The 57,671-nt window shown below is 57.2% G+C and carries 49 protein-coding genes and 7 pseudogenes (1 of these 56 running past the window's edge); 24 read left to right on the top strand and 32 right to left on the bottom strand.

The window, feature by feature from the left end; translation table 11 throughout:
* The 5 genes from BD293_RS21165 to BD293_RS21145 all read right to left on the bottom strand — a co-directional run.
* Positions 1-221 carry the beginning of a ParB/RepB/Spo0J family partition protein gene (locus BD293_RS21165; RefSeq protein WP_142085723.1) on the bottom strand. It extends 1,921 nt beyond the left edge of the window, so only the first 221 of its 2,142 coding nucleotides appear in the window; the start codon lies at positions 219-221; the stop codon falls past the left edge of the window.
* Positions 222-389: 168 nt separating this feature from the next.
* The gene (repC, locus tag BD293_RS21160) at positions 390-1,445 is read right to left on the bottom strand and encodes a plasmid replication protein RepC (protein ID WP_142085721.1); all 1,056 of its coding nucleotides are present in this window, start codon (positions 1,443-1,445) and stop codon (positions 390-392) included.
* A gap of 240 nt (positions 1,446-1,685) precedes the next feature.
* Positions 1,686-2,654, bottom strand: a complete 969-nt coding sequence (repB, locus tag BD293_RS21155; RefSeq protein ID WP_246086435.1) for a plasmid partitioning protein RepB — start codon at positions 2,652-2,654, stop codon at positions 1,686-1,688.
* The gene (repA, locus tag BD293_RS21150; RefSeq protein ID WP_142085717.1) at positions 2,654-3,853 is read right to left on the bottom strand and encodes a plasmid partitioning protein RepA; all 1,200 of its coding nucleotides are present in this window, start codon (positions 3,851-3,853) and stop codon (positions 2,654-2,656) included. The genes repB and repA overlap by 1 nt, the downstream gene beginning before the upstream one ends.
* A gap of 364 nt (positions 3,854-4,217) precedes the next feature.
* Positions 4,218-5,099: a recombinase family protein gene (locus tag BD293_RS21145; protein ID WP_142085715.1), complete on the bottom strand. Its 882-nt coding sequence runs from the start codon at positions 5,097-5,099 to the stop codon at positions 4,218-4,220.
* Between the two features lie 193 nt (positions 5,100-5,292).
* Here BD293_RS21145 and BD293_RS21140 point away from each other — a divergent pair, with 193 nt between their 5' ends.
* On the top strand, positions 5,293-5,568 hold the full coding sequence (locus BD293_RS21140) for a ribbon-helix-helix domain-containing protein (RefSeq protein WP_142085713.1): 276 nt from the start codon (positions 5,293-5,295) through the stop codon (positions 5,566-5,568).
* On the top strand, positions 5,555-5,908 hold the full coding sequence (locus BD293_RS21135; protein ID WP_142085711.1) for a type II toxin-antitoxin system RelE/ParE family toxin: 354 nt from the start codon (positions 5,555-5,557) through the stop codon (positions 5,906-5,908). The genes BD293_RS21140 and BD293_RS21135 overlap by 14 nt, the downstream gene beginning before the upstream one ends.
* A gap of 9 nt (positions 5,909-5,917) precedes the next feature.
* On the opposite strand, the pseudogene BD293_RS23260 reads toward BD293_RS21135, so the two are convergent.
* Positions 5,918-6,058, bottom strand: a pseudogene (locus BD293_RS23260) (integrase); the annotation flags it as partial.
* Positions 6,059-6,173: 115 nt separating this feature from the next.
* On the opposite strand from BD293_RS23260, the gene BD293_RS21125 reads away from it, so the two are divergent.
* A complete protein-coding gene (locus BD293_RS21125) occupies positions 6,174-7,247 on the top strand; it encodes a Fic family protein (protein WP_142085709.1) in 1,074 nt (357 codons plus the stop codon).
* An 82-nt stretch (positions 7,248-7,329) separates the two neighbouring features.
* Here the strand turns inward: BD293_RS21125 and BD293_RS21120 are convergent, their stop codons facing one another.
* Positions 7,330-8,439, bottom strand: coding sequence for a tyrosine-type recombinase/integrase (locus BD293_RS21120; RefSeq protein WP_142085707.1), 1,110 nt, complete (start codon positions 8,437-8,439; stop codon positions 7,330-7,332).
* Positions 8,440-8,692: 253 nt separating this feature from the next.
* Here BD293_RS21120 and BD293_RS21115 point away from each other — a divergent pair, with 253 nt between their 5' ends.
* Both BD293_RS21115 and BD293_RS21110 read left to right on the top strand, forming a co-directional pair.
* Entirely contained in the window at positions 8,693-9,682 is a 990-nt protein-coding gene (locus BD293_RS21115; RefSeq protein WP_142085705.1) for an IS5 family transposase, read from the top strand.
* A 135-nt stretch (positions 9,683-9,817) separates the two neighbouring features.
* Entirely contained in the window at positions 9,818-10,369 is a 552-nt protein-coding gene (locus BD293_RS21110; protein ID WP_142085703.1) for a L,D-transpeptidase family protein, read from the top strand.
* A 325-nt stretch (positions 10,370-10,694) separates the two neighbouring features.
* Here BD293_RS21110 and BD293_RS21105 read toward each other — a convergent pair whose 3' ends face one another.
* The 3 genes from BD293_RS21105 to BD293_RS21095 are packed head-to-tail and all read right to left on the bottom strand — an operon-like array spanning position 10,695 to position 13,798.
* Entirely contained in the window at positions 10,695-11,837 is a 1,143-nt protein-coding gene (locus BD293_RS21105) for an ABC transporter permease (protein WP_142085701.1), read from the bottom strand.
* The gene (locus tag BD293_RS21100; protein ID WP_170207282.1) at positions 11,834-12,976 is read right to left on the bottom strand and encodes an ABC transporter permease; all 1,143 of its coding nucleotides are present in this window, start codon (positions 12,974-12,976) and stop codon (positions 11,834-11,836) included. The genes BD293_RS21105 and BD293_RS21100 overlap by 4 nt, the downstream gene beginning before the upstream one ends.
* A 15-nt stretch (positions 12,977-12,991) precedes the next feature.
* On the bottom strand, positions 12,992-13,798 hold the full coding sequence (locus BD293_RS21095; RefSeq protein WP_211841108.1) for an RND family efflux transporter: 807 nt from the start codon (positions 13,796-13,798) through the stop codon (positions 12,992-12,994).
* Positions 13,799-13,904: 106 nt separating this feature from the next.
* Between BD293_RS21095 and BD293_RS22860 the strand changes: the two genes are divergently transcribed.
* Both BD293_RS22860 and BD293_RS21090 read left to right on the top strand, forming a co-directional pair.
* Positions 13,905-14,078, top strand: a complete 174-nt coding sequence (locus tag BD293_RS22860; RefSeq protein WP_170207277.1) for a hypothetical protein — start codon at positions 13,905-13,907, stop codon at positions 14,076-14,078.
* Positions 14,079-14,239: 161 nt separating this feature from the next.
* Positions 14,240-14,422, top strand: a complete 183-nt coding sequence (locus BD293_RS21090) for a hypothetical protein (protein ID WP_142085695.1) — start codon at positions 14,240-14,242, stop codon at positions 14,420-14,422.
* A 23-nt stretch (positions 14,423-14,445) separates the two neighbouring features.
* Here BD293_RS21090 and BD293_RS21085 read toward each other — a convergent pair.
* Positions 14,446-14,571, bottom strand: a pseudogene (locus BD293_RS21085) (hypothetical protein); the annotation flags it as partial.
* Positions 14,572-14,636: 65 nt separating this feature from the next.
* Between BD293_RS21085 and BD293_RS21080 the strand changes: the two are divergent.
* Both BD293_RS21080 and BD293_RS21075 read left to right on the top strand, forming a co-directional pair.
* Positions 14,637-14,834, top strand: a pseudogene (locus BD293_RS21080) (transposase domain-containing protein); the annotation flags it as partial.
* A 1,671-nt stretch (positions 14,835-16,505) separates the two neighbouring features.
* Complete coding sequence (locus tag BD293_RS21075; RefSeq protein WP_142085693.1) at positions 16,506-18,446, top strand: c-type cytochrome; 1,941 nt, start codon at positions 16,506-16,508, stop codon at positions 18,444-18,446.
* Positions 18,447-18,497: 51 nt separating this feature from the next.
* Here the strand turns inward: BD293_RS21075 and BD293_RS21070 are convergent, their stop codons facing one another.
* The 4 genes from BD293_RS21070 to BD293_RS21055 form a co-directional block, all read right to left on the bottom strand.
* Entirely contained in the window at positions 18,498-20,768 is a 2,271-nt protein-coding gene (locus BD293_RS21070; RefSeq protein ID WP_142085691.1) for a hypothetical protein, read from the bottom strand.
* 14 nt (positions 20,769-20,782) lie between these two features.
* Complete coding sequence (locus BD293_RS21065) at positions 20,783-21,151, bottom strand: hypothetical protein (RefSeq protein WP_142085689.1); 369 nt, start codon at positions 21,149-21,151, stop codon at positions 20,783-20,785.
* 3 nt (positions 21,152-21,154) lie between these two features.
* Positions 21,155-21,511, bottom strand: a complete 357-nt coding sequence (locus BD293_RS21060) for a hypothetical protein (protein ID WP_142085687.1) — start codon at positions 21,509-21,511, stop codon at positions 21,155-21,157.
* Positions 21,512-21,588: 77 nt separating this feature from the next.
* Complete coding sequence (locus tag BD293_RS21055; RefSeq protein ID WP_170207281.1) at positions 21,589-22,743, bottom strand: helix-turn-helix transcriptional regulator; 1,155 nt, start codon at positions 22,741-22,743, stop codon at positions 21,589-21,591.
* Between the two features lie 96 nt (positions 22,744-22,839).
* Between BD293_RS21055 and BD293_RS21050 the strand changes: the two genes are divergently transcribed.
* On the top strand, positions 22,840-24,210 hold the full coding sequence (locus tag BD293_RS21050; protein ID WP_142085683.1) for a S8 family serine peptidase: 1,371 nt from the start codon (positions 22,840-22,842) through the stop codon (positions 24,208-24,210).
* A gap of 532 nt (positions 24,211-24,742) precedes the next feature.
* Here the strand turns inward: BD293_RS21050 and tnpC are convergent.
* The 4 genes from tnpC to BD293_RS21030 all read right to left on the bottom strand — a co-directional run bounded on the left by tnpC (position 24,743) and on the right by BD293_RS21030 (position 28,520).
* Positions 24,743-26,425, bottom strand: a complete 1,683-nt coding sequence (gene tnpC, locus BD293_RS21045; RefSeq protein WP_142079750.1) for an IS66 family transposase — start codon at positions 26,423-26,425, stop codon at positions 24,743-24,745.
* A gap of 63 nt (positions 26,426-26,488) precedes the next feature.
* Positions 26,489-26,842 carry an IS66 family insertion sequence element accessory protein TnpB gene (gene tnpB, locus BD293_RS21040; RefSeq protein WP_142079749.1) on the bottom strand — a complete coding sequence of 118 codons (354 nt, stop codon included), beginning with the start codon at positions 26,840-26,842 and terminating at the stop codon, positions 26,489-26,491.
* A complete protein-coding gene (gene tnpA / locus BD293_RS21035) occupies positions 26,839-27,297 on the bottom strand; it encodes an IS66-like element accessory protein TnpA (protein WP_142079748.1) in 459 nt (152 codons plus the stop codon). The genes tnpB and tnpA overlap by 4 nt, the downstream gene beginning before the upstream one ends.
* Positions 27,298-27,389: 92 nt before the next feature.
* On the bottom strand, positions 27,390-28,520 hold the full coding sequence (locus tag BD293_RS21030) for an HNH endonuclease domain-containing protein (protein ID WP_142085681.1): 1,131 nt from the start codon (positions 28,518-28,520) through the stop codon (positions 27,390-27,392).
* 114 nt (positions 28,521-28,634) lie between these two features.
* On the opposite strand from BD293_RS21030, the gene BD293_RS21025 reads away from it, so the two are divergent.
* Positions 28,635-29,770 (top strand): IS3 family transposase gene (locus BD293_RS21025; RefSeq protein ID WP_246086208.1). Its coding sequence is split into 2 segments (ribosomal slippage): positions 28,635-28,902 and positions 28,902-29,770, totalling 1,137 coding nucleotides; the frame shifts between segments, so codons are not numbered across the junction.
* On the opposite strand, the gene BD293_RS21020 is transcribed toward BD293_RS21025, so the two are convergent.
* Entirely contained in the window at positions 29,699-30,361 is a 663-nt protein-coding gene (locus tag BD293_RS21020; RefSeq protein WP_142085679.1) for a class I SAM-dependent methyltransferase, read from the bottom strand. The genes BD293_RS21025 and BD293_RS21020 overlap by 72 nt on opposite strands.
* A gap of 11 nt (positions 30,362-30,372) precedes the next feature.
* Entirely contained in the window at positions 30,373-31,299 is a 927-nt protein-coding gene (locus tag BD293_RS21015) for an HNH endonuclease (RefSeq protein ID WP_142085677.1), read from the bottom strand.
* Between the two features lie 263 nt (positions 31,300-31,562).
* Here BD293_RS21015 and BD293_RS21010 point away from each other — a divergent pair, with 263 nt between their 5' ends.
* Both BD293_RS21010 and BD293_RS21005 read left to right on the top strand, forming a co-directional pair.
* Complete coding sequence (locus BD293_RS21010) at positions 31,563-32,654, top strand: IS630 family transposase (RefSeq protein WP_142085675.1); 1,092 nt, start codon at positions 31,563-31,565, stop codon at positions 32,652-32,654.
* Positions 32,655-32,806: 152 nt separating this feature from the next.
* Positions 32,807-33,688 (top strand): annotated as a pseudogene (locus BD293_RS21005) (IS256 family transposase); the annotation flags it as partial.
* Between the two features lie 39 nt (positions 33,689-33,727).
* Here the strand turns inward: BD293_RS21005 and BD293_RS21000 are convergent.
* The gene (locus BD293_RS21000; RefSeq protein WP_142079999.1) at positions 33,728-34,984 is read right to left on the bottom strand and encodes an ISL3 family transposase; all 1,257 of its coding nucleotides are present in this window, start codon (positions 34,982-34,984) and stop codon (positions 33,728-33,730) included.
* 170 nt (positions 34,985-35,154) lie between these two features.
* Here BD293_RS21000 and BD293_RS20995 point away from each other — a divergent pair.
* Positions 35,155-35,577: pseudogene (locus BD293_RS20995) on the top strand (transposase); the annotation flags it as partial.
* Between the two features lie 339 nt (positions 35,578-35,916).
* On the opposite strand, the gene BD293_RS20990 reads toward BD293_RS20995, so the two are convergent.
* Together BD293_RS20990 and BD293_RS20985 are read right to left on the bottom strand one after the other, a co-directional pair.
* Positions 35,917-36,570 carry a nucleoside/nucleotide kinase family protein gene (locus BD293_RS20990; RefSeq protein WP_246086434.1) on the bottom strand — a complete coding sequence of 218 codons (654 nt, stop codon included), beginning with the start codon at positions 36,568-36,570 and terminating at the stop codon, positions 35,917-35,919.
* 47 nt (positions 36,571-36,617) lie between these two features.
* Positions 36,618-37,820, bottom strand: coding sequence for an ROK family transcriptional regulator (locus tag BD293_RS20985; RefSeq protein WP_142085674.1), 1,203 nt, complete (start codon positions 37,818-37,820; stop codon positions 36,618-36,620).
* Positions 37,821-37,978: 158 nt separating this feature from the next.
* Here BD293_RS20985 and BD293_RS20980 point away from each other — a divergent pair, with 158 nt between their 5' ends.
* From BD293_RS20980 to BD293_RS20940, 9 genes and pseudogenes are all read left to right on the top strand, one after another.
* Entirely contained in the window at positions 37,979-39,631 is a 1,653-nt protein-coding gene (locus BD293_RS20980; RefSeq protein WP_142085672.1) for an ABC transporter substrate-binding protein, read from the top strand.
* Between the two features lie 208 nt (positions 39,632-39,839).
* Positions 39,840-40,760, top strand: coding sequence for an ABC transporter permease (locus BD293_RS20975; RefSeq protein WP_142085670.1), 921 nt, complete (start codon positions 39,840-39,842; stop codon positions 40,758-40,760).
* 16 nt (positions 40,761-40,776) lie between these two features.
* A complete protein-coding gene (locus tag BD293_RS20970; RefSeq protein WP_246086433.1) occupies positions 40,777-41,649 on the top strand; it encodes an ABC transporter permease in 873 nt (290 codons plus the stop codon).
* A gap of 44 nt (positions 41,650-41,693) precedes the next feature.
* Positions 41,694-42,722: an ABC transporter ATP-binding protein gene (locus BD293_RS20965; RefSeq protein ID WP_170207279.1), complete on the top strand. Its 1,029-nt coding sequence runs from the start codon at positions 41,694-41,696 to the stop codon at positions 42,720-42,722.
* Positions 42,719-43,765, top strand: a complete 1,047-nt coding sequence (locus tag BD293_RS20960; RefSeq protein ID WP_211841106.1) for an ABC transporter ATP-binding protein — start codon at positions 42,719-42,721, stop codon at positions 43,763-43,765. Before BD293_RS20965 ends, BD293_RS20960 begins: the two co-directional genes overlap by 4 nt.
* Positions 43,766-43,846: 81 nt before the next feature.
* The gene (locus BD293_RS20955) at positions 43,847-44,647 is read left to right on the top strand and encodes an SDR family NAD(P)-dependent oxidoreductase (RefSeq protein WP_142085664.1); all 801 of its coding nucleotides are present in this window, start codon (positions 43,847-43,849) and stop codon (positions 44,645-44,647) included.
* 54 nt (positions 44,648-44,701) lie between these two features.
* On the top strand, positions 44,702-46,180 hold the full coding sequence (locus tag BD293_RS20950; RefSeq protein WP_142085662.1) for a mannitol dehydrogenase family protein: 1,479 nt from the start codon (positions 44,702-44,704) through the stop codon (positions 46,178-46,180).
* Positions 46,181-46,243: 63 nt separating this feature from the next.
* A complete protein-coding gene (locus tag BD293_RS20945; protein WP_142085660.1) occupies positions 46,244-47,185 on the top strand; it encodes a carbohydrate kinase family protein in 942 nt (313 codons plus the stop codon).
* A gap of 99 nt (positions 47,186-47,284) precedes the next feature.
* Positions 47,285-47,980: pseudogene (locus tag BD293_RS20940) on the top strand (IS3 family transposase); the annotation flags it as partial.
* A gap of 124 nt (positions 47,981-48,104) precedes the next feature.
* Here BD293_RS20940 and BD293_RS20935 read toward each other — a convergent pair.
* From BD293_RS20935 to BD293_RS20905, 7 genes are all read right to left on the bottom strand, one after another.
* Positions 48,105-49,067, bottom strand: coding sequence for a sugar-binding transcriptional regulator (locus tag BD293_RS20935; RefSeq protein ID WP_142085658.1), 963 nt, complete (start codon positions 49,065-49,067; stop codon positions 48,105-48,107).
* Positions 49,068-49,082: 15 nt separating this feature from the next.
* Positions 49,083-49,739 (bottom strand): HAD family hydrolase, encoded by a 657-nt coding sequence (locus tag BD293_RS20930; RefSeq protein WP_142085656.1) that lies wholly within the window; start codon positions 49,737-49,739, stop codon positions 49,083-49,085.
* Positions 49,740-49,861: 122 nt separating this feature from the next.
* Positions 49,862-51,334 (bottom strand): mannitol dehydrogenase family protein, encoded by a 1,473-nt coding sequence (locus tag BD293_RS20925; protein ID WP_142085654.1) that lies wholly within the window; start codon positions 51,332-51,334, stop codon positions 49,862-49,864.
* A 138-nt stretch (positions 51,335-51,472) separates the two neighbouring features.
* Positions 51,473-52,585, bottom strand: coding sequence for a substrate-binding domain-containing protein (locus tag BD293_RS20920; protein ID WP_142085652.1), 1,113 nt, complete (start codon positions 52,583-52,585; stop codon positions 51,473-51,475).
* 114 nt (positions 52,586-52,699) lie between these two features.
* Positions 52,700-53,698, bottom strand: coding sequence for an ABC transporter permease (locus BD293_RS20915; protein WP_142085650.1), 999 nt, complete (start codon positions 53,696-53,698; stop codon positions 52,700-52,702).
* A 36-nt stretch (positions 53,699-53,734) separates the two neighbouring features.
* Positions 53,735-54,544: an ATP-binding cassette domain-containing protein gene (locus tag BD293_RS20910; RefSeq protein ID WP_211841105.1), complete on the bottom strand. Its 810-nt coding sequence runs from the start codon at positions 54,542-54,544 to the stop codon at positions 53,735-53,737.
* A 361-nt stretch (positions 54,545-54,905) separates the two neighbouring features.
* Positions 54,906-55,883, bottom strand: a complete 978-nt coding sequence (locus BD293_RS20905) for an IS5 family transposase (protein WP_142085648.1) — start codon at positions 55,881-55,883, stop codon at positions 54,906-54,908.
* Positions 55,884-56,190: 307 nt separating this feature from the next.
* Here BD293_RS20905 and BD293_RS20900 point away from each other — a divergent pair, with 307 nt between their 5' ends.
* Positions 56,191-57,447, top strand: a complete 1,257-nt coding sequence (locus BD293_RS20900) for a PKD domain-containing protein (RefSeq protein ID WP_142085646.1) — start codon at positions 56,191-56,193, stop codon at positions 57,445-57,447.
* Here the strand turns inward: BD293_RS20900 and BD293_RS20895 are convergent.
* Positions 57,390-57,671: pseudogene (locus tag BD293_RS20895) on the bottom strand (IS5 family transposase); the annotation flags it as partial. The gene BD293_RS20900 and the pseudogene BD293_RS20895 sit on opposite strands and share 58 nt — an antisense overlap.

Raw genomic sequence — 57,671 nt, 5'->3', positions numbered from 1 at the left:
GGCGCTGTCCTGGCCAGGCGCTTCTGCTTCACCAGCAAAGCCAGCGCCTGAAACCGCCGACCGCCTGCGGGGATTTCATACATGCCGGTCTCAGTGCCATCGTCATTCAGCACCGCCCGCACGCTCAAGCCCTGCAGCAATCCGCGCCGCGCGATATCCTCGGCCAGTTCCTCGACAGACACACCGGCCTTGATGCGCCGCACATTGGACTGGCTCAGCATGAGCTTGTCGAAGGGGATGTCCTTGGATGCGGACAGGGTAATTTCTGAGCGGATTTCGCCATCAGTTCATCTCCACAACGGGCGCCGGAAGCCACTCTCCCGATCTCACTTCCCGTCAAACCCTCCACAGCCCTTCTCTTCCTCTCAGCATGTCCACCGCGGTGGACGTCATGCACATGCAGTCTCCACACGAGAAAGCCTTTCCAGCAGAAGGGTTGGATTAAAGCTACTTTCCCTGCGACCTAGCGTAATACTGTGGAAGTACGCTCCAAAGTCTTTGATACGGTTGCCGAGCTGAAGGATTATGAAGATTGCGCAAGAAGCTTTCTCTGGGCCTATCGTCCTAGCGGCTCTTTCGAATGTGGTTGTGTGGATACCCATCATCGGAGCCAGTGTTCGGGCGTGGTTCTCGACGTCGGACCAGGTTCTAAGTGAGGTGGTGGTAAACGACAGGGCTTGGTCACAAATTGTCGTCAAGATTTGCAGTGTTGTTGCTGCGCGGTCGTTTGTAAGTTCTAAATCTTTTTGTTCTTTTTCAGACTTAGAATGGTGCCGGACATTTTGCCCGTCATTGGCGGGCAATTGCAGTGTATCTGGTGCGTCCACCGCGGTGGACATGTCTTCACAATGGCCAGCGATCCCATCCAGCAGCGCGTGATACTCGGCGATCGAGATTTTCCGCCGCAGCACGCGACGCACTTCACGCGCGAATGCGTTCTCTGGGTCAACTTCTTCGAGCTGATCGAGTTTGGTCAGGATTTGCTTTCGCAAGAATATCCGGTCACGGCGGGCGTTCTCCATCTCCTGCGCTGCGGCAAGCAACTCCTTCGCGCGCTCTAGCAGCGGACTGAGTGATATTCCGTAGCTGATCGTAAGCCCATCTGATGACTTAACCCGGTACCGTTTGCGATTCGGGCTGTCGTGGCGTTTCATGAAGCCGAGTTCTACAAAGCGATCAATATGTCTACGCAGTGTCCGCTCATCCACCCCGCCAATGCGGCGGCAGATCTCGGTGTTGGACGCGAATACCGTATCACCATGCCCCGGCCTGAGAAAGCTGAGCATCGCCTGAAGTGTCTGGACATGCCCGGGCCGGAGCCCGAAAAGGCTGCGCGTGTCCCTGAGTGCGCGGAAGATTACCCAGATGTCGGTTTCAGGGGTGGAAGCAGCAGCAGTGCCTATGCCTGCCTCTGCGGATTGGATGGAAAGTTTTGTGAATGCCATGTTTGCTGCACAAAGACCGTTACGGCCCACAACTTCCCCGGCTCTTCCCGCGACTTTATGCAAGAAAAGGCAATAAAAAGTCATCCACCGAATCGGTGACTCTTGACCGGTATGACGGAGGTTGCTACATCATAGGTGCTAATCAGATGATGAGGGCTCTCCGGGGGAAACCTTGGGGGGCTCTTTTCTTTCTGGTCTTCGCCTTTCTCCTCTGCTCGTGGTTATGGTTGTGTCCGGGGATCAGGACCCCGAACCTCTCTCATCCTGCCACTGTTCAAAAAGCTGCCGCAGCGTGGATTCTGCGCGCTCTTCGAGCCAGTTGCCGAATTCCGGGTTGTCCTTGCGAATGATCTTGATGGCGATTGACTTGCCGTCGACCGAAAGGTGGCCGACAGGGCGACCGCTCTCGTCCTTGACTGCTGTCGTTTTTCGGCCGCCGCTCATATTCGATGCGCGGCGCGTCTTGCTGGAACACGCTGCGTAGACAGCCTGAAACTTGTCAGCGCTCGATGTGGCTTCGGGAAGGCCGTTCAGTGTCTCGCGCGCAATGTCGAAAACGGGCACCTTCGATGAAAGTGTAGCCAGATTACTCCATTGCCGCCGACCGACGCCATGAGCTGGACCGATAAGTCGCACAAGTTCTTCGGGAAGCTGCTCGATGACAACGCGATGGTTCGATACACCCTGCCGCGTTAGTCCCAAGGCGTCCTGTATCACGCCGGGCTTGTATCCCGCTTCCTGCATCTCTTTGATGAACAGAGATTTCTCGATGAATGAAGGGTCTAGGCGCAGGTTGTTTTCCTGGCCTTGGGCAATGAGCGAAGCATCGTCATCGAGCGTTCGAACGATTGCCTTGACTGTGCCACCAGTTTTGCGAATTGCCGCAAGCCTGCGACGACCGTAGACAATACGGTATCGATCAGGTTGATCCGACGGGCGGACCATGATCGGCACCTGCTGACCATGCTTGAGAATGCTCTCGGCAAGTTCATCGATGCTTTCATCTTCCAGGATCAGGCGGTCGCGAAGACCATCCATGTCGATCCGGTCGGGCTCTATGTCTCGGATGGAGTTGGCCGTGATCTCCCGCAGAGAATCCCGCAACCCGCCAACTGAGCCGGGCAGCTTCGTGGACTTAACCGGGGCAGGCGAGGGGGCGGCTGGCTGGTCGGCATTTTTCGGCGGCTGGTTGAAGATATTTCTGCCCATCAGCGACGCCCCCATGCCATTTGGATTGTTTGTTCAAGCTCATCAGCAACGCTGTTCACGCTGGTCAAAGCCCGATCAATCGTCTTCCGAATAAGCTGGCCTGGATCTACCTCGTAGATAGTTTGCTGCGTCATGCCCGCGTCAGATATGGCTGTCGATTTCAGCATCGGCTCAGTCATGACTTGGCCTGCGAGGATCGAACGTAGGTACGCAGCCATTTGCGTCTGTGGACCGTCCGATGGCTCGTAGCGTGTGATCAGGAACTTCACGAAGTCCCAAGTAACTTGCCGTCCGATCGCCTCTTCGACGGCTTTGACCGTTTCCGAAGCAAGTTTGAGAAATTGGCTCATTGACGCGATGTCAAGCATGCCGGGAACGACCGTTACCAGCAGGCCAGTCGACGCTGCCAATGCCGTCAATGTCAGGAAGCCCAACTGGGGAGGGCAATCGATTAACACGATGTCGTAGTCGGAATCGACCTCTTCCAAGGCCAAAGCGAGACGTTCCGCGAAAATCGGCTGAACACGACGCGCGAGAGCGTTCGCTGTCTCGGTCTCGTATTCGGATAACATCAAGCCGGCCGGGGCCATGTCGAGCTTATGGAAGTATGTCTTCTGGATTACCTCCGAGAGTGGCACCTGACCCTCGTATCTTAAGGCGTCATAGATCGTGCCGCCGTCGGCAAATTCAAGCTCAGGCCGGAAACCGAAAAAGGTTGTCAAACTGGCCTGAGGGTCGAGATCCAGCACGAGCACACGGTAACCGCGGAGGGCATAGCGGTGTGCCAGGTGAATCGTCGCAGTTGTCTTCGAGCTGCCGCCCTTGAAATTTACGACCGATATGACCTGAAGGCGGTCGCCTTGTCGGCGACCGGGTCGATATGCGTCAGCGTTTTTGCCTGTCCGCGCCAAAATGTTGCGAAGTTCTTCGACTTCCTCGGCCGTGTAGAACCTGTGACCGCGACCGTCAGTATGAACTTCAGGGAAGCTGCCGTCCTTGTGGCGATTCCGCAGGTTGGACGTGCTAACACGCAGGAGCTCGGCAACTTCAGTGGAGCTGAATCGGCGCAACGTTTTGCGTTCTTCAGGCTCGTAGGCAACCTTCATCTGCCGATCAAGCGACTCGGCCAGGCTGTCCGCGAACGCTCCTATGTCTGATGAGCCTATTCCTTGCGTGTAGCCTGTGTTTCTATCATCCATACACTGCCGCCTCTTCTGGCCTTTGCTAAGGCTCTCTATCGTTCTGACGGTCGAAGCTGCGTCTGACGCGTTTTGCCGTCAGTACGGAAATGCCACGAACGTCCGGCTCCGGCAAGAAGAATCTAAATGTAGTGTAAAAGTTATCCACACCACCAATGGTCGAACATGTAGTAACCTCTTGATAAAATATTGATTATAAATAATATTTTATGCGCCAAGCCCGGCTTGTTGGCCTCACTAGATTTTGCTCATTTGAACAAACCCTGGTCCTTGATTGGCCATTTCACTGAAAAAAAGCCGTGTGTGGCGGTGATTCTGAGAGTTGATGGTTGGACGGGACAGATCGGTTTCGGGCCATAGGCACCTACAAGAGTCCCAGCCGCGCGGCCCGCTCCAGCAACATTTTCACTGATGATGGTTGCCAGCTTGTCCGCCCACGTGGTGTGCGCTCGCGCATCGCTTCCAGCCGGGTGCAGATGGCCTGAAGCGTAATGTCGGGATCGGCGCCCTTGATTCCCGCGACGATGGCGGGCAGGCGGTCATCTCGCGCACGCGGGCCCGCGCGATCAAGCACGGTCGCAGGGAGGAACCCATCGCGGATATAGGCGTTCACGGCGCGCAGCAGACGGCTTTGCGTCCAGCGCCGGGTCTCGGGCAAGGGGCCATTGATGATGCGCACCACGTCTTCCCAAGCCAGATCGGGGCGCAGCCGACGCACATGGGGCACCCAGTCCTGCGCGGTTTCGTTCAGGCGTTCCATGTAGCCGTCCTGTCGTGCAAGCCGCACCTTGCGCATCGCTGCCGGATCCCGCGCGCGCAGGCCAGGGTTCCCACCTACACGCCCGTTTGTTCGCGCGCTGGCGAGGCCGGCCTTGGTGCGTTCCCGGATCAGCGCGCGTTCAAATTCCGCCGCTGCGCCCAGCACCTGAAGCGTGAACTTTCCCTGCGGCGATGCGGTGTCGATCGGGTCCTGAATGGACCGGAAGAACGCGCCCTTGGCTTCCAGCCGTTCAATCACCTCCAGCAAATGCGATAGCGACCGCGCCAGCCGGTCGATGCGCACCACCACCAGCGTGTCGTCCTTGCCAACGCGTTCCAGTACCCGCGCCAGTACCGGCCGTGCACGATCACCGCCAGAAGCCTGTTCTTCATGGATCTCGGCGCAGCCGGCGGATTTCAGGGCCTGCGATTGGGGCAGGGGGGTCTGATCCTCAGTAGATACACGCGCGTAGCCTATCAGGGGCATCAAAACCTGCCTTTTGCAGTTACGGATACGACTAATAAACGACCCATTGCGCCCGTGTGGAAGGCTCCCCTATTCCTCCGAACGCCTTATCATGCAGACGTCAATGAAATGGGACTGTTCAAACGCCATCGGGCGATCCTGAACTTGAATTTGGTGCTACTAGGTGCTACCCTTTGAGGAAAGGAGCCTTGGCATGACCGTAAAACCTTCGATTTCCCTGACAGACCCGCAAGCGCGCTTTGCCCGAACCCTCGTAGAGTCGGGGCAGTATTCCAGCGTCAGTTCCGTGCTACAGCAGGGTCTGGAACTGCTTCGGCAAAAGAATGAGGCTGAAGAGTTAGAACTGGCTGCGTTGCGGCAACTCGTGGACCGACGCATGTCCGGGTCGATAATCTCTGCCGGTGAAATGGATGCCCAGATCGAGCAAATGATTGCCCGTAAACAAAAGTCGGGCAATGTGGGAGCTTGAATTTTCGGCGGAAGCGGAATGGGACTTCGAGCTGATTTTCGATCATCTCGCGCGGTCATATGTCGACTTGGGCGAAGGTCCGGATGTGGCGCTCAACCGGGCAGCTGCGCGGGTCCGAGGTATCCGGTCTTCAATAGATACGCTGGCGAAGTCGCCCTTCATCGGAACGCTACGTCCTGACATCAGGGCAAATCTTCGTTTCGTTCGACTTGAGAAGACGGCGATCTGGTTTCTGCCAGACCAAGATCGGGCCTGTGTTGTCGTGATCGCGGTTTTCTTCGGGGCGCAGGATCATATTCGCCACATGCTGGCGCGCTTGCTTTCGGGTCCGACAGAGTAGGGCAGGGGGCTACAGTCCCGCCGCCTTTGTCAAATTCACGCGGAACCTGTCGCGCCTGCGCTGATAGCGGCGGGTCATCTCGGCGCTGGCATGGCCCAGTTGTTTCTGGACATAGCGTTCATCGATCTCGGCGCTGCCGGCCAGACCTGCGCCCGATCTCGCGCCAGGCGGTCTTGCGCAGAACTGGATCAGATGATGAGAATAGCGTCGTTAATCCTATCATAAAGCGCTAGATTATGAGGGGAATAGTTGGCATATTCCCCTCATGGATATTTGGCAAACACCCTCCTGGCCCAACTTTCGACATGATGCAGCGGCGACCGAAGGCCCGCTGGCAGATTTCTCAGCACGTCTCGGGTCCATCAAAGGGTTGCAGATGGCTTTGAGCGCGGAAGAGCGGCGCGAAACCTTTATGCGGGCCGTAACCAACGAAGCTGTAGCCAGTTTCGCAATCGAGGGGGCGATCCTTCGCACAGAGGATATCGAAGCATCCGTCGTAGCGTCACTGGCCCATCGGGGCGGCGAGCCCCAACGACGTACAGACGCCATTGCAACTTTGATGCTGGAAGCCAGAGAAGGGCAGGGGGCTTTATCCGAGGATCGCTTGTTCCACTGGCACCAACTTTTGTTTCACGGTGTCGATCTGGAAGATAAAGGACGGTGGCGGAGCTTCCCGATCGTGATCGTGCGTGGTGCGAATGTCGGCAAGGAAGAGGTTCTTTACTCAGCACCACCGCATGACCGCGTGCCAGCTATGATGCAAGAATTTTTGACCAACCTGCAAACTGACCGTCGTCCGGTGCCTGTCCGTGCGGCCCTCGCTCACCTTTGGTTTGAGTCGATTCACCCTTTCAGCGACGGGAATGGGCGGATTGGCCGGGCCCTTATTGAATATATCTTTGCGCAAGACGCTGCCTTGCCGTTTTCTCTGTCGCGCCAGATTGAGTCTGATAAACGAGGTTACTACCGGGCACTTCAGGCTGGGCGAATGGTGTCTGGGGATCATATTGACGCAACTCCATTCGTCTTGTGGTTCCTCGAGCGCCTGACGGCCGGGATCGTTGAGGCAGAGGCAGAGGCCAGGTTCTTGGTTATGCGCAACGCATATTTCATGCGCTTTTCCAACCTTTCACAGCGGGGTGAGAAGGTGTTGCGCCGCCTCTTTGCTGAAGGACCTCGGCGTGTATCCGAGGGTATCAGCGCGGGTCCATATTCGAAGATAGCAGGCGTCTCTCTTGCCACTGCAACACGCGACCTGGCTGAACTGGAAGCAGTCGGAGCAGTTTTCAAAGGGGCCGAAGGCGGCAGATCAACGCGGTATCTTCTGAGTGTTTCTTGAAACCCGGCTCCTGATCAAGAAATGTCTCGACCTGTTTCCATGTGGCAGATAGCGTCCGCATGTCGGACCCGAAGGCAAATAGTCACAACCCCGCCGCTTTGGTGAGATTGACGCGGAACCTGTCACGCCTGCGCTGATAGCGGCGGGTCATCTCTGCACTGGCATGTCCAAGCTGCTTCTGGACATAGCGCTCATCGACTTCGGCGCTACTGGCCAGACCCGCGCGCAAGGAATGGCCGGAATAGAGCTTCACGCGCTCCGCATCGGGCAGGTCGGGCCGCAGGCCCGCCTTGATCACGCAAGCCTTGATTAGCCGCGCGATGTGCTTGTCGTTCAGACGAGTCTCGCGCGCGCGTTTGCCATCGCGGGTGACGCCGGTGAATATGGGCCCAAAGCTGATGCGTCCGTAATGCAGCCATTGTTCCAGCGCATGAACAGGGCAGGTCTGGTCGGATGACCCGCGCCCGATTTCAACCTCGCGCCAGCCGGTCTTGCCGCGCAGGGTGATCAGCGCGCCGCCGTCAAGGATGTCGATCCAGCCGCCAGAGTCCATCGTGTCATCCTTGTGCCGGTCCAGGCTGACGATTTCTGATCGCCGCAACCCACCGGTAAAGCCGATCAGCAGGATGGCGCGGTCGCGAAGCCCGCGCAGGTCATGGGGCAGGGTGGCCACCATGGCGCGAATATCGTCTGCGAGGATCGCTTCTTTCTGCACGGGTGGGCGCGCATGTTTGCGCCGAATACCGGCCAGCACAGTGGCGATATGGCGATCCTTGCGATCAAGCTGCAGCCCGCGCTGCGCATAGCCCCAACCCAAGCCAGACAAGCGGCGCTCGATGGAGGCAACCGATAGGGCAGGGGGCTTGGTTGGACCGTGGCCCTGTGGTGCGGCCAGATCAGCGATATAAAGGCCCACAAGTTCCGGCGACGGGGGCAGGGGGTCCGCCCCGCGCATCCGGCACCAGCGCGCAAAATGCGCCCAGTCCTTGGCATAGGCGGATCGTGTATTGTCGGACGCCGCAGCGCTTGCATAGTCCCGCGCGGTCTCCACAAGGCGATCGAGCGGGCCAGAGCCCGCAACATGCGCGGGCAGGGCAATGCCATCACTTTTTTCTTGCGCGCTCTCGTCGACCTGAGTACTTTCAACCGTGTCCATGGACGCTGAGATCGATTTCTCGTGTTCTTCCGACATACTTTCCCCGAAAAACCGCTGATTTTGAGACTGTGCTGCAGCATGCCCTATAGTGTCCGATAATGCAATCTTACTGGACATAGAGGAGCGCTGCAAGATACGGCGCTTATTGCTCTTATAGCTGGCATTATCCGCCGCGAGGTGCTATCCTAAATCATGACACGCGCCTTGCAATCCGACCCCGACGGCGTTGTTGCATGGACCCTATGGTTTCTGTTAGGAGGCCGTTTCCCTGATCGATTGGATAGCGTTGATGCCGCATAAATTCAATGATGGCCGCCGGCACAAGTTCGAGAAGAAGCGGTACCGCATTACGAACTGGGCTGGCTATAACGAAAGCCTGCGCCGGCGGGGCGATGTAACAATTTGGCTAAGCCCCGAGGTTGAAGCTGCATGGCGTGCAGAGCGCCGCAAGACACGGGGTGGCCAGCCAGTTTATTCTGACCTGTCTATTGTGACCTGCCTGACACTTGGCATCGTTTACAACCAGCCGCTGCGCCAGACCGAAGGGTTTGTAGGCAGCCTGGTGAAGCTGATGGGGCTGGATTTGCTGGTGCCCGACTACTCGACCCTGTCACGTCGCGGGGCCGGTTTGATCTTGCCAATGAAAGCGCGCGCGTCGACGGATGGCCCTATCCACTTGGTGGTAGATAGCACGGGCCTGAAGATCTTTGGCGAAGGCGAGTGGCTGGAAAACAAGCACAAAACAAAGGCCAAACGCAAATCCTGGCGCAAGCTGCATCTTGGGCTGGACCTTGTCACCGGCGAGATTGCCTGCACGGATTTGACCACCGACAGTGTGGGTGATCCCACCGCCTTGCCAGAGCTTCTGGATCAGATTGACGGGGACGTGACCCGCTTCATCGCCGACGGCGCCTATGACGGCGCCTATGACGGCGACCCGACCAGCGACTTGCTCGTGAAGCTGTTTGGGGTTGATGTCGAGATCACTATTCCGCCTCCCAAGACTGCGGTTCTCAGCGCCGAGGCTGTGGGCAATCCAACGCTGCGCGACCAGCGCATTGCCGCAATACGCACAGGCGGGCGTATGGCCTGGCAGGTGAGCAGCGGATACAATCAGCGCAGCCGCGGTGAAACACAAATGGGGCGCTGGAAGATGGTCATCGGCCCCAAACTGAAAGCGCGCAGCTTTCCCAACCAGAAAACTGAAGCCAAGATCGGCACCCACATTCTGAACAAGATGACCGAACTTGGCCGTGCCAAGTTCGAGGTCGTCGCTTGACCAAATGAGCGGGTAAGGGCAAACTCAAACCATCGTAGGTCCGTGCAACAAGGCCCCAACGGTAGGCCACTTGGCCGATATCGGTTACGATGCGGCCATGTCCCAGACTAGCCGGCTACACAGGAAAGGATTCGGATGACACGGCACCCATGGGCCTTGATGGCCCTGCTCTTGCTGCTATTGCCGTTTGTTACTGTCGCCTACACGCAGGTGATGATGCGCGTTGGCTCTGGCGTGCCCCCGAAAATGGCAGATGCTTCGCAGCAGGCCGATCTGGTTCGTGTCTACAAGGAAGAACGACGGCTGGAACTGTGGCGTGACGATCAGTTGCTTCGCAGCTATGCTATTTCTCTGGGCCGCGCACCCGAAGGGCATAAGCATTTCGAAGGCGATCAGCGCACACCCGAAGGCTGGTACACGCTTGACTGGCGCAATGCCCGTTCAATTGCCCATCTAAGCCTGCATATATCATACCCCAACGACGCCGACCGCGCCCATGCTAAGGCTCACGGGCGCGACCCAGGCGGGCTTATCATGATTCACGGGATCATTAACGGCTGGGGGTTTCTTGGCGGCCTGCACCGCTTATACGATTGGACAGATGGCTGCATTGCAGTGACCAATGCCGAGATGCGCGAGATTTGGTCACTTGTTCCCAATGGGACGCCCATTCATATTCAAGGCTGACGACCCGTGCAGGCGACGAGACGTGTTAGGCAACTGCGCTCATGGCACCTGTCGCATCGCGAAGACCGCACGACCAATCCAGGATATGCTCAGAGGCGGGTGACATGTGTCGCGCCATGTTGATGACCGTGTCTCCACCGTCTGTCATGAAGGTAATTGGCTGGTTTTCCTGCCAACCCTGATCCTTCAGAACTGCATGCAGTCGCCGCTCAGAGCATGTCGCGCAAAAGTGGGTCCCTGGTTGACAGCCAGAGCCGACAGTATTTCCTCAAAGTCACACTATAGAAAAAATGCGCGGCATGTATCGCTGACACTTGCACAACCCTCACGCACTGTGATGATCCGCATTTCCGGCTGGGCGCGCTTTCACCTCAAGCCATAGTGCAACAACTGCAAAAGCGACGACCAGTCCCCAAAGATGCCACAGGCGGTGTCCAATTTCGGGTAAAGTCGCGCCCATCTGGCTGACGCGCACAAGACCATCAATCGCAGCGGTCGACGGAATGATCTGCGCAATCCAGTTCAGGTGCGCGGGAATGGCCTCGACTGGCCAGGCAAAGCCCGACAGGAAGAAGAAAGGCAGCCCAACGGCCAGTAGAACGACCTGCACCACCTCACCGCGCCGGAACAAGGCTGCGACGCATTGCGCCAGCAATCCGGTCGCAAGTACAAAGGGTAGGCCCAGCATTAGCACTGCACCGGGACTGCCCAGATTTGGCAAGCCATAAAGCGCAGGCAGGATAATCAGATATAGCGGCAAAAGTGCAGCATAGAGCATCACCCACGCCCCCATACGCCCCAAAACCCGCCAGACCGGGTGGCCCGACCCCGACCCGCGCCGTGACGCGACAAGGGCCAGCCCCATCAGCATGGTCTGCTGCAAGATTAACACGAAAGCTGCCGGCAGCACATAGGTCGCATAGCCCGCCGCCGGATTGAACAGCGGCACTTCGATCTGTGCTACGGGGCTGACCTGCGCAAGTGACACATCGGGGGCAGTGCCCTGCACGATCAGGCGGCCCATCTCGACCTCGGCCCCCATCTGGCGCAGTGGAATGGCCGCGCCTTGCATGACACGCTGATACATCAGGAAATAGCTGGCATCGGCATACAGCGCGACAGGGCTTTGAGCACCGCGCAACAGCGCGCGCTCAAAACCTTCGGGAATGACAAGCACGCCATAAGCGCGGCGCTCTTGCACAAGGCGTGTGGCGGTGATCATGTCAGGCGCATCATGGCGTAGCGTAACCGCCTCGGACGCAGTGACGCGCCGCGCGAGTTCCGCAGAGCTGGTCGAGCGATCCAGATCGACCAGCACGACCGGGACATCGCGCAACAGTTCCGCGCGGTAGGGAAAAGGGTAGATCAGCGCATAGATCACCAATGCGGCCAATATGATCAGCCGAACCTGACGATCCGCAAAGATGCCGCGCAACTCGGTGCGCAGGGCAGTCAGGATATCGCTCATGTTTTGGCCTCGATCTCGCGGCGTAGTCTGACCAGGCGCAGCAGGACCAAGGCCCCCAGCGCAAGGACAATACAGCCCAGCCAAACCACCGACCAGACCGAAATATCAAGCGGTGTGTCGCGCAGCGACTGGTCGATACGCAATTGCACATACCATGTGCCAGGGATCACTGCGCCCCAGGCCTGGGCGAGTTGCGACATGGCCTCGCGCGGGAACCCTAGCCCCATGAAACCGAAAGCAGGGGCTGTGATCACGGCGATTATGCTGGCGGCGCGGCCCATATCGCGGGTCAGCACGAAGGCCGCCGCGCCGATCAGTTGCGTGCTCAGTACAAACAAGACTGCACCTGTTGCCATCAGCAGCAGTGACCCACGCAAGGGCACGCCCAGCCAGCCATAAAGCGCTATATCCGACAGCCCGAGGATCAACAGAACGATGACAGTATAGGGCAAAATCTTGCCCAGCATCGCAGGCAAAACCCCGTCAGCCATGCGTGCCAGTACCTGCGGATGCCGCCCAGGTCCGAAGTCCAGCGAAATGGCGTAGGCCGTCGCTGCCGCTGCGATGATCTGCAACACTGTAGGCACCAGCGCCGCGAGCAAGAAATGAACATAGTCAAAGGCCGGGTTGAAAAGTGCATGAGCCTGCAACGGAATAGGCTGGATGCTGACCATCGCCTGCACTGACGCTTCACCCTGACCCTGCCGGATAGACAGGCGCAGACCGGCGACGGCCGTATCGATCGCACCGCGCGCGCCCCGTGCGACCATGGACCCGGCGCTCATATGCTGGTTGTCGTAGAAGATGACGATTTCCGGGCGCGCGCCCCGGAGGATATCACGCTCAAGCCCTTGCGGCAGATAGACAGCGCCGCGGACATGACCCGTCACGATCTGCGCGCGGGCATCACTCAAGCTCAGGGCCTGTTCGCGCACGGTGATTTCCGGCGCTGCATCCAGCATCCGCGTGATGCTGCGCGACAGATCCGACCGATCCAGGTCGACTACTGTTACAGCCATGCCTGTCGGGATCCCGGCACGGAAAATACCTGCCAGCGTCAGAAGCATCACCACAGGCAGCACGACAACCAGCCCCAGCAGGGCCGGGCGGCGCAGGATCATCCGGAATTCGCGCAACATGACCGCCAGCATAAGCTACCCACCCAGCGAAATCAGCGCCGACATGCCGGGCCGCACCCCCTCAACTGGCGCAAGTGGGCGGGCGCGCAGCTCAAAACTCCGCAGATCGAAATCACCCGTGGCCCGCGTTGCGCGCCAGCTCGCAAATTGCCCTTGGACATTGATCAGCGATATCTCAGTCTCGATATCAAGCTGCAATGCAGGCACATGGACCGAGAGCACATCGCCCACCTGCAACCCGGTCAGCAGATCCTCGCGAAGGTTGAACGTGAACCAGGCCTGTTCGAGATCCACAATCGTAAAGAGCGGCGCACCGGGGCCAACATTTTCACCCATCTCGATCAAACGGGCGGAAATCTCGCCACCAAGCGGCGCATAGATCGTCAACTCGTCCAGATCGGCCTGACGCTGGGCAAGCGCGGCCTCGGCCTGCGCGACTTGCGCGGCGGCCAAGGCGCGTTCTTCAGGCGAGGCACCGGCGCGGGCCAGATCAAGCTGCGCCTGGGCTGCTTCGACACGGCGCGCTGCCGTTTCGACATTACGTATGGTCTGGTCAATCGCAGCTTGCGGGCGCAAGCCTTGCTGGGCGAGCTCTGTGTCACGTGTAACCTGTTCCTCGGCTAGTCGCAGGTCAGCCTGTGCTGCAGCCAATTCCGCCTCGCGCGCGCGGATCACCTCGGGCCGTGTCGCCCCCGCTGCCGCTTGCGATGCGCGTGCGACATCCAACCCAGAGTCTGCCGCCGCATGAGAGGTGACGAGCTGCGGGTTGGACAGCTCCACCAGAACCTGCCCGGCTTCGACCGGCCCACCCAAGTCAGCCATAATCTCAACCACGCGGCCAGACGTTCGCGCGGATACATCGACCCGCGGAGCTGCGACCTCTCCTTGAACCAACAAAGCGGTAGGACGTGTGATCCACCAGACGGATATGGCAACCGATATTGCAAAAAGGGCGATAACCACAAAAGGAAGTGCAGCCGTGCGTGATGAAGCCTGTTGGGAAGACATGAAATCAGCTTTCTGTGGCGAGAATCCAGCATTTTACTTTAAAGAAAGCCTGTGTGAATCACAATTCGTGCAATGCACTGTCGCCGCAACGTAAGGCGTGCTGCACACACATAGGAAGCTGTTGCGATAGCACTGTCGCCTTCACTGAAGCTACAACAGAAAAGAGGCGGTCCATGTTAAACTGCCTTGTCGGCCTAGCCAAGGACGTGGCGGGTTTGGAGGACAGGAGAGCAGATCGCGCCGGGATTACCGGATATGCAGCGCGATCTTCAGGTCATTCACCGTAGCGACCTGGCGTTCGCTCAGATCATTGCCGGCTGCGCTCTCAAGAATCTGGCCGATCTGGTCCCAAGCCTGACCGCCGTCGATCTTGTAGAGACGCCGGCCAAGGGGTTCTGCCTCAATCTGTGTGGCGGAGGGGCGGCATTCAGGCTCTGAGGCGTACTTGGTCCGGCGCGGCCTTACAATGCGCGTTTCAGGTTCTTCAGGCGATTGATTTGGCCCTCCGCTTGACCGTTGCTCAACGGAAGTTCGATAGCATTGCGTACGGCGTCAATATCTCGATTCAGCGTTCGGGCAAACCGCATGAACGACGGACTTCCCTCCTGAATTTTCCAGTTTTCGGATAGCTGCGCCACACAGATTGCCGCTGCGCTACCTGCGCGGTGTGGCTCTCGGCCGGAAGTCCTGGCTCTCTTCGCGCGGTCCGAGCGCGGAGGTCAGCGCGCCGCCGCCATCTACACGTTGAACGGCCAAGCTCAACGATATCGACCCCCAAGCGTGGCTCGCCGATGTGATCGGCCGCATCTCCGACATACCCATCTCACGCCTGCATGAATTGTTGCCGTGGTGCGGAAACCAGAAAGCCGCACCAAAAGCACGGTCAAGGCCGCATAGCCGCGGTACTCACCGTAGGCTTACAGCTTTCCGCCCCTTGCGAAGGCGACGGCAGCGTCGACGTACCCGGCCCTTTGCCGCCGGTCGGCCTTTAAAATGAGGTTGGTCAAAGCGGTCGCTCAGGAGTGGCGCAGCATGCGGCCGCAGCGCATCATAGGCGCCGGAAGCATCGGCGGCATAGGATGAGCCGCAACAGACCAATTAAGCCGTTCGGCTGATTGTGCGCTCACTCCCGGCCGAATCTTGGACCCACCTCGATTCGGACATCGATGCAGCCGACGTGCGGCAGACGTGGCAAGCCATTTGGACACAGTATCGGCTCGACCTGGGGCGTGATGCAACCTTGACCCGCAGAAAAAGTGGTCCCCTGCGGACAGACGCAAGACGTCGCATTGTGCCGCACCATTCCAGGAAAGCGGCAGACACACGCGTCGCCCTGATTTATGGTTGTGGCACCGTCGCATTGCAGTACTGTCGGGGGCGGTGGATCGGTACGCGGCACGCATCCGCGCCCAGCAACCTGTTCAAACCCACGACGGCAGACGCAGGCATTGCCCTGCCGCACCGTATTCGGAGCGGTGCATACGGGCGGCGGCGGGGGTGTTGGCCGGCGCAGGGCAGGCAGATCGACTGATACGCAGCTGACAGGCCCGGCCTCGGGCAGGCCTAGGGCCGTGAAGAGCTCGGACGTGATGTTCTCATCGACAGCAAGGCCGAGCATCTCTGTGAGCACGCGCAGGCCAGCGCGGGTGCGGGGCCCCGGTTGACCATCGACTGGCCCACCGTCGATGCCCAGCAGCTGCATCGCACGCTGTGCGACCATGGCCTGAACGGCGCGATCAGGCCCTACGCCAAGCGCGGCGCAGTTTTCAAACCGGACCGGTCGGGCCCCTCCGCGGAGAGATAGCGTAATCTGCACATGGCTTTCATGACCCGGCGCCAGTTGCACCGCGCCATTGATACATATGGCTTCGGCCCCGCGCTGGTGGCATGACCAGCCCTCGCCTTGCGTCGAGATAGCCGTGGGCTGCAAGCCCATGAAGGTATCTGTCAGGGCCACCACCCCGACAAATGACGCTTCACCTGAATTGCGGAGCACTAGGTCAAAGGTGCAATCGTGACGTTGCGCTGACTCGGAGCTGCTGCAGGCCCTGGCGAGCGTCTTCACCAGATCAAGTCGCTGTGCGGCAAGGGGCGGGGAAGGGATTACGCTTGCGTCACCGACAAGCGGCACGACAGTTTGGCCGCATGCCTCGGGTCCCGGCAAACGTTGTTTGGCAAAACAACAGCCTCTGGGATCGGCCAGATCGGTGCCTTGCACAGCAAGGGTGATAGGCTCGCCAAGGCGTGTAGGTGAGATGCTCTGCCCGCCCGTTTGGCGCAACGTGATCAAGTCGCCCTCGCGCAAGAGGCCAGAACGGGTTGGCGCAAGATGATAGAGCAAAGCGTCCGGCGCGCTCAGACGATAGCCGGTTACGCGGCCCGCGTCGCATAGCACCTCGACCTCAAGCGGGGCGCAGACTTTTGCGGGTTGGGCATTGGCAGGCCCGGTAAGCCCGAAAAGGCAGTTTGCAAGTGTTAAAACCTGTGCAATTCTGAGCCAATTCAAAAGTGGAGCCTGTTCATGCGCGCAATTTCTCTCGCCATTCTTGCGGCCTTTGCCCTGCCAAGTCAAACCCTCGCCTGCCAAAGCTATGATTTCGAGGGGCTTGGCCAGAATTGGGCGCAAGAAGATGCCGCCGCATGGTATGGGTTGTCGCAAGGGTCGCGGTTGATGCGGCTGGACTGGTATCGTGCCTTGCCTGCCGCCGATGGATCGGGGGCTTATGCCAGCCGTGACAGGCTGGAAAATATGGGCTTTCCCTTTTGCGACGCCGACGCGACAGACCCTATCGGGTTCGTGGTTGACGCTGACCCGGCCCGCGCTCCGGCGATGGGGCTGACCTGCGCGGCCTGCCATACCGGCGTTCTGGACGATGGAACGCACCGCCATATCGTGCATGGCGGGGCAACGATGATGGACCTGCAAGGCTTCATGAGCGGGCTGGTAGCCTCGACCGAGGCGCTTTGGCGCGATGGCGCGCAGGAGGGCGCGGCGTGGCTGGGCTTTGCCGATGCTGTCTTGCCCGTCAACACGCAAGACAGCCGCGCCGCCTTGCGTGCTGAACTGGGGGACTGGTTGCAATTTCGCACCCCCATACAGGACTCGGTCTCGCGCGGCGGTACATGGGGCCACGGGCGGCAGGATGCGGTGCAGGTAATCTTGAACACGACCGCCTCTTTGTCCGGTTTGCGCGCGGGCGATGTGCTGCCAGCCGCCAGCGCACCTGTATCCATCCCGCAGGTCTGGTATGGGCCGCGCTCTGAGCGGGTGCAATGGAACGGATCGTCGTTCAAGTCGGTGGATCTGGGGCTCTGGGCCGAAATCAGTTCAGGCGCCCTGATCCGCAATATCGCAGAGGTGATCGGCGTCTTCGCCGATATCACCTTGCCACCCGCGCAAGAGCTCGGCTCGGCCAGCTATCCGGCGGTACAAAGCTCGGTCCGGGTGGCGAATATGGTCTATCTGGAACGCGCCTTGGGCACTTTGGACGCGCCGCGCTGGCCCACGGCCTGGGGCCTGCCCGATGCTGCGCAAATCGCGCGCGGCGAGGTGCTTTACAACCAGCATTGCGCCGCCTGCCATGCCGTGATCGACCGCGACGCCCCGCCTGCCCGCATCATCGACGCCACCAGCCGCGACCCGGGCGCCGAGGTGTTTTCGCGCATGATCCCGGTGCTGGATAAGCCCGGTCAGCCCATACCCGGCATCGGCACCGACCCGATGAACGCTTGCAACGCCGCCACGCATACCAGTTGGTCGGGTCGCATGGCTGGCCTGACCAATGTGTTCAACGCCGCCCAAAGCTATCGGCGCGAGGGGATCGCCGGGCTGGAACTGGCCCGCCATCCGCCGGGCAGCGAAACCCTGCGCCTGATCGAGGATCTGTCCTTGCGGGTGCTATATGAGAAGCGCAGCGAGATTGCCGATGTCCACAAGGCTGACCTGACCCGCCGCGCGAGCGCCATGTGGGATGATCTGGCCAGCCTTCCGGTGCGGGGCGGTCAGTGGATTTTCGGGCAAGAGGCGCCCGATACCAGCCCGCGCCCCGGCACGCATGGTTTGCAGACGCTGGAAGAGGTCGAGGCCCGCTGCCGCGACGCGCTGGCAGAACAGCGCCTGCGCGCCCCCCACACGCCCGACCCTGCCTATCGCGCCGCACCGCTGTCGGGCATTTTCGCCTCGGCGCCCTATCTGCACAACGGATCGGTGCCGACGCTGAATGACCTGCTGCGCCCTGTGTCCGAACGCCCGACCCGCTTTGCCGTGGGTCAGGTACTGTTCGACCCGGTGAAAGTAGGCACAGGCGCCCCGGTTGACGGGGGCGCCTGGTCGTGGTTCGACGTGATGGACGACACCGGCCGCGTGATCCCGGGCAATTCCAACCGGGGGCATGAGTTCCCGGCTGGCGGGTTAAGCGATCAGGACCGCGCGGCGCTGGTGGCTTATCTGCGGGGGTTGTGAGGCCCCCGCAAAGTTGTTGTCATCTTTCGCTGTGTCTGCGATTGAATCTCTTCAGTCTCCCGATGTTCCCTCACCATTCGAGTCTTCCGGTGGTTCATCGTCATTCGAGTCTTTCGGCACAGCCTCCAACAAATCCTTCAGAAGGGACGTGTTGGTTTTAACTAGGGTCTCTAACAAACTTCCAAGGGCTGATGCACCGATATCTACCCCCAAACCTTTCAATCCTTGGATCAGATTAGCGGCTTGACCATTGTTTACAAATGGGGGCGTGGTCGGCAAGCCGACATTTGTTACGTTACCCGGAGCAGTAAGCGCGTTTCCGCAATTGCACGGGCTTTCCGACCAGTCCCAGTAGACATCGTCATCCTTAGTTTCGCACGACGTACAGCGGCCAAGCGCCGAATCAGCGTAGACACCGGATGTCGCAAGAGTAATTAGAGATTCATCTGGCGGCAAAGGTTCATCGACATAGACGCTATCGGCTTTGGGAAAGGCGACAGAGCAGCCAAAAACCCCGATAGGTTGAGGTTTTACCAGATCTGCCAATACGTTCTCGCCACATTGAATTTTTTCGAAACGACAAAGGCGTTCATTGATGTCTTCACCCAACCAGAGCAACTGATTGTAATAATGTTTGTTGCAATTTAGGTGCGCAAGCAAACGGGCTGCACAGATGGCGTCTTGCCGGGCGCTTTCTGCAGCATGATCGGAGATCATCGGGTTCTCTTGCTCGTCATTCGAGGCGGGTGCCTGATAAACGGAGGTTAGGTATTTCTGGGAGCGGCTTCTAAAAATCCCAAACGAGCCCGACGCAATGGCAGTCCATCCACCCTGGGAATCTAGGAAAGCAAAGGATATGGAAGATATATCTACACGATATCCAGAATCATTTTTAAGTCCAATTTTATCAATATCCTCGGGTTTTACCGGAGAAATATCGATAAAATGTGTGTAATCACTATTTCGTTTCCATCTAGCTGCACGAGAAACAGAAAAATCAAGAACGTTGCCATTTTTCATTTGAAGGCTCAGCATGATAGGGCGATTCTTGCCAAGGCCGTTACCACCGATCCTTAACGTAATCCTGATTCGGTTCGTCTTGCTATCGACGCTAACATCATTTGCATCCGGATCGGTGTCATCAATGGGTGCATAAGTCTGGTTTGCCAGCGCTGCAAAACACTCTGCAAGCTGTGGCTCAAGCAAGTTTTCAGCAAGTAAATGCTGCGCACACAGGGCGCTCTCGGCCGTGAATTCTTTGACCTCATAATGGACGAAATAGACCTCGCGCCACCCCATAGCTCTGGTTGTCAAACGATAGTTTTCCAGCACCGCACGGAAGAACACGTTGAGTGTATGGCAATGATTATTGTTGCAAATCGTGCGTAGCGCTTCAGACTGGCTGTGCTGCTCTGATACTTCGATCAACGAAACCCGATGTGTCGAGCGTGAGGCACTGGCAGAGCTCTGAATAAGATTCGAGAGTGTGCTTTGCATGTTGGTATTATAAGTAGCGTGCGAATAAGACGCCGCTGCAGAAATTCCAAGCGATATCTGTGGAATAGAAAATTCTACGCCAAGCCCTGCCTCAAAGCTCCGGGACGTGGCGTGCATGACCTCTGACACAGACGTCATTTGGCTCAAAGAGGCTGTTTGGATTTGTTGATCCGTCTGCCCTTCTTCAGCGAATTGGCGGATACCATGTTGCCAATCTCGTACAGCAAAGGAGACTTTCTCGCAGGGCAAAAGGCTTACGGATTTTAGCAACGTCCCCAGAGAATACCCCAAAAAGTCCCAGCGAGCCTTAAAATGAAGCATTCGGCCTTCATCGAGTTGTAACTCGCCGTCACACTCCTGCACATTACGCGTGGTTTTAACGAGATGGGTCAATTCCTGAACCAAAGGAGCTTGGTCAGTCGGTAGCAAACGTTCGCAGTAACCTTCTCCAAACACGCCATCCCCAAGGTCTGGAAAAATGCCAGGAATTAGATCGATATCTGATATGTCTATAGGCGAAATATGCCACGGGAGCTTAGCTTCAGGCAGTCCTTTTGCCTCTTCAAGGCTGATATGAATGGGTACTACATGCCTGTGTTCAATATCCTTGACATCCAACTCGATAATTCGGCGGCCAATCTGCAAGCTCAGCTTCGCGCGCCCCAGCAAGTTTCTGTCAAGGGGAATGGTGAATATTCCATACCCATTTGTGTTGGTCGCTACGGATGCCAATTCCCTTGCGGTCGAACCTTCACTGTGTACAAGATTTACAAGCTTTCGCTGAAGTGGGCCATCGTCGGTAAAAATTCGGAAAAACAGTTTCATGATAACTCCTTGGTTTATGAGGCAAAGCTCTCTTGCTCATCGTTGGACGTCGTGGTCGTCAACGCCTGATCTGTGGTGCTGACGCCGGTCTCAGCATTTGTCTGCACCGTTGTCAGATGATTGCTTTCATTGATGCTCTCACCAGGCAGCAAGGTAAACTCTTGCCCGCATGGTGAATATGTCAAACCTTCGCTGCGATAGCACACGCTCTCGGAAAAGAAGAGGCCGAGGTTAGGTGCTTCGCAGAGTTGACCACGAAGATACTCTTCCATGGGTTTGTTTGCGGCGATATGCTTTTCGATTTCGGAAATTCTGTTCCCGGCGCGCGCGTTAAGAAGGGCTTCCGGATCAGTCAAATCAAGAACGGCACCGGCGGATTGCACGATTTAGGCACGCAATTGTGAGCGCATTTCAGAGACCTGATCCGAAACAAGGTCAGCGAATGCAGGCCGAAGTTTTTCCAGCGTTTCTCGCCACAGAAGCCGCTTACCAAGCGCTTCTTGTTCCGAAATTGCGCGATACTGTTCGTGAAATTTTGCTTCTACCTCATCGATATCACGTCCCTTCTCCTCTGCAATGGCGGATACTTCTGCGCCAATAACCGACGCGATGCCCTCATGGCTGAAATCGTTGATCGTAAAGCTGTTGTTGCGAACAATCAGGGGCGTATAGCTGCATTCTTCGCGGCAAGTTTCGATGTGGCTTGTGAGTGCAGTACTGCAGATTTTGCTTTTATGTGACACTGGGATTCTCCATTTCCTACAGAGATTCCCTTATCACTTACGTCGAATGGCGTTCCCATCACCCGAACGGGTGAAAATCACACGACGCCGCCCACAGACAGCCCCACCGCCACGCGCACCATTTCGGTGCGGTTGCGGCTGCCGGTCTTGCGGATGATCGTCTTGACCTGGGAATTCACCGTCTCCAGCGCACGGCCGCGCAGGTCGGCGATCTCAGGGTTGGTATGGCCGCGCGCCACAAGGTCCAGCACCGCCAGTTCTGACGCCGTCAACGGAAAGAAGCGTTGCAGGCGCTCAAGGTCGATGCTGTGGGCGCGGCTCGAATCCAGCGCGCACATCAGATAGGCCGAAGGGCCGAAGCGGTCGAGATCGGGGTGGCGGGTCAGGGGCGAAAGTTCCACGAACAGGCCCTGCGCCGCGCCTTCTGTCAGGGGCATAAAGCCTGCCTCCAGCCGCGGGCGGGTGCCGCGGGTGCCGTGGGCCTCGATCCCGGTCAACTGGCGCTGGATATCGGGCAGACGCGACAGGGCGCGCGGCGACAGGCGCGTCGGGTCGCGCGGCGCGGCAAGGCCCGAGGCTTCGGCCAGACGTTCGAATTCTGGGTTGCGCAGCAAGATGTCGCGCCCACCTGTCACCACCGCGACCCCAAAGGGCAAGGCCCCCAGAACCGATTCCAGCATCGCCCCGCGCAGATGCAGTTCCCGAAAGGCCCGCCCGATGGATTGCGCCTTGGCCACATGGCGCAGCATGACCGAGGCCCATGACAGGGCGGACTCGGTAAGCGGCCCTTGCCGCCGGCTCGATTGCAGCGCGAAACGGTCCATCCGCAGGCTGTCCTTGCACAACAGCGCCCCAGCCCGGTAATACACGCCACTTGCGATCATGGCCTGCACATTGGGCTGGGCCTCCAGTGCGGCGCGGCTGTCGGTCAGACGATCACAGCGCAACAGTTCCACATCTTCACCCTGCGACGACAGCCGTGCGAAAATGCCTTGATCGCGCAGTTCTTCGGCGTTGAACCGAGCGAGATACCCTTCGATCTCGGCCGGATCATAAACCGACGAGCAGGTTTGCAAGCACACTTGCTCTTGCCCTGTCCGGTCGAGGACGACATCGAAGATTATCGCGCCGATCGCACCCGAATGCTGCGCGATATCCTGCATCACCGCAGCCCAGTCGGCCGGGTTCAGGGCGCAGTCATAAATTCGGCGGATCAGGGCTTCGTCACTCATACTCATATGCAAAGCTTACCCAAGCAAAGCCCACGAATCCAGTGTTGACAATGCGGCAGGCACTGAACACAGTCTTGGGTGGGAGATATCATTTCAATGCGAATTCTGGCGCTTTTCATGCTGGTTGGCCTGACAGGGCTTACACCTGTGGCCAAGGCCGATACAGCAGAAATCGCCCGGCTGCGCGCCGAGAATGCAGCGCTCAGGGCAGAGGTCTTGCGCCTGAGGTCCGCGCCCCAATCCTGTGCCAGCCTAGCCGAGACCGAAACCGCGCTGGCCGGGGCGCTGCGCAAACTGGGCCGAGAACGCGCGGCACTTGACCTCGCGCGCCTGCATGCCCCGGGCGGGCCGGGGCCTTTGCCACCCGAATTATTGTCTGCACGGGTGCCGGGGCAGTATATTGTCGAACTGGCGCAGGCGGGATTGGCCAGCCCCTCTGATCTCGAACAGGGGTTTGGCCTGCCGGTTGGCAGCGTGCTGCATGTCTATGGCAGGGTTTTGAACGGATTTTCGGTTCGCGGCAGCCCGGATCTTGCAGCGCGGCTGGACAATGACCCGCGCGTTGTTCGGGTGGCGCAGGACGGGTTCATCTTTCCGGCGCAGGTCTCTGCGCCCGCGCTTGCGTCCGGCCCTCCCGAAGACACAGCGTTTCGCCCTGAGGTCACGGTCTGGGTGTTCGACAGCGGCATCCGGGCCACGCATGATCTGGTCGCAGGGCGCACTGCGCCCGGCTTTACGAGTATCCGCAACGGGATCGGCACCGAAGATTGCAACGGACATGGCACCCATATCGCGGCAATGATCGGGGGGCACCGGATCGGGCGCACAGACAGGGCGGAACTGGTTTCGGTCAAGGTGATGGACCGCGACAATTACGGCACCGTGTCCACATTCCTCGCCGGTGTCGAATGGGTGCTGAATCAGCCGCGCCGGTTGGAACTGGCCAATCTGAGCCTGACACGGCTGGAACCAGATCCACCGCAGACCGCGTGGCTTGACCGGGGCACCGAGGCCCTAATTGCCGCGGGCATCCCGGTTGTCACGGCAGCAGGCAATGCAGGCATGGATGCGGCGCTGTTTTCCCCAGCACGTGTTGCGGGGGCAATTACCGTGGGGGCCTATGAGGGCAACCGGATTGCAGATTATTCCAACGCAGGGCAAGCCGTGGCGTTTTATGCCGAAGGCCGGTCTCGCAGTGCTGATCTCTCCAGCCTTTGCGCCTTGCGCGACAGTACCGGCACATCGAACGCAGCCGCCCATGTCTCTGGCATCATTGCAGGGCTGCTTGCGGATGGAACCGAAGTCACCAACCTGCGAAGTGTTTTGAAAACCATTGCCCGGCCTGAAACAACGGGCGCTTTCGCAGGCGAAATTGAGAGAATGGTCCTTGCAGACGGCCTTGCAGTCGCAGACTTCGACGAAGCTTGTGATTCGGTACTGTCGCTGCCAAGTCCGGACGCGCCTTGAACAGCGGCCTGGTGGCGAGGGCCTGCCTTTGTCATGCAGTTCGTGCAAGAGGCCGTCAGTCACGCTCGCCTCTTTTGGAGCGCTTGGTATCGATGGCTCCAAGGCCCGCCCGATCGTTCTGGACGCACGCACCAGACATCGCCAAGCGGTTGTTAGAGCGCAGGAGAGGCGACTGGCCGCTTTTGCCATTTTCTGCGGATGCAATGCCGCAGGGTCACAGACTGCTCTCCGCCCCTCGCGAAGGTGACGGTCACACCATCTCCGCAGGAGATTTTGAGGCGCGCGTCACAGGGCGTTCTCGTTGACATGCAACCCCGCGTGCCAAGGGCAACGACTCGTCAACAAACCTCGGAATTGAATTCACAACGGCCATTAATCAAGCCGAGCCCTGAGTGACCGTTTTGATGAAGCCCTGCGCGATGTGAGCGACCGCCCGCTGCGCGCCGTTACGGCGTATGCGCCGTTTCTGACCCATTGTTTTTTTCGATGCGCGCGGGTTGACATGCTTTGGGTTGGCGCGTTTTTGAGCTCGTCAGGGAGTCCCGGGCGAGCTCCTTTGTGAGGCGGCAGCATAGGCCCATGGCATCAAAGCATCGATATCTTTTTCGAGATGCCCATTGGCCAGCTTTGTGTATAGGTCATGTAGATAGGCGTATGGCTCGACGCCATTCATGCGACAAGTTCCGATCAGGCTCGCGAAGCGCGCCCAAGAACGGGCACCGTCATCGTGACCTGCAAAAAGTGTGTTGCGCCTTGTCATTGCGGGGGTTCTGATCGCGTTTTCGACCAGGTTGGAATCCATGTCCACATGACCGTCCTCGAGAAAGAGGCAAAAGCCATCCTGTCGGCTGAGCATATAGGCCAGAGCCTTGCCCAGTTCGGACTTGCGCGACACCCGGCCGGCTTGGGCATTGAGCCAGGCAAAGAATTTATCGACCAGTGGACGGGATTGATCCTGCCGGACGGCCCTACGCTGCTCGGGTGGCGCCCCTCGGATTTCGGCCTCAATCTTATATAGGGCTGCAATTCGCACCAGAGCCTCATCAACGATGGGCGATCCCGCTTTCGGCTGGGCTTTAATCAAGGCTCTTCGCCCATGCGACCAGCAATAGGCCAGTTTCAAGGGCTTGCCACCCACCCGCTTGGGCGTCGCCAATGCGCTATACCCGCCATAGGCATCAACCTGGATTGTGCCGTTGAAGCCGTTGAGGATTTCTGCCGCGTATTCCCCCTTTCGCCCGGGTCGATAGTGGAACACGACACCAGGTGGGGATGATCCGCTCCAACCACGATCATCTCGCAGCACGGCCCAGAAATATCCCGTCTTGGTTTGGCCGCGACCAGGATCAAGTACTGGCGCTGTTGTTTCATCGACGTAAAGCCGCGTGCTGCCCTTAAGCAGAACCATCGCCATGTGATCGACCACAGGGGCAAGCAGTGCCCCTGTGCGTCCCATCCAATCTGACAGGACGGCGCGATCAATTGGGGCGCCATTGCGGGCCATTGCTACGGATTGCCGGTTCAAAGGGTTGAAGTCACAGAATTTGGCTACACTGATATGGGCCAGCAAGGCTTCGGTCGGCCAGCTGTTTTCCAATAGATGCGCAGGAGCTTTGGCTTGGGTCACGCCCGTGCGGCCTTTCGGGCAGGCATACTTTGGACGCACGGTGACGATGACTTGGTACTGGGCGGGAATGATATCCAGCCGCTCCGAGCGATCCTCTCCGATCTTGACCATATCGCCGCAACCACATGGACACGCGATGCTGTCGGGTTCAATCACGCGCTCGACCCGGGGCAAGCCCTCTGGAAGGGCGCGAGGCTTGCGTGGTTTGCGCGGAGCCTTGCTCTTGTTTTGGGATTTTTTCTCGAGCGCGGCCTGAACAGCCTCGATTTCCGCCTGCGTCTCGGCGATGGCGGTCTCTTGATCTTCGAGTGCCAGCTCCAGCTGATCAGGGGTCAGCTTTTCGGATTTGGGTCCGAATTTTGTGCGCCGGTAGTCGGCCACCTGACTTTCCAGCTTCTCGACCAGCGCGGTCAACGTGACAACCAGCGCACCTTTTTCTTCGGCTTCCGCCTGATGATGCAGACGTGCTGCACGCTCAACAGTGACCTCGAACTGGGCCTTTTCGAGCGCTGCTTGCTGCGTCTCGAGGGCCTTGATGACCTCGGACGGCAAGTCAGGAAATCGGCTGAGATCGAGTAGTTTTGACATGACCATTTCTACCAAGAAACGTCAGAAATGGCCAGCAAAATAACACTATAATCAGTGTATTAGTTATCCTGCCGCAGTCGGCGGAGCAACCCGTTTGGGCACCATTTGTCGCCAATCCAGACCTTCGAACAGAGCCTCGTACTGAGCCCGAGACAGCTGCATGACGCCGTCCTGGATTTTGGGCCAGACGAAGTTGGAAATCTCCAACCGCTTGTAAATCAGCACCAGTCCGGTGCCATCCCAGAGCAGGATTTTCAACCTGTCACCACGCTTGGAGCGGAACACCACCGTCAGGCCAGAATGCGGATCCAACCCCAGTTCGTTTTGCACTGTAGCGGCCAGACCGTCATGTCCCCGACGGAAGTCCACTGGTTTTGTCGCAATCACAATCGGCAGTCGCTGCCCTGCAACAATCACGACACCCCCCGCACCAAACGGATCAATTCAGCCGCGCGCGCCACAGCAGCACTGGCCGGAACGCGGATAATGACATCAGATCCAATCGTCACCGTTATCTCATCACACGTCTCGTCGCGTTCACCGTACCCTGACATGCTGCCAGCGCCCTGTCGTGTCATTGCAACTTCCAATGGCACAAATGCAGGCTCAGACTTATCGGCTGACAGGGTTGCATCACTGACTGCTGTCATGACATCCGCAGGCAGAACCAATTTGCCATCACGCGCCATCCGCCGCCAATCTGACAACTGATGTGGGACAATGTCATAGCGTTTCGCAACGTCCACAACGCGCGCACCAGGTTGAAAACTCTCTGCCACAATCTGCGCTTTCACATCATCTGGCCAACGACGGTTGCCCCGAACAGGCTCAACGAGCCCCAGCCGTCCATCGAATCCACTTCCATCCGCCATAGCATCCTCCAACAATATCAGTCAGAGATTTATCGGCCCGAGACAGAAATGGCGAAAGACCTCAAATCAATGGGACGCAGACGGCGCATACGTTACGGCCTCCATTCTGGCACTTGCTGGTCAGCCCACAACGCAAACCGACGAGCCTGAAGACCTGCGAAGATCGGCGCCGGGCCGTCTGCTGTGTCCTCGCAGATCGGTAGCGAAGCACGCGCTTCGACGTGAAATCTCTCAGCGGTGTTGCGCTGGTGCAGCCATGCTCGTTCCCACCAATCGAAGATTCGATCCATGCTGCTGTCCAGCACCTCGGCAGCAGGCAACCGGTCGCGCTTGCTATGGCGGTTGACGGTCGGATCGGATGGCAGGAGGTTCCAGAGGTCCTCGCAGGGCCATGCCGCCCAGGGCAGGCAATGGTCGATGTCGAGTCGTCTTTCTGTGAGTTTCCGACCCGTCCAGACACAGAATACGGCGCTGTCACTTATCAACAGTGCAGCAGTTTTGCGGGCAAAAGCGACGTCCCGGCTGGGCTCGTGCCAGCGCATAGAACGGGCTACCAAGGCTGGATCGAGATCGCGTCCTTGGCCCCGGGCATAACCTTCCATCAGGCGCACCCACTCTGCCACCAGCGCCGGCTCGATCCAGGCGTCATGACGCACCATTGCACGCCATAGATGGAGTGGCACCCGAAGTTCACCGAAGTCCCAGAGATACCCGGCATCTACGAAGAGCCGCGAAGGCGCTATACCCGCACGTCCAGTGCGTGTTGGCAGCACCGGTGCCTGTGATCCGGGGAAGGTCATGTAGGTGGCCGGCATCCGCGCGATCGTAACAGCCGCGTCGCGTAGCGCAGCGTGGAGCGCTGCAGCTCGCATGCCGCTAAACTGCGCTCCCACCCGTAGATCGGATGCTGAGAGCTCAGCGATCCCGTGCCACCCGTCCTTGATGAACCCGAGCCCCACGGGCCCGCGATTGCGTGGCATTTGCGGAAGGTCGGCGTCGATCAGGGGTTTATAAAGCCGCAACCAGTTCAGTGCGATGAGCCCGAGCGGCAAGGCTATAGTAGTGTCGTCGATCGGCCGGGCCATACCTTGGGCGCCATCGGCGGCACGAGCCACAGCACGCAACAGAGCAAGCTTGTAGGTTGCTGATTTGGCGTCGTTGAGAATGACGTGGCGCAGAAGAGGAAGCGCGCCCGTCCCGTCGTCTGGAAGACGCAAAACCAACTGTGCCCAAGAGACCTCGCCTCTTCCGAGGCGATCGGGGGTATGATAGAGGTGGTCGCGGAAATTCGGACCAGTTGCTAAGCTCTGGCAACTGAAGAAGGACGAACAATCGATATGGCGAAACAGAAGCGTTACACGGCAGAATTCAAGGCGAAGGTTGCTTTGGAAGCGATCCGTGAAGAGTTGACGACGGCAGAGCTGTCGAAGAAATATGAAGTACATCCGACGATGATCAACGGCTGGAAACGCACGGCAATTGCCAAGATGGCGCAGTCGTTTGACGCCAAGCCGGTTGGTGAACCAGTGATTTCCGGCAAGGATGTAGAGAAGCTGCACGCCAAGATTGGCCAATTGGTAGTGGAACGGGATTTTTTGGCGGATGCCTCCAGGCTCATTCTCGGGACTGGAGGCAAAAAGCCGTGAAGAAAGATCATCCCAAACTGAGTGTCCGGCGGCAATGCACACTGCTGTCGCTCGCCCGATCGACGCTGTACTATCAGCCCTGCGGTGAAAGCGCGGAAAACCTGAAATTCATGAAGATCATCGACGAGCAATTCCTGAAAACGCCATGGTACGGCTCGCGGCAGATGGCGCGTCATATGCAAAGAGAGGGTCACAAATGCGGCCGCCATCGCGCAAGACGGCTGATGCGGCTCATGCGTTTGGTGCCGATCTATCAGGAACCCAAGACCAGTAAGAAAAACCCCGAACACAAGGTTTATCCATATCTTCTAAAAGATCTGCCCATCACGCGTCCCAACCAGGTGTGGTGTACGGACATTACCTATATCCGCATGCAGCGCGGGTTTTTGTATCTGGTCGCCATCATGGACTGGCACAGCCGCAAGGTGCTGAGCTGGCGGCTGTCCAATACTATGGATGCCGGGTTCTGCGTCGAGGCCTTGAAGGAGGCACTGGCCACCTATGGCCCGCCCGAAATTTTCAATTCGGACCAGGGCAGCCAGTTCACCAGCACCGATTTCACCGACGTTTTGAAAGACGCAAAGGTGAAGATTTCGATGGATGGGCGCGGCCGCTGGATCGACAACCGCATGATCGAACGACTGTGGCGGTCCTTGAAATACGAATGCGTCTTCTTGAACACCTTCGAAACTGGCCGGGAGGCGCGCCAGGGGATCGGCACCTGGATCGCTTATTACAATGAAGAACGCCCGCATTCATCCCACGGCCTGATGACCCCGGACGAAGTTTATGATAATCGCAAACCAAACATGAAACTTGCCGCGTGATAGGAAACCCATGCCAGAGCGCTGCGCGGCATAAAACTGGTCGAAAAACCAGGACCACCTCTGATCCACGTTTAAGACAGCCACTCCGTGGGCCCGCGAAAGCGCTTCGATCTCAGCGACATCTACTGGATGCATGTCGCGGTCGGGCGCTGGCGGTCCGAGCCGGAGAGTGATGGTCAGCGTGCCGCCGGGCTTGAGAAGCGTGACCAGTTTGCGAAACGCGCGGGGGCGGTCACAGGGCGGAATGTGCATCCAGACTGCCGAAAGAAGGATTACGTCAAACGCTGTGCTGAGACGGAATACCGATTCGAGCCCCGGCAGGCTGTCAGTCACCCAAGCAATGCCAGGCAACGGGTGTCGTCGCTGGCCTTCTGCGCGCATCGTGGCTGAGGGCTCGACCGCAAGCACGCTGTGGCCTAAATTGGCCAGCCAGGCTGCGTCGCGCCCTGAACCGGCACCCACATCGAGGATGGCGGCAGGCGCCGGCGGCAAATGCGGAACCAGTGCCTGATGGAGCACCGCTGGATCAACGGTCTCATAGCGTTCAGCAAGGGCGCGTCCGGCCTCTCCTTCATATCCCCGCGTCGACATTCCCATGAATCTCACGCCACCGACCGGAATATCTCGAAACGTGAGGCGAGCCTGTCTCTGTCGGGGCGATCCCGTTCCCGGCTCGGCAGGTGTATGACCTCGCCGTTGAGAGATTTTAACGCCTCGAGGACCGGGCCGTCCTGTTGGGAGAGGAGTTGTTCAGACACATACAGGCGGTAATCCGGATCGATGCCGATCAAATGGGCATCGAAGGCAGCATGGTGGATCTTCGAGAGAGGCAAGCCGTTGGGCACGACCGGCTGGCCGAACCGCTCGTCAGCATCAGCGACGATATGTGCGGCATCCAGAAGCCGAGCTTCGGGCAGGCGCGACAGCGCGCAGCGACCTCCATAAGCCGCAATGACGGCGGCGCGGAACTGAGCCTGATGCAGCCGCTGCTTGACTACGCGCAGCCCATAGCGCCGTTCGGCGGCGTTTTCTGGCGGAGCCATCTCACTGGACGCGGCCTCGCCGAAGACCACCTGGGCCTTGAGGCTCCGAGCGTCCCAGCCTCCGATGAAAGCCGGCAGGATGGCGTGATACCGCTTCGGGGCGATACCCAGGAAATAGATAATGGGGATCTGTCGCTCCCAGGCCTCTCGCAGCCATTGGTTGTCGGCGGAATCAGGGTTATCGCCCATGAATGCATAGTCGACCGCCTCATGGCCGCCGTAGATCTGTGCATGGACTTCGCGCTGATCATCATACCACACACGGCGGCCGGCTCTCGGAAAGACTGTCCGTATCGAGAGGAGGTACGGCATGCGTTTCGGCTTGAAAATGCCGCGCTGCGGATTGACCAGTGGAACCCTTTCGCCCTCGAAAGTGAAACCTGCCAAAAGATGTTCTGACGTCAGAGCGTCATAGAGCATTCCCAGCTTGCGAACATGGGAAAAAGCGGCGAGGCGCAAGGCGGTATCCGGATCGTCCGCGTCCATCGACTTTGCTCCATTCACCCTTCGTTAACCCTTTTCGGTCAAGGTGATACTATGCATGTTTGGAGCTTTTGCATAGCTGTAAGCCAGCGCGAACCAGACCTCGCCCGCGGCTTCGTACGCGCCCGCACTGCGGTTGATGCGCTTCGGCGCATCGGTCATGCTGACGCAAACGTCTATCCGTGCATGTGCGATGTTGATAGCGTCTAGTGTTCGCCACCTGACAGTAGATTCCCAATGGCGGTGGGATATGTCACAGTTGGGGCATGAGACGCTCCGACATTTGCCTTTATCTTGGCCCCGCCGACCGCGCAGAGCTTCAAGCCCTGATCACCAACCGCAACACCCCACGCAAGCTGGTCTGGCGAGCCGGGATTGTGTTGGGCACGGCTGACGGTCATGGCACCTTTGAGATCATGCGGCAGACGGGCATGTCGAAGCCGACGGTCTGGCGCTGGCAGGAGAGGTATCTCGACGAGGGCGTTCCGGGGCTGAAGCGTGACAAGACCAGGCCGTCGCGGGTGCCGCCGCTGCCCATGGAAACAAGGCTGAAGGTGATCGCGAAGACCGTGCAGGAGAGCCCGCCCAATGCCACGCATTGGAGCCGCGCACTGATGGCCGAGGCTATGGGCATCTCGCCGTCGAGCGTGGGTCGCATATGGGCAGAAGCTGGCTTGAAGCCGCACCTCACGAAGGGGTTCAAGGTTTCGAATGACCCGCTCTTCGAGGAGAAGGTTACCGATATTGTTGGGCTTTACCTCGATCCGCCGGACCGGGCCGTGGTGCTCTGCGTTGATGAAAAGTCGCAGATCCAGGCGCTCGACCGGACGCAACCGGGGCTCCCGCTCAAGAAGGGCCGCGCCGCGACCATGACCCATGATTACAAACGGCACGGCACCACCACGCTCTTCGCCGCGCTGGATGTGAAGTCCGGTAAGGTCATCGGCGACTGCATGCCACGCCATCGTGCCAAGGAGTTCCTCAAATTCCTGCGCCAGATCGACAAGGCGGTGCCCGCGCGGCGCGATGTGCATCTGGTCCTTGACAACTACGCCACCCACAAGACGCCTGAGGTGAAGGCCTGGCTGGAAAAGTACCCGCGTTTCAAGCTGCATTTCACGCCCACCAGCGCCTCGTGGCTGAACCTGGTCGAACGCTTCTTTGCCGAGATCACCTCCAGGCGCATCCGGCGCGGTAGCTATTGCAGCGTCGATGACCTCGAGGCCGCAATCTACGACTATCTGGCGCAGCACAATGAGGCACCGAAACCCTTCAGGTGGACCAAGAGCGCCGAAGACATCCTCGCCCGTGAACGCCGCGCGCTCGACGCGCTGGATGAAATCAGGGGAAACAGGTAGGGAATGTCAGACTCAGAACACTAGGTTAATGTTGTGGACGACGTCGCCAAGTTCAGAGCTATGCGGGAATTTGGGTGATGGCATGAATTGAAAGGCGGCGTATTGTGGCGGGTGTCAAAGCCAGCCAGAACCTCACGAGGAGCAATACGCCTATGAAGAACGATACAACCATTCTACCGTTTCGCCAATCAGAAACTATCGTCGACCCGCTGACAGAACTGGCACGGGAAGGCGCACGCCGGATGCTGGCGGAAGCGCTGAAAGCCGAAGCTGATGCATTTGTGGCCAGCTTTGCGGACGAGAAGCTGGACGATGGCCGCCAGCGGATCGTCCGCCATGGACTTGGCCCTGAACGTCAGATCCAGACGGGCATTGGCGCTCTGAATGTGCAGCGCCCCAAAGTGCGTGACCGGATGGCGGCACTCGATCCTGCGCAAAAGATCCGCTTCACCTCGAATATACTGCCGAAATGGGCGCGCCGCTCGGTCAGCTTGGACGCGCTGTTGCCCGTTCTCTACCTGAAGGGCATTTCCACGGGCGATTTCCAGGAAGCGCTGTCAGCCATTATGGGCCCCGATGCACCCAACCTGTCTCCGAGTGTCATATCCCGCCTGACCGCAGGTTGGCAGGCAGAATATGATGCCTGGGCGCGGCGTGATTTGTCTGCGCGCAATTACGTCTACATATGGGCAGATGGCGTCTATCTGCAGGCGCGCATGGAAGAAAATGCCGAATGCATGCTGGTGATCATCGGAGCCACACCGGAGGGCAAGAAGGAACTGATCGGCTTTCAGGTTGGGCTTCGGGAAAGCTCGCAGAGCTGGCATGAATTGCTGAGCGATCTCAAGGCTCGGGGCCTGTCTGTCGCCCCCAAGATCGCGGTGGGCGATGGCGCCTTGGGGTTCTGGAATGCATTGGACAAGGCATTTGGCAGCACGAAGCACCAGCGCTGCTGGGTTCATAAGGTGAAGAATGTGCTGAACTGTTTTCCCAAGCAGATGGCCGCAGCCGTGAAATCTGATCTCGATGATATCCGGCTATTTCGCGGTTTGTGTGGGTGGCTTGGTTTCCGTTCATTTGCCTGTGGCACAAGATGTTGTGCGGTAGGGTGACGCTGGTAAGTGGGTGAGATTGCCTGCGATGAGGTATGACATGTTGATGAGGTTGCGGGTTTTGCGATACCCGCGCGCCCGAGCCTTTGCGGCCTGAATGAGGCCGTTGATGGCTTCGACAGCGCCGTTGCTCAGATCGCTGTCAAAACCGTTAAGTATACCATCCCAGTGCGCCTTGAGTGTCAGAGCGAGTTTCTTGAATGCTGGCAGCCTGCTGCGGCGCGCCCATTGAAACCAGGCGGTAAGCCGTTCTTCGGCCTCTGCCTTGGACTCGGCTTCAGCAAAGATGTCGCGCAAAGCCTCTTTCAAGCGAAACGCGCGTCCTGTTTTCAGGTGCATCCGAGATAGATCATGATGCTGTGTGATCTGCCGCTTCGTCCATCTCTTCTTGTCCTTGAGCCACATCCAGCGGCTGTGTTTCAACTCAGGTCTGCTGCGTACTTCGGCGCGGCGAACCTCTTCAAGCGCCACATTGGCCAGTTGGATGACATGGAATGGGTCGAAGGTAACATCCGCGTTCGGCAGATGCTTTGCGACGCCAGAAATGTAGGCCCTACTCATATCGATACAGGCAGCGGAGATGGCATCGGGATCACCGCCATGGGCGCGCAGATCTTCACCGAAAGCCGCCACAGTCTTTGCATCACGTCCTTCACAGGCAAAGAGAAGCCTGCCGGCCAGAAGGTCGTGAAATAGGGTGATGTAATTATGCCCGCGGCGCGCAGCTGTCTCGTCAATCCCAAGGGCGGTCACGGCGCTGAAGTCTTCGCGATCTCGCGCTGACGACACGTAATGGTCAAGAACCCGCCAGAGGCGATCGTCACCAACATCAAGCATATCAGCAACAGCCTTCACCGGCATCTGTCGCACCAGCGCAATCACAAAGGCTTCAAACAACTGACTGAAACCGCTGCCACTGCGCGCCCAGGGGACCGGAACCTGTCCGGTCTTGCTACATTGGCTGCAAGCAACACGTGGCACATCGGCATGGATGAAAGCCTTGTGCTCGAAAAAACGCAGGTGTTCCCAGATCCTGGATCGCGTGTCATGGACGGGCTGATCGGGCGCGCCACAGGAGGGACAAGCAAATCGACTTCCCGCCTTGAAGCGGACGTCAAAGTGGATCTCTTTGAGTTTGGCGTCAAAACGTACGTCCGTGACACTCCACGGAGCCTGCAGGCCAAGAGCTGTCGTGAACAAACTTGTCTCGGGACCCATGAATACCTCCTCATCCGCTGGTTTCAGGAAGCTTCACCCTATCCAAAAAAACTGCCGCAGCTCAACAGGCTCGGCGCGTCTGACGCTGCGATATTTGAGGTCTCCGCGACAGACGCGCCTTATGTTGTGACCACAATATCTGGTAGAAGATTCAATCCGCCGCCCACCAGCAACCCACACAAATCGCGAAGGGACCTGATATCCAGCATGCCGCTACGAAAGCGGAAGCGAAGGCCGCAATGGATCTGTTCAGTGAGAAATATAAGCAGAAATACGAAAAAGGCGTGAATTGCCTGACCAAGGACAGTGACGCCTTGCTGGCTTTCTTCGACTTCCCGGCTGATCACTGGGGCCATCTGCGCACGACGAACCCCATTGAGAGCGTCTTCGCCACGGTTCGGCACAGAACGGTTCGCACAAAGGGTGCGCTCTCGCAAAAGACCGCGAAACTGATGGTCTTTACCCTCATTCAGGCCGCGTCCAAGAAATGGTTGCGCCTCAATGGCAGAAATCAGTTGCCAAAAGTCATCGAAGGAATCACATTCAACGACGGCGTCGAAGTGATTTTTGACGCACCAAGCCGCGCCGCCTGAAAATGCGCGTCACCCAAATTCAAGCATAGCTCCCAAGTTCAGTGAGGGCTGTATCAAACAAGTTTATCATTCTATCCTCCGTGGATTGTCTGGCACGCAAGATTACTGGCGAGTTGTTGTCATTGCGCAGAGCAACCAGCCGACACGTGTGCTTGATTTATGTCTGACACTTTCAGCCATTGTGGCTTCAACTTGATTCAAAGTAATTGAAAGGTCGATTTTGCAATCATCTGACGTCAGTCGCCGCAGGTACTCAATATTTACACTTCTTGGCATTGTCATCTTCCATTTGCGTTTAAAGTGCGTGGAGTTTTAACTGGTAAGTCGTCTTGTCGTGGCTCAGGCTAATGAGAGGTCGATGTCGGCCGCAACGCTTTGTTCCCGAATCTTTCTTGCGTTCATAAGGTCATTCGCTCGCGCTTTTTCGATTGCTTCGCGACGTTCGAATCCAAGGGTAACCCAGCGGTTGACAAGCCGTCGTTCCAGCTCATCAAGCGGGACATCCAGCGCGATCTTAAGATCAAAGAGCGAATGGAGCGTGTCCCAAGGTGCCTCATCAAGCAACAGATAGTTGCCTTCGACGAGAATGATCGGAACATTCTGGGGAATCAGCCGCGCGCCTCCCCGTGAAATCTCTAGTTCACGGTCGAACACAGGCACTGCTATTTCGCCTTCATGATTGGTCCGCAACCGTTCAAGCAGAGATCGGAGGCCACAGACATCGAATGTAAAGGGAGCACCTTTCCGCGCAAGAGTGCCCTGAGAGCGGAGCACCACGTCGTCAAAATGAAACCCATCCATCTGGACAACTGCGGCAAGACCGGACGAGTGTGCGTTCAGCCGGGCGCAAAGTGTGTCGCTCAAGGTCGATTTGCCACTTCCTGGCGCTCCTGCTATCGCCACGAGACTGCGTCCATTTGAAGCAAGGTTTACAAGGCGAGCTGTTAACTCATTCATCCAATCTTCACGTTCAACGCCGGACTGATAAATCATGGCTATTGCCCCTCCTTTGCACATGTTTTGAATCGTTTAGGGCTGCTTCACATTTGCACCCATCTCGAAGCAGCCAAGTGTTGAGCGATCAAATAACGATCAAAGAGCGGCAGCGTTGCTCCACCCAACGCGCGGGCCACCCCCCCGAGGCTGCCTGCCTTGAGTTCAGGTGACTTTAAGCCTGTTGTGTCGATCCGCTTTATTTCGGTAGCAACGCGCGCAATGAGGTCAGCGCGCACCCGTGCCGGAAAGCTTCCGTCGATCACCGCAGCCTCAAAATCAATAATGGATGCGGCAGAGACAATGGCTTGAGCGAGGCCACGGGCGGCCGTTTGCAACCACTGGTCGAGCAATTCTCCGAGCCCCGACCAATGGTCTTCGTGATAGAGTCTTTCTGTTGGGATTCCTGCTTCTAGCAAGCTTTGCTCGAGTGCCACTAGGGAGGCTTGGTTGAGTAAAGGCTCAATGCCGCCGGCTGGGGCACGGACGGGCATCGGGCCGAGCGCACCGGCATTTCCGCTCCGCCCAGCGTAGAGCCCGCCATTCAGCACAACGCCGCCGCCGACAAAGCTGCCGATGTAAATGTAAATGAAATCCTGCAATTCGGCATTGTCGCCGAACACGAGTTCGGCACCACATGCCGATGTGGCATCGTTCTGGAGATACACGGGATATGGCAATGAGAGGGAAAGCATTGCGCGCACGTCTGCGACGCGCCATGCTGCCACTGCCGCCTCTGGAGCACCAGATTGCTCTACCCAATTCCAAAGCTCAAATGGAATCGCTATGCCCAGTCCAGCGATCCGGCTCGCCCGTGCACCAAGCGCCGCCTCAAATTTTCGTACGGTCGCTACGATAGATGCGACTGCTTCGTCTGGGCGCGGAAAAGGGTAATACTCACTTTCCTGGTGCCTAATTTCACCTAGAAAATCAATCAGTAGCACGTCAAGGCTGCGCCGACCGATCTTTGCACCGAGAAAGTAGGCACCGTCGGGATTCAATGAATGCGGGATCGAGGGCTGGCCGACCTGTCCCCGCTTCGGCTCGCAACGCATTAGAAGTTTGTCGGCCTCTAGCTCTCGCATAATGACTGAAACGGTCTGTGCTGACAGACCGGTCATTCGGGCGATCTCGGATTTGGCAAGAGCACCATGTCTGCGCACAAGTGACATGACCAGCCGCTCATTCTGCTGCCGTAGACCGGACTGACTCGCTGCCCATTTGGGTGCATTGGTTTTGAACTCCGACATCCGTGCCTCCATCCCTGTAGACCCATTATGCTACAGACACGTCTGCCTGTCGATAATAAATAAGTCTTAATTATATATTGACACGCCCCCCTGATTCGCGGTGAAATGCAATCATCGCAGCAAGGAGGCTGCGGCAGAAACTTGGTGGGAGGAAAACCATGGACCGCAAAGTTCTTAAGGAGCGCCATTCGAATTTTGGCATCGGCAGATACTCAGTGAGGCGTTTAGGCCCGCTAAAGACATTCAGTACCGTGCTTGCGTTGATGACTAGTGTCGCAATTGTTCCAGTCGCGGCAGGCGCTGACACAACGAGTGTTCGCTACGCGGTAGAAACGCCAGGCGTAGAATCAATGCTCTTTTGGCGCACGCCCGGGAACTTCCCGCTTCCCCATATGCAATTTCTCGTCGGCCAAGACGCGGAAACTGGTGCCTATGATGACAGCGGGCTAGCTAGGGCGTGGGAACACAACGAAGACTTCACCGAGTGGACAATCCACCTTCACGAGAACGCAGAATGGCATAATGATTGGGGTCCCGTAACTGCGGCGGATATCGTGCATTCACTTGAGCTCGGAACCGGTGACGATGCAATCCTGAGCGGTTTGGAGCGCATCAATCATGCGACGGCGGAAGCAATCGACGATCACACAGTCGTATTTCGCCTTGAACGTCCGGAAGCAGAGTTTTTGTTTGCCCATGGTTTGCGTGGAGCGCTGCAGATCTATAGCAAGGCACAATATGACGCTGAGGGCCTTGATGGTTACAGAACCCAACCGACTGGCACCGGTCAGTTCAGACTGGTTGAATACAATGAAGGCCAAGGCGCAGTCTTTGAGGCAGTGGAGGATCACTGGTCTGGCAATTCCGCCCAGATCGACCAGCTGGAACTGGTTTTTGTTGATGAGCCAGCCACCCGTTACGCGATGATTGCTTCTGGTGATGTGGATGCGACCAATCTGCCCTTGGAATTGCAAGCGGCCGCAGAAGGCAGGGGGCTGAACATCATTTCGTCACAGAACATTGCCATGCAGACCACTTGGCTTTTCTGGGGCGCTTACATTGATCACCCGAACGAAGATCTTGCCTGGCAGGATCGTGCGATCCGGCAGGCCGCTGCGCTGTCAGTCAATTGGGATGATGTAAACGCTATTGTCTATGACGGTCGCGCTGATCGAATTACCGCGTTTGGTATGCATGAAGCACACGAAGGTTGGAACGACGATTTGGTTGAGCGTTTTGACGAGTATTACGGGTACGATCCTGAGCGTGCCCGAGAGATTTTGGCAGAAGCTGGGTATCCCGAGAACTTCAACAATCCGACCATCCCAGTGCTCTCGACCACGCTTGCAGGGAACCCGGAATTTCCAACGCTTGCAGAATATATGGAGAGCGCGTTTTCCGCAGTCGGACTTCAGGCGGAAATCCGCGAGATGGCCTATGCTCGTCACAACGAGTTGCGTCAAACCTTTTCCACTGATTACACAATGCCGATGCGAAACTTGCCAGTTCGTATAACAGAGGCGATGGTGTCAACGTTTTATTCGGAAGACGCGTCGCCGGTTCATACATACTCGAGTGAGGAATTCGAGGAAGTATATCAGGAGTACCGGCAAACTTTTGAGCCTGAAGAACGGGACAGACTGGCACAAGAACTGTTCCAGATCGCGTTTGACGACTACGCAACAATCCCGCTTGCTGGGATCACCTTCAATGTTGTTGTGAACCCCGATGTGGTGTCTGACTGGGTCTTCCCGGGCGCATCCTCAATGGGCGTCAGCCACTGGCAGAACATCGTACCTGCGAGCCAGTGATCTTTTTCAGAAGGCCTATGTTACCATAACATTTGGCAAAGCGTGGGGCCGGTTGCTAAGGGCCCCACGCTCCATGCGAAAAATATCTGTCTCGCCTTATGTGCTGCACTCTCGTGCAGGGCAATGGCTCGGGGCAGCATATGGCCAAGCTTGGCGCAATGATTGAACGGCATCATTCTCATTTGTTTGCTGTCATGCGGAGAATACCATGGGACGATTTTTGTTGGTGCGGATGTCGCATTTCGTGATCACGATGATTGTCGTGTCTCTTTTGACATTCGGGTTATCTCGCTTGGCAGGTAATCCTGTCGATGCTCTCTTGCCGATCGACGCAACACCCCAGATGATCGCAAATACGATGGAGCAATGGGGGCTGAACGAGCCGCTACATGTTCAGTATTTCCTGTTTGTCGGTAATGCACTTCAAGGTGATTTCGGGCATTCTCTTCTCTATGACCGGCCGGCATTTGACGTTGTAATGTCACGCTTGCCAGCGACCATCGAGCTTGGTCTCGCTGCGATTGCGCTCAGCGTTCTGATGGCAATTCCGCTTGGCGTTATTGCCGCCAAGCATAAGGGCACGGTTATTGATGGCGGTGTCAATATTTTTGCCTTGCTGGGGCAATCCATGCCGATCTTCTGGCTCGGTATTATCCTGATCTGGGTTTTCTCTGTCAATCTAGGCTGGTTCGCCAGTGCAGGCTATGGAGGCTGGAACCATCTTGTCCTGCCGGCCGTCTCATTCGCGTGGTATCAGGTTGCTTCCATGTCGCGACTGACGCGGTCTGCGATGGTTGAGGCTCTTGATGGAGAATATGTAAAACTGGCGCGCATCAAAGGCGTGCCGGAATGGAAGATTGTCTGGAAGCACGCCTTCAGGAATGCGGCGGTTGTTCCCCTTACATATTTCGGAATTCTGGCTGGGGTTATTTTGACCGGATCTGTTGTGATCGAAGAAGTTTTTGCATGGCCCGGCGTCGGCCAACTTGCATTGAACGCAATCAGAAGAAACGACTTCGCAGTAATCCAGACCATCGTGATGGCGTTCGCGCTACTCTACATCGTTCTGAACCTGGTCGTAGATATACTCTATGCTCTCGTGGATCCGCGAATCCGGTACAATAGCTAGGTCGAGGAACATAATCATGCAAATGAACAATGCTATGGCAAGCTCGATCAGAAACTTTCGTAAGTTTCCGGTTGTTTCAGTTTCCATACTTCTTTTGGTCGTTGTGATACCGACCTTTTTCCCAGGCCTGATCGCGCCGCATGATCCGTTTGAAGGATCGGCGATGGTACGCCTGATGCCGCCCGCCTGGCTAGAAGGTGGAAGCTGGACATATCCGTTCGGAACGGACCGGCTGGGACGTGATATTTTCAGCAGGATTGTCTACGGCGCACGCTATGTCTTCATCATCTCGCTCGTCAGCATCTTTTTCGGGGCGGTAATCGGATCCGGGCTCGGAATGGCGGCTGGGTATTTCGGGGGATGGGTTGACGCCGTGGTCATGCGTGCTGTCGATGTGACCTTCGCGCTGCCAAGCGTGCTTGTCGGCATGGCTGTCGCCACAATCTGGCCGCCGTCTTTTTACACGGTAATTGCGATCATCGTGTTTGTCATCTGGTCATTCTTTGCGCGGCAAGTTCGGGCGGAGACGCTGTCACTCCGAGAGCGTGATTTCATTCATCGTGCGAAAGTTGCCGGGATCGGGGACTTTAGAATTATCATGACTCACATTTTGCCGAACGTCACCAACACAATTGTTGTCATGGCGACGCTGCAAATCGGGGTCATCATCATCCTTGAATCAACCTTGAGTTTTCTTGGTATTGGCATTCCACGTCCGCTCCCCGCCTGGGGGTTGATCGTGGCGGACGGTCGGGCCCTTGTGATTACAGCATGGTGGATATCTTTCTTTCCTGGCGTGGCTATTTTGTTCGTGGTCCTGTCGGTCAATTTGTTTGGGGACTGGTTGCGCAACCGGCTTGATCCCAAACTTCGCAACGTTGGCGGATGAGCCTCCCCAACAATAGCGGACATCAAAAAAAGCAGGTGCCAGATATGATCGAAGACACGAAACAAGAAAAAAATTCTACGAGGCAGGCGGTGCTCAGTGTCGAAGAACTTTCGATACAACTTCGCTTGCCACATGGACGATTCAACGTAGTAGACAAAGTCAGTTTTGACCTCTTTCCTGGCGAAACACTTGGAATCGTTGGCGAATCGGGAAGCGGAAAGTCGATGACGGCATCGGGTATCCTGCGGGTGCTTCCCAAGCCCGCCGCTGAGACCGTAGGCGGACGCATCATGTTCAACGGCTCCGATCTGCTGACCATGCCAGAACACGAGTTCCGCAAGATCCGCGGTCGCGAAATCGGTATGATCCTCCAGAACCCCCACACCTCACTGAACCCAGTCTACACTTGCGGAAACCAACTGGTGGAGGCGCTTCGTATTCAGGACGGCGCAGCCAGTGGGTCTGTGTTAAAACAAAAAGCGGTCGAGCTGTTCATGGCCGTGGGCCTGTCCGATCCGGAGCAGCGCCTCAAGGCATATCCACACCAGATTTCCGGGGGCATGAAGCAGCGTGTGGTTGGCGCACTCGCTATTTCGGGAACGCCAAAAGTACTAATTGCGGATGAACCGACAACCGCGCTGGATGTGACGATTCAGCTTCAGTATCTTGAACTCTTGCGCGAATTGCAGAACCGGACCGGCATGGCCCTGATCTTCATCACGCATGACTTCGGAATTGTCTCGAAACTCTGCGACCGGATACTGGTCATGTATGGGGGCCGGGCCGTCGAATACGGCAAAACAATTGACGTGTTCGATCATCCCTCGCACCCCTACACTAGGGCGCTGATCGCGTCTGTCCCTTCGGTGAAGAAGAAAGCCGAACGGCTTCAGGCGATCGATGGCCAGCCACCCGTTGTAGGAGAGATCCCGTTCGGGTGCCCCTTCGCACCACGGTGTTCCCAGAAGTTTGAGCCATGCGGAGAAATGCCGCCGAGTTTCCCGGCGCTCAGCGAGGACAAGGCGACGCATTCCGCTGCGTGCTGGCTCCTCGACAAGGAGGGCGAAAAGTGAGTGATGAGCCGCTATTGAAACTGGAGAACGTGTCGAAGGAATTCACGGTTTCCGGCAAGAGTTTCCTGAGCGCAAAGCGCACCTTGCGCGCGGTGGATAATGTCAGCTTCGAGGTGCGCCGCGGCGAAACTCTGGCACTTGTCGGAGAGTCCGGCTGCGGTAAAACGACCACTGCCTGGATGATCCTGAAACTACTGGATCCCACCAGTGGACGAATTCTGTTCAACGGCGAAGATATCTCCACTCTGAAGAAAGATGGGTTGCGGCAGTATCGCAAGCGAGTACAGGCCGTGTTTCAGGACCCGTGGGGATCTCTGGACCCGCGTATGCGCGTGCGCAGAATTGTTGCCGAGCCCCTGATTGGAACGGGCGAGAAGCTGACGAAAGCACAGCGAGATCGCAGAGTTGATGAAGCTCTCGACGTTGTGGGAATTGGTGCGAAGCAAGGCAACAAGTTTCCCCATGAATTTTCCGGGGGTCAGCGGCAGCGCATCGCAATTGCCAGCGCATTGGTGTCGCGGCCTGATCTGATTGTCTTGGACGAACCGATCTCTGGATTAGATGTGTCCATTCGCGCGCAGATGATGAACCTGCTCAAAGACCTGCAGGAACAGTATGGCTGCGCGTATGTGATGATCGCGCATGACCTGGGCACCACGCGCTATATGGCCGACTGGCTCGGGGTCATGTATCTGGGGCGCTGCGTGGAAATGGCCCGTTCGGAAGACATTTTCGAGCAAACGAGCCATCCCTACACGCAGGCCCTGTTTTCTGCGGCGCTGCCGAGCCATCCAAGGGATGTGGGCGAGACAATCGTTCTCTCGGGAGAGGTTCCCTCACCTATGTCCCCGCCTTCAGGCTGCGCCTTTCATCCTCGCTGCCATAAGAACCTCGGCGCTGTATGCGAGAGTATGAAGCCAGAACACATCAGCTTCGCAAACAACACAGAACACACTGTCGCATGCCACCTCTATGACGAAAACGGAACAGCAGTCAGGCCAGATGTAAAGATTCGCGATGCGGCGGATGTCGCAAACAAATGACATCTGGAGAAAATTTTGCATGTATCACGCATCGCGATGATCCGGTCGCTGTGATGCGCAGGTGCAAAAGGAGAAAACTTGATGACAGCAGAAGGCAGATTCACAGGAAAAACGCTGATGGTTACTGGTGCAGCTGGCAACATCGGTTTCGCGACCGCGCGGAGATTTGCTGAAGAAGGTGCCAATGTGGCGCTTGTGGACATAAATGAAGAAGGACTGAGGGACGCGGTTTCAAAAATCCGGGGCGGCAATGGAGTTGCAACGTTTCATGTCTGCGATGCTACTGATGCACGCGCCGTGGATAGGGTTGTTGACGAAATCGTTTCCAGATCTGGACAAATCGACTTTCTGTTTAACAATGCTGGATATCAGGGGTTATTTTGTCCGATGCACGAGTATCCGGCAGACGACTTCCGAACAGTCATCGACATCAATGTGAATGGTGTATTTCACTTTTTGCAGGCTGTAGCCGCTCATATGGTCACGACGGGAGGTGGTGCCATCGTGAATACTGCAAGCATGGCAGGCGTTCAGGGGCCACCCAATATGGCAGCGTATGCGGCATCGAAATTCGCTGTCATCGGTCTTACTCAGACAGCGTCCAAGGACCTCGCACCTTACAACATTCGCGTAAATGCTATTAGTCCCGCGTTTATGGGGCCTGGCTTCATGTGGGACCGACAGGTGAAACTGCAGGCAGAGGTCCGCTCACAGTACTTTTCTGCGGACCCCAAGACAGCGGCAGAGCAGATGATAAAGGCGGTGCCGATGCGCAGGCTGGGTGGGATCGCGGAAATTCCTGGAACAGTTGCATTCCTCATGAGTGAGGACGCGAGTTATATCACCGGGGTGAACATACCTATAGCAGGTGGGATTCTCTGACCTCCAGAAACGATTTGAGAACGTGACAGCTAGAAATGCTGAAAGGATATTGTTGTGCAAACCATAACCCTGAACAATTCCACCCTGACTACCATACCGAGCGGCATCGCGCGTCCACGCTATGACCGTTCGGCACTGGCGGCCGGGATCCTTCACATAGGGGTGGGTAATTTCCACAGGGCGCATCAGGCATGGTATCTGCATCGGCTGATGCAGCAGGGTCTATCCCATGAGTGGGCGATCATCGGTGCGGGCGTGCGACCATTCGATGAACAACAGCGCCAGAAGATGCGGGCGCAGGATTACCTGACGACCCTGATCGAACTTGACCCGTCGGGTAGATCAGCAGAGATTGTGGGGTCGATGATCGATTATGTCCCGGTACAAGAGGGCAACGTCCCGCTCATTGAACGGATGGCGCAGCCGGATATCCGTATCGTATCGCTTACTGTCACCGAAAGCGGCTATTATGTCGACCCGGCAACCAATGCTTTCAACGCCGCGCATCCCGACATCGTGCATGACGTGCAGAACCCCGATACGCCACAAACCGCCTTTGGCGCGATCATGGCGGCCCTGCGCTTGCGGCGCGACCGTGGACACGGCCCTTTCACGGGTCTGAGCTGCGACAACTTGCAAGGCAATGGGGCGATCCTGCGCCAGACAGTTGTTTCACTTGCGCGCTTGTCAGATCCCGAACTGGCAGACTGGATCGATCAGACGTGCACGTTCCCAAACTCAATGGTTGACTGTATCGTACCGGCAACAGGACCAAAGGAGCTTGCGCTGGTCCGCGAATTGGGTGTCGCAGACGATGTTCCCGTAAGCCATGAGAACTTCAGGCAATGGGTTATCGAGGATAAGTTTTGTTCCGGCCGGCCCGCCTGGGACAAGGTGGGGGTCACATTCTCAGATCGGGTTCACGATTACGAAACTATGAAGCTGCGCATCCTGAATGCTGGCCACCAGATCATCGCGGGTGCGGGAGAGCTTTTGTCAATAGATACTATCTCGGGATGTATGGCGCATCCTGGAATCGCGTCACTGTTCAGTAAAGTTGAAACCGAGGAAATCGCGCCTTTTGTTGTGCCAGTGCCGGGGATGACACCCGAGTCCTATATCAATTTGATCGGTGAGCGGTTTCGCAACCCCGCTATTGTAGATACCACGCGGCGCGTCGCATATGATGGTGCCTCGCGTCATGCGGGCTTTTTGCTTCCGATTATGCGGGAGGCGCTTGCTACAGACGGGTCGATAGACGGACTTGCGCTGGTAGAGGCGATTTGGGCGCGCATGTGCCATGGAACTCGCGAGGATGGTAGTCTAATCGAACCGAATGATCCCAACTGGATGGAGTTAACCCGAATATCTGCCGCAGCAAAAGAAAAACCGCAAGTCTGGCTTGACCAACGTCATATATATGGGGATCTGGGGAAAAACGCGCGCTTAGCGGTAGCTTTTGAAAAGTGGTTGAAGCTCATTTGGGATACAGGAATTGATGCTACGTTAAAGGTATATTGCGGGAAGGACTAACCTTCCGTCCCATTAAAATTCAGAGTGTTGCCTTGAGCAAACTGGGTAACAGAAGGGAAGTTGATGATCCTTTGTTGTGGTGAAGCGCTGATTGACATGCTTCCTATAGAAACCCCCTCGCGCCGCAGCGGGTTCGCCCCACATTCGGGCGGGGCTGTATTCAATACGGCAATCGCGCTAGGGCGCCTCGGTATCAAAACAGGTATGTTGACCGGTTTGTCCCGCGATATGTTCGGCCAGCAGCTATCGGCAGATTTGAAAGCGAGTCATGTTGATATCAGCCATGTCATAAAATCTGACCGACAGACCACATTAGCCTTTGTGCAACTCGTTAAGGGGCAGGCAAAATATGCCTTCTTTGACGAAAACAGCGCTGGTCGAATGATCATGCAAGATGAGCTGCCGCCAATCGGGGAGTCCGTCTCGACGGTGTTCTTTGGTGGTATAAGTCTTGCAAGTGAACCGGGCGCCGACACCTATGCCGCGCTTGCTGAACGCGTGTGTGAAGACAGCGTGATCATGCTCGATCCCAATATCCGGTCAGGATTCATCCGGGATGAGAAGGCATATCGTGCAAGGCTTGCTCGGATGGTTCGTGTTGCGGACATCGTCAAACTTTCTGATGAAGACCTCGACTGGCTCCAGCCCGGTCCAGAGCCGTTGGCAGGAAAAATCTTGAACATTCAGGCAGCTGGGCCCTCAGTGGTCATCGTAACTTTTGGAGACAGTGGCGCATCAGCTTGGCTGTCTGATGGCTTAGAGGTCAAAGTCCCGACTCCAAAGGTCTCTGTCGTGGACACAGTAGGTGCGGGTGATACGTTTAATGCCGGAGTTTTGGCCCAATTGTCGAATTTTGGACTACTGAAAAAGAAAAGTATCGCGTGCATGCCGAGCGCACCAATGGCCGAGGCGCTTGCATTCGGCACAATAGTTGCTGGGGTAACGGTTTCGAGGTCCGGTGCCAATCCACCATGGTGGCACGAATTGGAGAATTTCGACAAATGAGGAAATATATCCTCGCAGTTTTATCGAAGTTCAACCAGTTGCTTGTGCGTGGAGATCGTCCATCCAGAACGCCTGGTCCAATTTCCGCGACCACCTCTGTTCTTGGAGACGCCGTGGTACGGATCGCGCCAAATGGCGCGTCATATGAAGCGCAACAACCACGCATGCGGGCGGCATCGTGTCCGCCGCTTGATGCGCCTCATGCGTTTGGTGCCGATCTACCAAGAGCCGAATACCAGCAAGAAACACCCGCAGCATAAAATCTGGCCATACTTGCTACGGAACGTCGTGATTGACCGTCCAAACCAGGTCTGGTGTGCAGATATCACCTATATTCCGATGCAGCGCGGTTTCCTGTATCTCGTGGCGATCATGGACTGGTTTAGCCGCAAGGTTTTAGCTTGGCGGCTCTCCAACAGCATGGACACCGCGTTCTGCATCGAGGCACTGAAAGAGGCATTGGCAAAACATGGCACGCCGGAGATATTCAACACCGATCAGGGATCACAGTTTACCAGCGGCGATTGGATCGACGTGCTAAGCGATGCGAAGATCAAGATCAGCATGGATGGCAAAGGGCGGTGGATTGATAACCGAATGATCGAACGGCTGTGGAGATCCCTCAAGTACGAATGTGTCTATTTGCACGGGTTTGAGACCGGGTCACAGGCACGCAGCGGCATCGGAAAATGGCTAGCCTATTACAATGCCGAACGACCGCACTCGACCCATGGCATCTTGACCCCCGACGAGGCCTATGCGAGCAAAACAGAACCTATGAGAATGGCAGCCTGAAATGAAACCCTGATCCACCTTAACTGGGCTGCAAAGTGGTCGAAGAACTAGGACCATCTCTCTTTGCTCAATACCCATGCTGAAACAGGCAGATCGTACATGTACTTTTGACAGGGATCGTGTCTCACGATTTTCTCAGTACGCGTTCTGCCGTGTCTTCGTCCGTGACTATTCCATTTATCAACCTACCGCGCAGAGCACCTAATATTGCCGTCTGTTTGGGCCGCCCTCCTGCGACTGCAACGACAAGATTGTCTTCGCGAATTCCGACTTCTGCACCAGCAACACGCGTATTGGTCCCGTTTGTTAGGTAGCGGCCCTGCCCGTCATACACCCAGCCTGCAAGCTCTCCTGCAGCACCATGTGCTTGCAATTCGGACAGCTCCGCGCGGCTAATGAAACCATCTGTAAATAAGGCGGCATCATTGTCCATTTGCCCTATGCCCAAAAACGTCACATTGGCATTGCGCGCGAGTGTCAGAACATTCTGAACAGGTGCTAGCGCATGAAATCCGTCGCGTTCAGCGACGCTTGCGGCGATCACCGGAACTGGCATTGGGTAGATTGCTGCCCGTATGCGTCCTGCGATGCGCATGATAACCTCGTTCAGCGAGGCCAAGCCGTCGGGTGCAATATTGCCCGAAAGCGAGACAAGCTTGTGCTGCGGGCAGTTGATACTGGTCAGCTCATCCACAGTGGCGCGCATGGCACGTCCTGTCCCGAGCGCGACCACAAGCGGTTCCGACCTTTGCAAAATATGCTCAAGTTCGGTGGCCGCGGTCACTGCAATGCTCGGAACCGGGTCAGCGTCGGGTGCGAGGCTAGGTGCGACCCTGCACAGCTTCAGCCCAAAGCGGCGGGTCAGTTCTGCCTCCAAGCGTAGGCAAGATGACAGGCGATGCTCAAGTCGCACATGTACAAGACCCGCTGAAACCGCCCGGGTCACAAGCCGCTGTGCGCGTTGACGCGAAATTCCAAGCGTGTCGGCGATTTGATCCTGCGTCATACGCCCAACATAGTAGAGCCAACCCGCCCGTGCAGCTTCATCATCACGCGTGATATCTTTTTTCCAAGTATCGATATTCATGGTTGGCCCTTGGCGCTAGCGCTCGTGGAATTGTCTTCGTAGGTCATCAAAGCCGCTCCACGTTTCAAGTTGCGGGATTGTGTCGCAGGTGTCCAGCCCTTGGCCGTCCATGTGACCACCACCTGTATAAACGACGACGGCCATACCCGCAGCCTGCGCGGCCTTTACCCCAGGAAGGCTGTCTTCTACCACAAGACATCGCCCGGGCGCAAAACCCATCATCTCTGCTGCATGCAGGAATAGGTCAGGGGCCGGTTTGCCCCGGGCAACCATAGAGGCAGTATAACAGCGCGGACCAAAGAATTGCGCAAGCCCTGTCAGCTCGAGTGAATGCTTCAGTCGCGGCGGGCTGGAGCTTGTGGCGAGGCAAAAGGGCACATCAAGCGCCGAGAGCATCTCAACCACGCCTTCTGTCGGACATAGCTCGCCTTCAAACCGCGCCAGAAGGCGCGCGCGATAGGTCATCTCGAAATCATGTGGCAAGGACACGCCAAAATCCTGTCGCAGAGATGCTGCAACGGTTGGAAAGCTGCGCCCAAGAAATTTTTGTCGTACATTAGCGACTGTAAGGTGATGACCCTGTTCTGCCAGCAAGGAGATCAACACTTCGGCGCTCAACACCTCAGAATCAATTAAAACCCCGTCACAGTCGAAGATGATCAGATCTGTCATAGCGCTGGTCTCATGTCGTATGGGCCGTAGCGTTGCATCTGCCACAGTACAAGTAAACTCTCTGCGTTGGGCTTCTTCTGGACCGCAACGCATATACTCAAATCACCCCAGATTCTCCAACGCTAAAGATGTCGCAGATAAGTTTCCATCGCTTGTCGACTACCATTGCACCAGACCGATCCAAGGGCAGCCGCAAAGCGCTGGTTCAGTGCCGTATCCGTGCCAAGCTCTCCATAAACCTTGCGCATGTTCAGCCAGGCTTCCGGTTCGGACAAGCGCGCCAAACGTGCCTGCGCCTGCAGCTCGGGCCAGTTCGGATCATTTGGCGCAATCGTTGCGCCGATCTCGTCTTCGCCGTAGCAGTAGCGACACCAGATGGCCGACAGCAGGATCAAGCCATCGGTCTTGCCGCCAGCCGCCAGCCCATCGCGTAAGCTTGGGACGATGAATTTCGGTTGCCTGTTTGAACCATCGAAACACAGCCTGCGAATGGTATCGGCAACCTCGGGGTTATCAAAACGCTCCAGCACCTGCCGCTTGTATGTTGTTAGATCGACATCCGGCACCGGGGGCACATTCGGGATCACCTCGTGATCGAGCACGGCTTCCAGAAAACGGCGGATCAGTGGATCGCGCATGCCTTCATGGACGAATTCGATACCTGCTAGTCCGGCACAATAGGCCAGGATTGCATGCCCACCGTTCAGAATACGGATCTTCATCAACTCATATGCATCCACACGATCGGTGAAGATGACTCCGACCCGTTCGAGCGGTGGGCGACCGGCGGGGAAATGATCTTCGATCACCCACTGGCGGAAGGGCTCGCAGGTGACAGGGGCGGCGTCGTGAAGGCCCAGTTCTGCGGCCAGAGCGCGTTGATGCGGACCGGTAGCGGGGGTGATCCGGTCCACCATGGAATTGGGAAAGGCGACCTCTTCGGTGATCCATTTGGCCAGCTCGGGGTCAGAAAGGCGGCAAAGGCCCACAACGGCATCGCGCGTAACATTGCCATTATGCGGAAGATTGTCGCAAGACAGTACCGCGAACGGCAACTCCCCAAGCTCCCGGCGCGTGCGCAAAGCGGCGATGATTGCCCCGAACGCCGTCCGCGGATGATCAGGCATGATGGCGTCGGCGGCGATTTCGGGCGATGCCGCATCGAAAGTGCCCGTGTCGGGATCAAGAAAATATCCGCCTTCGGTCACGGTTAGCGATACGATGCGAATGGTCGGATCGGACATGGCCGCGATCAGCGCGGCATTTTCGTCTTCTACCGCGATGAAATCCGTAATAGCGCCGATAGTGCGGACCGTTTGATGGCCTGGTCCAACCTCGATGACGGAATAGAGAAATTTCTGCCCAGCAAGAATGTCGCGCATGTGGCGGTCATCTTCGCGCACCCCGCTTGCAAGAATCGCCCAGTCCTGCGCCGCGCCAGCAAGGTGCAGATCATCCAGATACACAGCCATATGTGCGCGGTGAAAATTGCCGCAGCCGATATGAACAATACCAGGAGCGAGAGCGCTGCGATTGTAGTCGACGTTTGGCAGACCAACACTGGCAGGCGCGATCGTTTCAGGATTCGAAGTCATGGCGGTATCTCCAGGCGCTTTTGGCAGCAAGCAGGAAACGGTCGGCAAGGAAGCCTCCGCAACGCAATTGGCTGGATTTGGAATTGTTCTGACGTGGGGCCGCCAAGATGGCGGCCCAGATTCTCGGCGGTGCGACGGTTAATTGTGACCGCTGTAGCGCACGGCATATTCATTCACTGCATCGAACTGCTCGGCTTCCCAAGTGTCGTCCATCATGACGTATGCACCAGTAAAGACTGCCGGAATTTCTTCGGCGCGCCCTTCCATGTGACGTTTGACCGCTTCGGCAATCGCGACCCCGAGATCGTCAATCTGGCGGAAGACCGAGCCTGAGAAAGTGCCATTCTGCATCAGCGCGGTTTCTTCCGGAATGCCGCCGAAGCCGATGATGTCAACCGTTCCGGTCAGGCCCATGGCCTCCAGCGCCGGAACGCCACCCAGCGCGCAGGCAGAGCACAGACCAAACAGCAGGTCGATGTCAGGATGCGCCGTCATCATGTTCTCGGCGATCTGGAACGACAGCTGTCGGTCGGCGAAGGTGAATTCTTCGGCGACGATTTCAAAATCGCCGTTCTCCAGCACTGACCAAGCCCCGCCGAACCGCTGGTCATCCATATCGCCGGGCAGAACGCGCATCAGGCCAATCTTGCCTTTGCCTTCCAGCCGGTCGAAGATCCATTCGCCGGTCATCACGCCGCCGACTTCGTGATCGAAAGCGGTGTACATCAAGGTCTTGTCGTCACCGGGCAGGCGGCGAACATAGTTCGTGATGATCAGCGGAATGCCCGCTTCATGGATGGCGTTATAGGACGGAATCTGCGCTTCCAGTTCTGTCGGGCCCATCACGATGTAGTCGACGCCTTGGCTTATAAATGCTTCGATATGAGCGAGTTGCTGATCATGCGCGTCATGGCTGGATGCCGCCTGAAGGTTGATCTCGAACGGGATGCCGGTTTCTTCCATCCGGGCTGAAAATGCGAGGTAATACCGCTCCCACGCATCTGACAGGTCAAATCCGGGGCTGGTCCAGCCGATGTGGATGGTCTTGTCCGGCAGCGTTCCCTGAAAAGGCGTACCAGGCGCGCTTACCGCTTCAGCGTATGCTTGATGAAGTGCCAGATCGGTGTTCTGGCCTGCAAGGATCTCTGCGACGAGCGCGTCGATATCTACGCCCTCTGCGCTTACTGTTCCCGCGCCAAGCGCGAAACTGGCGGCGATTGTCGTTAACTTCAGTGCGGTTCTAAGTTTCATCCCATTTTCCTCCTGTTTGGGTGAAATTTGCCCAATAGCTTCGCCGGACAAAGGCGTTTACGGACTGACCGGCACGCCGTGCCAGTCCGTAGTCGGTATCGCAGATGCTTTGCGCTAGCCCGCGTTGCGTTCGCGATACATGTTGATTGTGACGGCCAGCAGGATCACGAGCCCGGTGGCCACAAGCCGCCAGAACACCTGCACATTCGCGAGGATCAGCGCATTCGCGATGATCGCAAGGATTAACGCCCCGATCAGCGCGCCCCAGACATTGCCCTTGCCGCCAAAGATCGACGTGCCCCCAATGATGGTGGCCGCGATGACGTGGATCTCGTAGCCAGTGGCCATGGTCGCCTGCGCTGAATCGATCCGGCTCATCAGCAAGAGCGACGCGATACCGCACATCAGGCCAAGAAAACCATATTGATAGATCTTGTGGCGATCGACACTGATCCCGATGGTGGTAGCCGAATCCCTGTTGCAGCCGATAGCGACAGCATATCGCCCAAAATGAGTGTTGCGGTACATCCATGCGCCGAGAAACACCAAGGCAAAGACCAGGAAAACCGACAACGGCAGCACATCGAAAACTCTGTAAGTGGACAGTCCGCGCAGCTCGTCTGGAAAGCCGTGCCATATCTTGCCCGAGGAATGCACCAGCGCCAGCCCGCGCCAGATTTCCATGAAGGCAAGTGTCACGATGAAATCCGGGATCTTGAGCCAGCTTATGACCAAGCCATTGATCGTGCCGAGGATCGTGCCCAATAGCAGTGCACCCACAAGGATCATCCAGATCGGCATCGTGCCAGCGGTCAGCCAGCTTCCGACAATCACGCCGACCAGTGCGACCTGCGCGCCTACCGACAGGTCAATCCCACCCCCGGTGATAACGAAAGTCATTCCGATGACCAGCGGGATGTAGATTGACGCTTGAAGGATGATGTTGATGATATTGCGCTGTGTGAAGAAATTATCCAGCGTAAGCGCAGGGATCAGGATCGCAAGGATCAGCATGATGAACGGGCCCAACACGCCCATCGAAGATTTCAGGACTTCGCCAAGTGTTTTCTTGTCTTGCACCCCTGCTGGTGCAGCTTCTGATGCCAGTGACATATGTATTTCCTTGTTTTTCTGAAGGAACAAACGGGATCAGGCGTTTGCCCTGGCCACAGTTTCGTTCGACCCCATGATCATTTGCAGAATCTCGCCGCGCGATGTTTCGCTGATGGTGCGTTCACCAATCTTCTGACCGCGCCAAAGGACCATGACCCGGTCGGCATAGGCCATCACTTCCTCAAGGTTGTGAGAGATAAGGATAACCCCATACCCTTGGTCACGCAGCTTGCGGGTCAGCTCCAAGGTCTTTTCGGTCTCTTCCGGCCCTAGCGCTGCTGTCGGCTCGTCAAGGATGATGAGTTTCGGGTTGGTCTTGTAGATCGCCCGCGCAATCGCGATAGATTGCTTCTGGCCGCCCGAACGATAGTAGACTGGCTGATCGGGGTTGGGCAGTTCAACATCCAGAATGTCGCGCAGCGCTTCAGCGGATTCCTTGCGCATGCGCTTGTTATCCAGAACCTTGATCAAGCCACCGAACCAGGATTTCGTCAGTTCGGCCCCCAGAAACAGGTTTTCCGGCGCGCCCAGCATGTCTGCCAGTGCCAATGTCTGATGGACGCATTGAATGCCCAGTTTCTTGGCCTCTGCCGGGCTTGAAAGGGCAATCTCCGTTCCATCAAGTTCAATCTTGCCCACGTTCGGCTGATAGACCCCGGTCGCGACCTTGATCAAGGTGGATTTGCCCGCGCCATTGTCACCGCAAAGCGCCAGCACCTCGCCCGCGTTCAGTATCAAATCCACATTGACCAGTGCTTTCAGGCCGCCGAAATTTTTGCTGATCCTGCTCATCCGAAACAGTGGCGCACCATCGCTGCGGTCGTGATCGGCGTTATTTGATGCCATGTCTTTTCTCCCCCCTATCCTGATAAATCAGTCAATAGCTCACTAATCGAGCAAAAGCTCACAATAGTTTGCGCGCGTCAAGATAATTCGTTGCTGCAGTTGCAAAGCAAAACGGGATTCAAAGCGGCCCTTATAGGCAGCCGTAAAGTGACTGATTTGTAGAATAAAACATGAATCCATAGGCTTGTATCAAACCTACCTATGTGGATTTTTGTCCCGTTTCAGGACAAGACAGCGCATGCAAATACTGCAGCCGGACCCAACAGCTCTCTCAAATTGCCACGGAACCGAAACGGTTTCCATTGGGGCGTTGTTGCACGGACCTACGATGGTTTGAGTTTGCCCTTACCCGCTCATTTGGTCAAGAGACGACCTCGAACTTGGCACGGCCAAGTTCGGTCATCTTGTTCAGAATGTGGGTGCCGATCTTGGCTTCGGTTTTCTGGTTGGGAAAGCTGCGCGCTTTCAGTTTGGGGCCGATGACCATTTTCCAGCGCCCCATTTGTGTTTCACCGCGGCTGCGCTGATTGTATCCGCTGCTCACCTGCCAGGCCATACGCCCGCCTGTGCGTATTGCGGCAATGCGCTGGTCGCGCAGCGTTGGATTGCCCACAGCCTCGGCGCTGAGAACCGCAGTCTTGGGAGGCGGAATAGTGATCTCGACATCAACCCCAAACAGCTTCACGAGCAAGTCGCTGGTCGGGTCGCCGTCATAGGCGCCGTCGGCGATGAAGCGTGTCACGTCCCCGTCAATCTGATCCAGAAGCTCTGGCAAGGCGGTGGGATCACCCACATCATCGGTGGTCAGTTCAGAGCAGGCAATTTCGCCGGTGACAAGGTCCAGCCCAAGATGCAGCTTGCGCCAGGATTTGCGTTTGGCCTTTGTTTTGTGCTTGTTTTCCAGCCACTCGCCTTCGCCAAAGATCTTCAGGCCCGTGCTATCTACCACCAAGTGGATAGGGCCATCCGTCGACGCGCGCGCTTTCATTGGCAAGATCAAACCGGCCCCGCGACGTGACAGGGTCGAGTAGTCGGGCACCAACAAATCCAGCCCCATGAGCTTCACCAGGCTGCCTACAAACCCTTCGGTCTGGCGCAGCGGCTGGTTGTAAACGATGCCAAGTGTCAGGCAGGTCACAATAGACAGGTCAGAATAAACTGGCTGGCCACCCCGTGTCTTGCGGCGCTCTGCAGGCCATGCAGCTTCAACCTCGGGGCTTAGCCAAATTGTTACATCGCCCCGCCGACGCAGGCTTTCGTTATAGTCAGCCCAGTTCGTAATGCGGTACCGCTTCTTCTCGAATTTGTGCCGGCGGCCGTCATTGAATTTATGCGGCATCAACGCTATCCAATCGATCAGGGAAACGGCCTCCTAACAGAAACCGTAGGGTCCATGCAACAACGCCTCTGATTACTGCACGAACCTAACGCAACTGGAGACCGAGTTTGAAACGGGTTCGAACGGCGGGAGTGCGGGATATGCCGAAGCCATTTTTATCGGAACGATCTTTACAGCACTCGATTCCAATGATGGTCAGGTTTACCGTTATACTGTGGGTTTTGAGGGCGTAACAAATACACAAGCGGTGTTCCGGCGCGAATGTATAGATTGCGAGGGAGGGGAAGACCCGGCCAACGAGCAACCCGTGGCTGATGCAGGCACGGATCAGACTGTCGCCCAGGGCACAGACCCCGTCACCCTCGACGGCTCTGGCTCGGTTGATAGTCCGGACCCAAGCCTGGCCCTCACCTATGCATGGAGCCAGACCGGAGGTGACCCCGTCACGCTTTCCAACGTCGAGGCGGTAAGCCCGAGCTTCACCGCGCCGACGCGGAACCCCGGTGACCCGGAGGTCGTGCTGACCTTCCAGCTCATCGTCACCGACGGTCAGGGTCTCGCTTCTGAAGCCGATGAGGTGACGATCAACGTTGTTTCCGGGGTCTCAGTGGCGCTTTCGGGGGGGCCTGACGCGATAACCGGAACTGACCCGTTCACCGTGACGGCGACCTTCTCGACAAACGTCACTGGCTTTGACGATCTCGCCAATGATGTTGATGTTACCAATGGGTCTGTCACTGACATCTCCGGTAGCGGCGCGGTTTATACCTTGACCATTGCTCCAACCGGTAACGGCGATGTCAGCATCTTCATTCCTGCGGCAGCGGCGCAGGAAGACAGAGATGACGGCTTCGTCAACCCGAACTCTGCCTCCGACACGCTGAGAATCGGCAATCGCATTGTGGAGATTACTGAGCGCGCGATATCGTCCTTCATGCTGGGCCGTGCCAATAATCTGGCCTCCAACCAGCCGCGCCTGTCCCGCTTCCTGCGCGGTGAGGGCTGCGGGTCATTCAATGCCAGTGGCAACGATGCGGGCGGGTCGCTGGAAGGCTGCGCGACACAAGGCAATGTCTGGACCGAGATCACAGCATCTTGGGGCAATGGCTCCAGCTACTCGCTGGGCACAATCGGCGCGCATCAGTTCATCAACGAGAACTTCCTGCTCGGCGGGATGGTCCAGTTCGACCGAGCTAGGGATGACCGCAACAACGCACGAGGCACCGGCTGGATGGTTGGCCCATACTTCGCCGCAAAAATGGCTGAACAGCCGCTCTACTTCGAGGGCCGCTTGCTCTATGGCCAAACCAGCAACCGTATCTCGCCACTGGGAACCTATACCGACGGCTTCTCGACCGAGCGCTGGCTGGCACAGCTGCGCGCTGAGGGCGAAATCCAGCAAGAAACCATCACCTGGATCCCGCTGCTGGACTTCACCCACACACGCGACCGGCGTTGTTGCACGGACCTACGATGGTTTGAGTTTGCCCTTACCCGCTCATTTGGTCAAGCGACGACCTCGAACTTGGCACGGCCAAGCTCAGTCATCTTGTTCAGAATGTAGGTGCCGATCCTGGCTTCGGTTTTCTGGTTGGGAAAGCTGCGCGCTTTCAGTTTGGGGCCGATGACCATCTTCCAGCGACCCATTTGTGTTTCACCGCGGCTGCGCTGATTGTATCCGCTGCTCACCTGCCAGGCCATACGCCCGCCTGTGCGTATTGCGGCAATGCGCTGGTCGCGCAGCGTTGGATTGCCCACAGCCTCGGCGCTGAGAACCGCAGTCTTGGG

The sequence above is a fragment of the Roseinatronobacter monicus genome, assembly GCF_006716865.1.
Taxonomy (GTDB): Bacteria; Pseudomonadota; Alphaproteobacteria; order Rhodobacterales; family Rhodobacteraceae; genus Roseinatronobacter; species Roseinatronobacter monicus.
The sequence above is the reverse complement of the archived record's forward strand: the minus strand, read 5'-3'. Positions and strand labels throughout refer to the sequence as shown.

Coding starts and splice junctions, on each gene's coding strand:
- repC (WP_142085721.1), bottom strand. CDS start 1,445: ATGGCATTCACAAAACTTTCCATCCAATCCGCAGAGGCAGGCATAGGC.
- repB (WP_246086435.1), bottom strand. CDS start 2,654: ATGGGCAGAAATATCTTCAACCAGCCGCCGAAAAATGCCGACCAGCCA.
- repA (WP_142085717.1), bottom strand. CDS start 3,853: ATGGATGATAGAAACACAGGCTACACGCAAGGAATAGGCTCATCAGAC.
- BD293_RS21145 (WP_142085715.1), bottom strand. CDS start 5,099: ATGCCCCTGATAGGCTACGCGCGTGTATCTACTGAGGATCAGACCCCC.
- BD293_RS21140 (WP_142085713.1), top strand. CDS start 5,293: ATGACCGTAAAACCTTCGATTTCCCTGACAGACCCGCAAGCGCGCTTT.
- BD293_RS21135 (WP_142085711.1), top strand. CDS start 5,555: ATGTGGGAGCTTGAATTTTCGGCGGAAGCGGAATGGGACTTCGAGCTG.
- BD293_RS21125 (WP_142085709.1), top strand. CDS start 6,174: ATGGATATTTGGCAAACACCCTCCTGGCCCAACTTTCGACATGATGCA.
- BD293_RS21120 (WP_142085707.1), bottom strand. CDS start 8,439: ATGTCGGAAGAACACGAGAAATCGATCTCAGCGTCCATGGACACGGTT.
- BD293_RS21115 (WP_142085705.1), top strand. CDS start 8,693: ATGCCGCATAAATTCAATGATGGCCGCCGGCACAAGTTCGAGAAGAAG.
- BD293_RS21110 (WP_142085703.1), top strand. CDS start 9,818: ATGACACGGCACCCATGGGCCTTGATGGCCCTGCTCTTGCTGCTATTG.
- BD293_RS21105 (WP_142085701.1), bottom strand. CDS start 11,837: ATGAGCGATATCCTGACTGCCCTGCGCACCGAGTTGCGCGGCATCTTT.
- BD293_RS21100 (WP_170207282.1), bottom strand. CDS start 12,976: ATGTTGCGCGAATTCCGGATGATCCTGCGCCGCCCGGCCCTGCTGGGG.
- BD293_RS21095 (WP_211841108.1), bottom strand. CDS start 13,798: ATGGCTGACTTGGGTGGGCCGGTCGAAGCCGGGCAGGTTCTGGTGGAG.
- BD293_RS22860 (WP_170207277.1), top strand. CDS start 13,905: ATGGCAACCGATATTGCAAAAAGGGCGATAACCACAAAAGGAAGTGCA.
- BD293_RS21090 (WP_142085695.1), top strand. CDS start 14,240: ATGCAGCGCGATCTTCAGGTCATTCACCGTAGCGACCTGGCGTTCGCT.
- BD293_RS21075 (WP_142085693.1), top strand. CDS start 16,506: ATGCGCGCAATTTCTCTCGCCATTCTTGCGGCCTTTGCCCTGCCAAGT.
- BD293_RS21070 (WP_142085691.1), bottom strand. CDS start 20,768: ATGAAACTGTTTTTCCGAATTTTTACCGACGATGGCCCACTTCAGCGA.
- BD293_RS21055 (WP_170207281.1), bottom strand. CDS start 22,743: ATGAGTGACGAAGCCCTGATCCGCCGAATTTATGACTGCGCCCTGAAC.
- BD293_RS21050 (WP_142085683.1), top strand. CDS start 22,840: ATGCGAATTCTGGCGCTTTTCATGCTGGTTGGCCTGACAGGGCTTACA.
- tnpC (WP_142079750.1), bottom strand. CDS start 26,425: ATGTCAAAACTACTCGATCTCAGCCGATTTCCTGACTTGCCGTCCGAG.
- tnpA (WP_142079748.1), bottom strand. CDS start 27,297: ATGGCGGATGGAAGTGGATTCGATGGACGGCTGGGGCTCGTTGAGCCT.
- BD293_RS21020 (WP_142085679.1), bottom strand. CDS start 30,361: ATGTCGACGCGGGGATATGAAGGAGAGGCCGGACGCGCCCTTGCTGAA.
- BD293_RS21015 (WP_142085677.1), bottom strand. CDS start 31,299: ATGGACGCGGACGATCCGGATACCGCCTTGCGCCTCGCCGCTTTTTCC.
- BD293_RS21010 (WP_142085675.1), top strand. CDS start 31,563: ATGAGACGCTCCGACATTTGCCTTTATCTTGGCCCCGCCGACCGCGCA.
- BD293_RS21000 (WP_142079999.1), bottom strand. CDS start 34,984: ATGGGTCCCGAGACAAGTTTGTTCACGACAGCTCTTGGCCTGCAGGCT.
- BD293_RS20990 (WP_246086434.1), bottom strand. CDS start 36,570: ATGATTTATCAGTCCGGCGTTGAACGTGAAGATTGGATGAATGAGTTA.
- BD293_RS20985 (WP_142085674.1), bottom strand. CDS start 37,820: ATGTCGGAGTTCAAAACCAATGCACCCAAATGGGCAGCGAGTCAGTCC.
- BD293_RS20980 (WP_142085672.1), top strand. CDS start 37,979: ATGGACCGCAAAGTTCTTAAGGAGCGCCATTCGAATTTTGGCATCGGC.
- BD293_RS20975 (WP_142085670.1), top strand. CDS start 39,840: ATGGGACGATTTTTGTTGGTGCGGATGTCGCATTTCGTGATCACGATG.
- BD293_RS20970 (WP_246086433.1), top strand. CDS start 40,777: ATGCAAATGAACAATGCTATGGCAAGCTCGATCAGAAACTTTCGTAAG.
- BD293_RS20965 (WP_170207279.1), top strand. CDS start 41,694: ATGATCGAAGACACGAAACAAGAAAAAAATTCTACGAGGCAGGCGGTG.
- BD293_RS20955 (WP_142085664.1), top strand. CDS start 43,847: ATGACAGCAGAAGGCAGATTCACAGGAAAAACGCTGATGGTTACTGGT.
- BD293_RS20945 (WP_142085660.1), top strand. CDS start 46,244: ATGATCCTTTGTTGTGGTGAAGCGCTGATTGACATGCTTCCTATAGAA.
- BD293_RS20935 (WP_142085658.1), bottom strand. CDS start 49,067: ATGAATATCGATACTTGGAAAAAAGATATCACGCGTGATGATGAAGCT.
- BD293_RS20930 (WP_142085656.1), bottom strand. CDS start 49,739: ATGACAGATCTGATCATCTTCGACTGTGACGGGGTTTTAATTGATTCT.
- BD293_RS20925 (WP_142085654.1), bottom strand. CDS start 51,334: ATGACTTCGAATCCTGAAACGATCGCGCCTGCCAGTGTTGGTCTGCCA.
- BD293_RS20920 (WP_142085652.1), bottom strand. CDS start 52,585: ATGAAACTTAGAACCGCACTGAAGTTAACGACAATCGCCGCCAGTTTC.
- BD293_RS20915 (WP_142085650.1), bottom strand. CDS start 53,698: ATGTCACTGGCATCAGAAGCTGCACCAGCAGGGGTGCAAGACAAGAAA.
- BD293_RS20910 (WP_211841105.1), bottom strand. CDS start 54,544: ATGGCATCAAATAACGCCGATCACGACCGCAGCGATGGTGCGCCACTG.
- BD293_RS20905 (WP_142085648.1), bottom strand. CDS start 55,883: ATGCCGCATAAATTCAATGACGGCCGCCGGCACAAATTCGAGAAGAAG.